This is a genomic window from Clostridium saccharoperbutylacetonicum N1-4(HMT) (assembly GCF_000340885.1).
Taxonomy (GTDB): domain Bacteria; phylum Bacillota; class Clostridia; order Clostridiales; family Clostridiaceae; genus Clostridium; species Clostridium saccharoperbutylacetonicum.
Map to the genome: position 1 here is coordinate 4,611,318 of NC_020291.1, position 57,671 is coordinate 4,668,988.

At 29.4% G+C, this 57,671-nt stretch carries 51 protein-coding genes and 2 riboswitches (2 of these 53 cut by a window edge); of the genes, 10 read left to right on the forward strand and 41 right to left on the reverse strand.

Annotated features, from left to right (window positions below; translation table 11 throughout):
- From CSPA_RS20665 to CSPA_RS20675, 3 genes are all read right to left on the reverse strand, one after another.
- On the reverse strand, positions 1 to 412 hold the 5' portion of the coding sequence (locus CSPA_RS20665) for a hypothetical protein (RefSeq protein WP_015394322.1). It extends 629 nt beyond the left edge of the window; the window shows 412 of its 1,041 coding nt (coding positions 1-412); the start codon lies at positions 410 to 412; the stop codon falls past the left edge of the window.
- A 14-nt stretch (positions 413 to 426) separates the two neighbouring features.
- Entirely contained in the window at positions 427 to 1,485 is a 1,059-nt protein-coding gene (locus tag CSPA_RS20670; RefSeq protein ID WP_015394323.1) for a phosphodiester glycosidase family protein, read from the reverse strand.
- Positions 1,486 to 2,130: 645 nt separating this feature from the next.
- Positions 2,131 to 3,498 carry an MATE family efflux transporter gene (locus CSPA_RS20675; protein ID WP_015394324.1) on the reverse strand — a complete coding sequence of 456 codons (1,368 nt, stop codon included), beginning with the start codon at positions 3,496 to 3,498 and terminating at the stop codon, positions 2,131 to 2,133.
- A 336-nt stretch (positions 3,499 to 3,834) separates the two neighbouring features.
- On the opposite strand from CSPA_RS20675, the gene CSPA_RS20680 reads away from it, so the two are divergent.
- Positions 3,835 to 4,482 carry a hypothetical protein gene (locus CSPA_RS20680; protein WP_026106347.1) on the forward strand — a complete coding sequence of 216 codons (648 nt, stop codon included), beginning with the start codon at positions 3,835 to 3,837 and terminating at the stop codon, positions 4,480 to 4,482.
- Positions 4,483 to 4,611: 129 nt separating this feature from the next.
- Positions 4,612 to 5,268, forward strand: coding sequence for a macro domain-containing protein (locus CSPA_RS20685; RefSeq protein ID WP_015394326.1), 657 nt, complete (start codon positions 4,612 to 4,614; stop codon positions 5,266 to 5,268).
- A gap of 146 nt (positions 5,269 to 5,414) precedes the next feature.
- On the opposite strand, the gene CSPA_RS20690 is transcribed toward CSPA_RS20685, so the two are convergent.
- On the reverse strand, positions 5,415 to 5,888 hold the full coding sequence (locus CSPA_RS20690) for an iron dependent repressor, metal binding and dimerization domain protein (RefSeq protein WP_015394327.1): 474 nt from the start codon (positions 5,886 to 5,888) through the stop codon (positions 5,415 to 5,417).
- 270 nt (positions 5,889 to 6,158) lie between these two features.
- On the opposite strand from CSPA_RS20690, the gene CSPA_RS20695 reads away from it, so the two are divergent.
- Complete coding sequence (locus tag CSPA_RS20695) at positions 6,159 to 6,383, forward strand: FeoA family protein (protein ID WP_015394328.1); 225 nt, start codon at positions 6,159 to 6,161, stop codon at positions 6,381 to 6,383.
- A 257-nt stretch (positions 6,384 to 6,640) separates the two neighbouring features.
- Positions 6,641 to 8,752, forward strand: coding sequence for a ferrous iron transport protein B (gene feoB, locus CSPA_RS20700; RefSeq protein WP_015394329.1), 2,112 nt, complete (start codon positions 6,641 to 6,643; stop codon positions 8,750 to 8,752).
- Between the two features lie 66 nt (positions 8,753 to 8,818).
- Here the strand turns inward: feoB and gpmA are convergent, their stop codons facing one another.
- From gpmA to CSPA_RS20750, 10 genes are all read right to left on the reverse strand, one after another.
- A complete protein-coding gene (gene gpmA, locus CSPA_RS20705; protein WP_015394330.1) occupies positions 8,819 to 9,550 on the reverse strand; it encodes a 2,3-diphosphoglycerate-dependent phosphoglycerate mutase in 732 nt (243 codons plus the stop codon).
- 306 nt (positions 9,551 to 9,856) lie between these two features.
- Complete coding sequence (locus tag CSPA_RS20710; protein WP_015394331.1) at positions 9,857 to 10,783, reverse strand: ketopantoate reductase family protein; 927 nt, start codon at positions 10,781 to 10,783, stop codon at positions 9,857 to 9,859.
- Positions 10,783 to 11,418, reverse strand: coding sequence for a TetR/AcrR family transcriptional regulator (locus CSPA_RS20715; RefSeq protein ID WP_015394332.1), 636 nt, complete (start codon positions 11,416 to 11,418; stop codon positions 10,783 to 10,785). The genes CSPA_RS20710 and CSPA_RS20715 overlap by 1 nt, the downstream gene beginning before the upstream one ends.
- Before the next feature lie 515 nt (positions 11,419 to 11,933).
- The gene (locus tag CSPA_RS20720) at positions 11,934 to 12,254 is read right to left on the reverse strand and encodes an energy-coupling factor ABC transporter substrate-binding protein (protein WP_015394333.1); all 321 of its coding nucleotides are present in this window, start codon (positions 12,252 to 12,254) and stop codon (positions 11,934 to 11,936) included.
- A complete protein-coding gene (locus tag CSPA_RS20725; RefSeq protein ID WP_015394334.1) occupies positions 12,254 to 13,006 on the reverse strand; it encodes an energy-coupling factor ABC transporter permease in 753 nt (250 codons plus the stop codon). The genes CSPA_RS20720 and CSPA_RS20725 overlap by 1 nt, the downstream gene beginning before the upstream one ends.
- 224 nt (positions 13,007 to 13,230) lie before the next feature.
- Positions 13,231 to 14,055 carry an energy-coupling factor ABC transporter ATP-binding protein gene (locus CSPA_RS20730; protein WP_015394335.1) on the reverse strand — a complete coding sequence of 275 codons (825 nt, stop codon included), beginning with the start codon at positions 14,053 to 14,055 and terminating at the stop codon, positions 13,231 to 13,233.
- Between the two features lie 12 nt (positions 14,056 to 14,067).
- Positions 14,068 to 14,874, reverse strand: coding sequence for a cobalt ECF transporter T component CbiQ (gene cbiQ / locus CSPA_RS20735; protein WP_242832577.1), 807 nt, complete (start codon positions 14,872 to 14,874; stop codon positions 14,068 to 14,070).
- A 144-nt stretch (positions 14,875 to 15,018) separates the two neighbouring features.
- Positions 15,019 to 15,220: riboswitch (cobalamin riboswitch) on the reverse strand.
- A gap of 215 nt (positions 15,221 to 15,435) precedes the next feature.
- Entirely contained in the window at positions 15,436 to 16,254 is an 819-nt protein-coding gene (locus CSPA_RS20740; protein ID WP_015394337.1) for a MerR family transcriptional regulator, read from the reverse strand.
- A gap of 289 nt (positions 16,255 to 16,543) precedes the next feature.
- The gene (locus CSPA_RS20745; protein ID WP_017810430.1) at positions 16,544 to 16,918 is read right to left on the reverse strand and encodes a nuclear transport factor 2 family protein; all 375 of its coding nucleotides are present in this window, start codon (positions 16,916 to 16,918) and stop codon (positions 16,544 to 16,546) included.
- A gap of 357 nt (positions 16,919 to 17,275) precedes the next feature.
- A complete protein-coding gene (locus CSPA_RS20750) occupies positions 17,276 to 18,037 on the reverse strand; it encodes an SDR family NAD(P)-dependent oxidoreductase (RefSeq protein WP_015394339.1) in 762 nt (253 codons plus the stop codon).
- A gap of 222 nt (positions 18,038 to 18,259) precedes the next feature.
- Here CSPA_RS20750 and CSPA_RS20755 point away from each other — a divergent pair, with 222 nt between their 5' ends.
- Entirely contained in the window at positions 18,260 to 18,706 is a 447-nt protein-coding gene (locus CSPA_RS20755; protein ID WP_015394340.1) for a MerR family transcriptional regulator, read from the forward strand.
- Positions 18,707 to 19,035: 329 nt separating this feature from the next.
- Here the strand turns inward: CSPA_RS20755 and CSPA_RS20760 are convergent, their stop codons facing one another.
- The gene (locus CSPA_RS20760; protein ID WP_015394341.1) at positions 19,036 to 19,578 is read right to left on the reverse strand and encodes an NADH peroxidase; all 543 of its coding nucleotides are present in this window, start codon (positions 19,576 to 19,578) and stop codon (positions 19,036 to 19,038) included.
- Positions 19,579 to 19,976: 398 nt separating this feature from the next.
- Between CSPA_RS20760 and CSPA_RS20765 the strand changes: the two genes are divergently transcribed.
- Together CSPA_RS20765 and CSPA_RS29825 are read left to right on the forward strand one after the other, a co-directional pair.
- Positions 19,977 to 20,942: a pectinesterase family protein gene (locus CSPA_RS20765; protein ID WP_015394342.1), complete on the forward strand. Its 966-nt coding sequence runs from the start codon at positions 19,977 to 19,979 to the stop codon at positions 20,940 to 20,942.
- 148 nt (positions 20,943 to 21,090) lie between these two features.
- Entirely contained in the window at positions 21,091 to 21,249 is a 159-nt protein-coding gene (locus CSPA_RS29825; RefSeq protein WP_156875942.1) for a hypothetical protein, read from the forward strand.
- A 78-nt stretch (positions 21,250 to 21,327) separates the two neighbouring features.
- Here CSPA_RS29825 and CSPA_RS20770 read toward each other — a convergent pair whose 3' ends face one another.
- From CSPA_RS20770 to CSPA_RS20825, 12 genes are all read right to left on the reverse strand, one after another.
- Entirely contained in the window at positions 21,328 to 21,948 is a 621-nt protein-coding gene (locus CSPA_RS20770) for a nitroreductase family protein (protein WP_015394343.1), read from the reverse strand.
- Positions 21,949 to 22,290: 342 nt separating this feature from the next.
- Positions 22,291 to 22,890, reverse strand: a complete 600-nt coding sequence (locus CSPA_RS20775) for a nitroreductase family protein (RefSeq protein WP_015394344.1) — start codon at positions 22,888 to 22,890, stop codon at positions 22,291 to 22,293.
- Positions 22,891 to 22,928: 38 nt separating this feature from the next.
- Positions 22,929 to 23,630 carry a pirin family protein gene (locus CSPA_RS20780; RefSeq protein WP_015394345.1) on the reverse strand — a complete coding sequence of 234 codons (702 nt, stop codon included), beginning with the start codon at positions 23,628 to 23,630 and terminating at the stop codon, positions 22,929 to 22,931.
- 383 nt (positions 23,631 to 24,013) lie between these two features.
- Positions 24,014 to 24,322: a winged helix-turn-helix transcriptional regulator gene (locus CSPA_RS20785; protein WP_015394346.1), complete on the reverse strand. Its 309-nt coding sequence runs from the start codon at positions 24,320 to 24,322 to the stop codon at positions 24,014 to 24,016.
- Between the two features lie 141 nt (positions 24,323 to 24,463).
- The gene (locus tag CSPA_RS20790; protein ID WP_015394347.1) at positions 24,464 to 25,003 is read right to left on the reverse strand and encodes a folate family ECF transporter S component; all 540 of its coding nucleotides are present in this window, start codon (positions 25,001 to 25,003) and stop codon (positions 24,464 to 24,466) included.
- Between the two features lie 138 nt (positions 25,004 to 25,141).
- Positions 25,142 to 25,243: riboswitch (THF riboswitch) on the reverse strand.
- A 208-nt stretch (positions 25,244 to 25,451) separates the two neighbouring features.
- A complete protein-coding gene (locus tag CSPA_RS20795; protein ID WP_015394348.1) occupies positions 25,452 to 26,840 on the reverse strand; it encodes an MFS transporter in 1,389 nt (462 codons plus the stop codon).
- A 668-nt stretch (positions 26,841 to 27,508) separates the two neighbouring features.
- A complete protein-coding gene (locus CSPA_RS20800; RefSeq protein ID WP_015394349.1) occupies positions 27,509 to 28,345 on the reverse strand; it encodes a methyl-accepting chemotaxis protein in 837 nt (278 codons plus the stop codon).
- Positions 28,346 to 28,549: 204 nt separating this feature from the next.
- Positions 28,550 to 29,506: a flavodoxin family protein gene (locus CSPA_RS20805; RefSeq protein WP_015394350.1), complete on the reverse strand. Its 957-nt coding sequence runs from the start codon at positions 29,504 to 29,506 to the stop codon at positions 28,550 to 28,552.
- A gap of 123 nt (positions 29,507 to 29,629) precedes the next feature.
- Positions 29,630 to 30,025: a C-glycoside deglycosidase beta subunit domain-containing protein gene (locus tag CSPA_RS20810; protein WP_015394351.1), complete on the reverse strand. Its 396-nt coding sequence runs from the start codon at positions 30,023 to 30,025 to the stop codon at positions 29,630 to 29,632.
- Between the two features lie 12 nt (positions 30,026 to 30,037).
- The gene (locus CSPA_RS20815) at positions 30,038 to 31,042 is read right to left on the reverse strand and encodes a sugar phosphate isomerase/epimerase family protein (RefSeq protein WP_015394352.1); all 1,005 of its coding nucleotides are present in this window, start codon (positions 31,040 to 31,042) and stop codon (positions 30,038 to 30,040) included.
- Between the two features lie 202 nt (positions 31,043 to 31,244).
- Complete coding sequence (locus CSPA_RS20820; RefSeq protein ID WP_015394353.1) at positions 31,245 to 32,306, reverse strand: Gfo/Idh/MocA family protein; 1,062 nt, start codon at positions 32,304 to 32,306, stop codon at positions 31,245 to 31,247.
- Between the two features lie 64 nt (positions 32,307 to 32,370).
- On the reverse strand, positions 32,371 to 33,285 hold the full coding sequence (locus CSPA_RS20825; RefSeq protein ID WP_015394354.1) for a sugar phosphate isomerase/epimerase family protein: 915 nt from the start codon (positions 33,283 to 33,285) through the stop codon (positions 32,371 to 32,373).
- 388 nt (positions 33,286 to 33,673) lie between these two features.
- On the opposite strand from CSPA_RS20825, the gene CSPA_RS20830 reads away from it, so the two are divergent.
- A complete protein-coding gene (locus CSPA_RS20830) occupies positions 33,674 to 34,720 on the forward strand; it encodes a galactose ABC transporter substrate-binding protein (RefSeq protein WP_015394355.1) in 1,047 nt (348 codons plus the stop codon).
- Positions 34,721 to 34,773: 53 nt separating this feature from the next.
- Here CSPA_RS20830 and CSPA_RS20835 read toward each other — a convergent pair whose 3' ends face one another.
- From CSPA_RS20835 to CSPA_RS20865, 7 genes are all read right to left on the reverse strand, one after another.
- Positions 34,774 to 38,493: a carbohydrate binding domain-containing protein gene (locus tag CSPA_RS20835; RefSeq protein ID WP_015394356.1), complete on the reverse strand. Its 3,720-nt coding sequence runs from the start codon at positions 38,491 to 38,493 to the stop codon at positions 34,774 to 34,776.
- A 132-nt stretch (positions 38,494 to 38,625) separates the two neighbouring features.
- Positions 38,626 to 39,366, reverse strand: coding sequence for a beta-glucanase (gene bglS / locus CSPA_RS20840; RefSeq protein ID WP_015394357.1), 741 nt, complete (start codon positions 39,364 to 39,366; stop codon positions 38,626 to 38,628).
- Between the two features lie 287 nt (positions 39,367 to 39,653).
- Complete coding sequence (locus CSPA_RS20845) at positions 39,654 to 41,255, reverse strand: response regulator (RefSeq protein ID WP_015394358.1); 1,602 nt, start codon at positions 41,253 to 41,255, stop codon at positions 39,654 to 39,656.
- Positions 41,256 to 41,277: 22 nt separating this feature from the next.
- Entirely contained in the window at positions 41,278 to 43,140 is a 1,863-nt protein-coding gene (locus tag CSPA_RS20850; protein ID WP_015394359.1) for a sensor histidine kinase, read from the reverse strand.
- Between the two features lie 21 nt (positions 43,141 to 43,161).
- Positions 43,162 to 44,796 (reverse strand): extracellular solute-binding protein, encoded by a 1,635-nt coding sequence (locus CSPA_RS20855; RefSeq protein WP_015394360.1) that lies wholly within the window; start codon positions 44,794 to 44,796, stop codon positions 43,162 to 43,164.
- 215 nt (positions 44,797 to 45,011) lie between these two features.
- Complete coding sequence (locus CSPA_RS20860; protein ID WP_015394361.1) at positions 45,012 to 47,003, reverse strand: methyl-accepting chemotaxis protein; 1,992 nt, start codon at positions 47,001 to 47,003, stop codon at positions 45,012 to 45,014.
- 255 nt (positions 47,004 to 47,258) lie between these two features.
- Complete coding sequence (locus CSPA_RS20865; RefSeq protein ID WP_015394362.1) at positions 47,259 to 47,825, reverse strand: DJ-1 family glyoxalase III; 567 nt, start codon at positions 47,823 to 47,825, stop codon at positions 47,259 to 47,261.
- Positions 47,826 to 47,873: 48 nt separating this feature from the next.
- On the opposite strand from CSPA_RS20865, the gene CSPA_RS20870 reads away from it, so the two are divergent.
- Positions 47,874 to 48,299 (forward strand): LysR family transcriptional regulator substrate-binding protein, encoded by a 426-nt coding sequence (locus CSPA_RS20870; RefSeq protein WP_015394363.1) that lies wholly within the window; start codon positions 47,874 to 47,876, stop codon positions 48,297 to 48,299.
- Positions 48,300 to 48,402: 103 nt separating this feature from the next.
- Here CSPA_RS20870 and CSPA_RS20875 read toward each other — a convergent pair whose 3' ends face one another.
- Both CSPA_RS20875 and CSPA_RS20880 read right to left on the reverse strand, forming a co-directional pair.
- Complete coding sequence (locus tag CSPA_RS20875; RefSeq protein ID WP_015394364.1) at positions 48,403 to 48,810, reverse strand: C-glycoside deglycosidase beta subunit domain-containing protein; 408 nt, start codon at positions 48,808 to 48,810, stop codon at positions 48,403 to 48,405.
- A 16-nt stretch (positions 48,811 to 48,826) separates the two neighbouring features.
- Positions 48,827 to 49,720 carry a sugar phosphate isomerase/epimerase family protein gene (locus tag CSPA_RS20880; RefSeq protein WP_015394365.1) on the reverse strand — a complete coding sequence of 298 codons (894 nt, stop codon included), beginning with the start codon at positions 49,718 to 49,720 and terminating at the stop codon, positions 48,827 to 48,829.
- A 497-nt stretch (positions 49,721 to 50,217) separates the two neighbouring features.
- Between CSPA_RS20880 and CSPA_RS20885 the strand changes: the two genes are divergently transcribed.
- A complete protein-coding gene (locus CSPA_RS20885) occupies positions 50,218 to 51,108 on the forward strand; it encodes an IS1/IS1595 family N-terminal zinc-binding domain-containing protein (RefSeq protein ID WP_015394366.1) in 891 nt (296 codons plus the stop codon).
- Positions 51,109 to 51,481: 373 nt separating this feature from the next.
- Here CSPA_RS20885 and CSPA_RS30635 read toward each other — a convergent pair whose 3' ends face one another.
- The 5 genes from CSPA_RS30635 to CSPA_RS20905 form a co-directional block, all read right to left on the reverse strand.
- Complete coding sequence (locus CSPA_RS30635) at positions 51,482 to 52,867, reverse strand: GH39 family glycosyl hydrolase (protein ID WP_015394367.1); 1,386 nt, start codon at positions 52,865 to 52,867, stop codon at positions 51,482 to 51,484.
- A gap of 34 nt (positions 52,868 to 52,901) precedes the next feature.
- Positions 52,902 to 54,011, reverse strand: coding sequence for a helix-turn-helix transcriptional regulator (locus CSPA_RS30640; protein WP_015394368.1), 1,110 nt, complete (start codon positions 54,009 to 54,011; stop codon positions 52,902 to 52,904).
- Positions 54,012 to 54,344: 333 nt separating this feature from the next.
- Positions 54,345 to 55,286: an ROK family glucokinase gene (locus CSPA_RS20895; protein WP_015394369.1), complete on the reverse strand. Its 942-nt coding sequence runs from the start codon at positions 55,284 to 55,286 to the stop codon at positions 54,345 to 54,347.
- A gap of 165 nt (positions 55,287 to 55,451) precedes the next feature.
- Entirely contained in the window at positions 55,452 to 56,558 is a 1,107-nt protein-coding gene (locus CSPA_RS20900; RefSeq protein ID WP_015394370.1) for a Gfo/Idh/MocA family protein, read from the reverse strand.
- 427 nt (positions 56,559 to 56,985) lie between these two features.
- A protein-coding gene (locus CSPA_RS20905) for a methyl-accepting chemotaxis protein (RefSeq protein ID WP_015394371.1) crosses the window boundary here: on the reverse strand, positions 56,986 to 57,671 show its 3' portion. 646 nt of this gene lie beyond the right edge of the window; 686 of the gene's 1,332 nt are visible here — the last part of the coding sequence; its start codon lies beyond the right edge, outside the window; its stop codon occupies positions 56,986 to 56,988.

The following is a 57,671-nucleotide window of genomic DNA, read 5'->3' on the forward strand; positions in this document are numbered from 1 at the left end:
CTCCTTTTTTAGCATCAAAAGATATAGGTTCCAAATAATATGCACCTTTTTCTTTTACCTTTTGTATTACAAGAACTTTATTCTCACCATTTAACCATTTATAAAATACAATTTCATTGCCACTATCAGTATCACATTGCTTTTCTTTATCATCACTACCATCTAATACTTTAAGTTTTCCACCCTCAACATAGGCCACATATCTCCCATCTGAAGATACTTTAATCTCATCTATTCCATTTTTTATATTAATTTCTGTTTTCTTATCTGCTGGATTTTCTTGTTCTTCAACTTTTTCAACTTTAAAATTTGAATCTGAAGCTAAATATATTTTGTCAATAAATAAAAACATAAATTGCTGCACTACAAAAGCAATAGCAAACCAAGCCAATTTTCTCTTAATATTTCTCATTAATTATGTCTCCTTTACTGCTCTACATAAAATGCTGTGGCAACAGTTCTTTCTCCATCCCAAGCATTAGGGGAATTAATAACATTTCCTTTATAATACATAGTTGAGGAATATCCACCATCAAGGGCTCCAGCATTTACAGCCCCTTGTTTCATCATAATTTCTTGAACATCGTATAAGCTTGCTCCAGGCGTTGTTATCTTTCTACCATCTATAACCAAGAAAATTATAGTTCCATCTGCCTTTTGGCCAACAGCTGTCCTAGGATTGTACCCTTCTGTTGCCTTGTCTTTCACTTGCCTTACGCCATTAATAATAATATTAGGTTTTCTAAAACACATTGCTTCTTTAACTTTATATTTTTTTAATTCTGATATTGAATGATCCCCAACAATTAATTCTCCACCTTCTGTAAAGGCAACAACATTTTCCACTGCCTTTTCATTTATATTCGCAGTTGGGTAGACAACTTTTCCGTCAGATATAACAAATCCACCTGGTTCGGCACCTGTTCCTGCATACGTAGTTCCATCAGAGGATTGATCAATAAAAGACCCACCATTAATTGCAGCAACCGCATTGTGGTCTTCTGCCATTTCACTTGTCTTTTGCCCTCTTTTCTTTAAATATCTTGTCATGGCAACCTTCACTTTTAATGGATTCTTTATTTCTAAAACATAAGCCTCATATCTCTTATCGGATATATGGTATTCAGTTATTTCATTTCCAATCTTGTATTTTACATTTATCTTTTTCATATCTTGAAAAACTTCTTGACTATTATTTGCTTCATCTCTTCCAAGAAGCTTATCTAACAATGTTTTTGGTATTAGATCTTCTACCAAATATGCATGTCTTGTTGCTAGAACAGTTTCTAGAACTGCTTTTCTCGTATCTTCATATGGTCCAAAAAAGAACACTAGAGGTGTAGTAATTATAAAAAAAAGAAGTGCATCTCTTATACCTCTCAAAAGAATTCTTGGATTTGACTGTCTCTTCTTTTTCTTTCTTCTATTAACTTGGGATTTATTTACCGATCTATTTACAGACCTATGGTTAACCTTCCTATCCATATAATCCTCCGATATTTTTATTAATATTATAATTATTTCCTATTATAAAAGAAATAATCCATATATTGGTTTTATATCAATTAAAATATAGTTTCAAAAATAAAATTAATATATATGTTTTAAAAAGAATTGTTCAAAACTTAAATATTTCCAAAGGAAATCAACGTCGAACATTGATAATTATAGATATCAAATTTAATAATCAAACTTATAAATGGAATATACATGCATCATTGAGAAATTATAATCCTAACACTACACTAGAAATTAGATACATTTTTCTGGAAGCAGGCATGTGAAATTGAGCTGATGACGGTTATTAATGGGGGCTTGTTTCATTTACAGCTTGTCTAAAAGTGAATGTCCAAATTTTATATTTGGAAACATGAACTTTCTCCTTGGGGATTTTACATCTGGAACACGCTGAAATGGCTACAAGCCGCCATTTAGAACCTTCCAGCGAAAATTTCACTAGTCCTGTGGAAGATAAATGTATCTGATTTCGGTAAGTTTTGCATAAGTCTAATTCTCGCTTTAGATATCTTTAGAATATATATAAATTATACTTATAAAAACAATAATATGGCATAAATATATTTTTAATATGCCATATTATTGTAACATATACATTTTAACTTTGTGAAATTAAACTAAATTTTTGAGCCATACTCTTTGATTATATCTTCTCAATCCTAATATAAATTTATATACTTCCTCAAAGGTAACCATTGCATATACAAAATATATTGGAAGACCAAAAAACATTCCTCCAAGATAAGCAAACGGAATTCCAACAAGCCATACACCTGTAATATCTAACAGTAAGGCTGCCTTAGTATCTCCCCCACTTCTAAGTATACCTACTATATTTACCCAGTTAAATACTTTAAATGGCAAATAACAAGAGAAAACCAATAGACATTTCCTTATATCCATCCCAACTCCTTCAGTCACATTAAATAAAGTAATTATTGGAGTTCTAATACCTAAACAAGTTGCAGCCATTATTAAAGCAGCTATAAATTGAAGTATAATAAAATATTTTGCATGTACTTTTGCTTCCTCAAGTTTATTGGCTCCTAATTCATTTCCTAAAATAACTGCTGTAGCAGCACTAATTCCTTGGAAAATAACCGTTATAATTTGTTCAACAGTTTGGGTTATAGTAATTGCAGCTACTGCCCCATCTCCCATTCTTCCATAGACTAAAGAATACATTGTAACACCTAAGCCCCACATAAATTCATTTAAAATAACTGGAGATACTGTAACAAAAAATAATTTTACAAATTTGTTATCAAAAGATATAAGTTCTTTAAGCTTTGCGGCAGCAGGTCCTTTTTGAATATATACTATTGATAAAATTAAAGTACACTCAATTGTTCTAGCTATCAAAGTTGCTATGGCTTCACCACGAACCCCAAAGGCTGGAACTCCAAAGTGCCCAAATATTAATGTATAGTTTAATATCACCTTTATTACAATAGAAAACAATGTAACAAATACTGGAGCCTTTACTTGATTAACACCTCTTAAAAGTGCCACATAAACATTTGTTACTGCTGTTAAAGGATAACTTATAGCAGCTATTGATAAGTAGGTTGCCCCTATTTTTATAGTTTCTGTACTTGGAGTAAAAATGCTCATTACAATTTCAGGACATAACAAACTTGGAATTACGAAAAAAATAGCACCAATCAGTCCCATTACCAAAGACATTCCTAACACTTTTCTTATGTTTTTAATATCTTTTTTACCAAAATATTGGGCAGTCAAAATAGATGAACCACTTACAATACCAAACAATAGTAAAGTAAAAACAAAAAATACTTTGTTTGCAAGTCCAACTGCAGCAATAGATGTTTGCCCTAAACTGCCGATCATTACATTATCAACAAGATTCAAACTTGTATTTAATAAAGCCTGCAATGTTATTGGTGTAGTTATAGCAATTACTTTACGCAAAAATTTTTTATCTTGTCCCATGTTATTTAAAGTTTTAATAATTGTCATAATTTTAGTACCTCATCATTCTTTGATCAATTGTTGATTTTCAATTATCAATGGTCAATTTGAATCCATAGTTAATAATGACCAATTTACTATTGTCCTCATCATTGATCATTGTTAATACACCTTATTCTATTTTACTTACTAAAATTTATTGTGTCTACAAATAATTATACTATATCATTTATAAATTCAATCTGATATAATTATCTAATGTTTGAATGAAAAATATAAATTGGCAATACCTTGAAAAATATATGATTTTGTGATATTTTTCAAATATGATTGATTATTTTATTTTTTTCCAAAAACATAAAATCAAGAAAGAGGTGCTTAACCATAAAAACAAATTATAAAACTCAAGAAAACAAATATAATACTAAAGGTAATCTAACTGAAATTACAGTTTTAAAGAAAGACGGCAGCGAATTAATTTGCAAAATAGATACATTTGACACTGAAAAAGTTCAAAAGGCTGGAACTTGGTTTGCTGAATGGCATAAGGATTTTAATAACTATCTTGTTCAAACATTAACTACTTCTAAAGTTAATGGTAAAACAGTATCTACTAAGGTAACTATACAATCCGTAATCTTAGATGTTAACCCTAAAGTTCCAATTAAACACTTAAATGGAAATACTTTAGACAACAGAAAAGAAAATCTAGAATTATACAATAGAAATTCTAAAAATGATTGTACAAAAATAGATCATTACACTATGGGAATAATATTAAGAGACAAATTTGGAAATCATAAAGACACTGCTTTAATTTCAATGGATGATGTAGATCAAGTAATAAAAGACGGTTACAATTGGGTTACATATAAAAAGGGCTCTGAAATAATGGTTGTAGCAAATACTCCAGAAGGCAGAATTCGTTTAGATGAACTAATCATGTCACCTGATGAAACAATGAAAGTACATCACATTAATTTAAATCCATTAGATAATAGAAGATCTAATTTAGAAAACCAACCACTTTAATTTTATAATTAATAATTATAAATAAAAATACTTATTTTACATAAAATGTTAAATAAGTATTTTTATTTATATTAATTAGGTGTAAACTATTAAAGTAAGAGATTTTATGACTAATATGAGGTGATTAACTTGACTAAATTAGAAATATTGTTTGGCGATATAACAAAAATTAAATTTGATGCCATTGTAAATGCAGCAAATGCTTCCTTGCTTGGTGGTGGAGGTGTTGATGGTGCAATTCACAAAGCCTGTGGTGATAAATTATTAGAGGAATGTCGTCATTTAAATGGATGCATGACAGGTAAGGCAAAACTAACTAAATCCTATAACTTATTTGATTCAGGTGTATATTGGATAATTCATACTGTTGGTCCAATTTATAGGAATAATGGCACAGAAGAAAAATATCTAAGAAACGCTTATCACTCTTCCCTTCTGCTAGCAGCTAACTATGTAGAAGTCTACTCTAAGCAATGCAATGAATTTCTAAATCAAAACCTTTATAAATTAGGTGGTAAACAAAAAGACTTTTTTCTTAAGGAGCTCAATGATTATATTGAAGAACATCCAATTAAAACTATTGCTTTTCCATCAATAAGTACTGGGGCATACTCTTACCCTTTAGAAGATGCATGTAATATAGCCTTAGATGAAATTTTAACCTTTATTCAAAACTCACCAGATACTTTCGAAAAAATTGCAATGGTTTGTTTTGAAGAAAAGACTTATAATACTTATAAAACTTTATATGAAAACAGATTAGAAAAATCAGAACACAACATCTAATATATATGTTCTAATTAACATTACTAAATTATAAATTAGTTACGAAAGCAACACATTAAAAGGTTTATGTATCCAAATATTAAAGCATAGGTTTAAGTTAAAACCTATGCTTATTAATTCTTTGTAATAACGAAACTTTCTTTACGTTAGCTATTATTTTTCTCACTTCTATATTCATTAAATTCCTCAATAAAATTAGGATTATCATAAAAAAAATTCACTAAATCCCCTATTCCATATAATACATTACTGCAAATTGTATGTTCTATCTTTTCTGTCTCCTCCAATAATCCATCTTCTACATTTAATAATTTTAAGAACTTTTCAATTAAATTATGACGTTGTAATAAATATTCCCCTAGTTTTAATCCATCATTTTTAAGAATAATTACTCCATACTTTTCATATTTAATCAAATTTACTTCTGCTAATTTCTTAATCATTCTCGTAACTGATGGTGGTTGTACATTTAATGCTGTTGCCAGATCATTAACACGAATAAATCCTGTTTTACTTGAAAGTCTATATATCATTTCCATGTAATCCTCTGCTGAAGGAGATAGGATATTCTGATTTTTTCTCATATATTCTCTAAATGTAAAAAATTCATTTTCTATCATTTTTCTGATACCCTTCATTTATTATTTATTACTTTAATTATATTGCTAATACTTACAAAATATATTTACTATTCTAATAAATATACATCAATTAATATTCTCATAAAAGAACTTATAAAAATTTGATAAGTTCTTATAGTTTATAATGTCACATTATTGAATCTATTATCATAACTTGTATTAAAGTTAGTTTATAGAAACATTCTTAGGCGATTAAAAATAATTTACTTTTATGAAACTTTAATAAGATCTTTTAATGGAGGCGATAAAATGATAAATCTTAATAATATATCAGTAGGGAAATTTGTTAAAGTTAATGAACTGTCAGCATCAGGAATGCTAAGAGAAAGAATGTTGGCACTTGGTCTCACAAGAGGTGCAAAGATTGAGGTTATAAGAAAAGGTCCTTCTGGAGATCCAACAGTTTATAATATACGCGGTGCTATGATAGCACTTAGAAACGAAGAAGCATCTTTAATATCTGTTGATGAATAATTAATATTAATCATTCATTTTTAATATATAAGTTCTAATTAATTAACTTTAGTAATATTCTAACTTATGTGAGAAGTAATAGGTAATAGTTCCGGTTAAAATAGCTTTAGATCTTTTTAATAAATCTAATTTAGGATAAAACAATAGTTTTTCTCCAAAATTATTGCCTCTTCACTCTTATTTCTAACTTAAATACAACTTCTAGATTATTGAGCAATATTTCTTAGATTTTATGTAATATATTTTAGGAGGTAATAATGGGGCTAACATATGAATCAACCAAAAATAATGCCATGACAGATATATTTAAGATTGAAAAAAAAGATGGACAATTCATTATTGCTCTTGCTGGCAACCCAAATACAGGTAAAAGCACAGTATTCAACTCATTAACAGGGCTGCATCAACATACTGGAAATTGGCCAGGTAAAACAGTAGTCAATGCACGCGGTGAATTTACTTATAAAAACAGAGAAAATATATTAGTTGATCTTCCTGGTACTTATTCATTATTTGCCTCCTCTGTAGAAGAGGAGGTAGCAAGAGATTTCATTTGTTTTGGTAATTCAGATGCTGTAATAGTTGTTACAGATGCAACTTGTCTCGAAAGAAATTTAAATCTTGTTTATCAAGTTATGGAATTAACTGATAATGTTATATTATGCATAAATCTTATTGATGAAGCAAAAAAGAAAAACATAGTTATAGACGGTAAAGGTATAGAAAAAGAGCTTGGTATTCCTACAGTTTTATGTGCAGCTAGAAGTGGCCAAGGAATAAATGAACTGAAAGAAAAGGTATATGAAATAACTACTGAAGAAATCAAGTCAAAACCTAAAACTGTAATATACAATGATTATATAGAAGAGAAAATAAAATCCCTTCAACCTATTATTGAAAAAAGCATAGTCGGAATAAATTCTAGATGGTTGGCCTTAAGAATCATAGATGGTGATAAAAAGTTAATGGATTCTATTTTTAACAATGTAGATAAAAAATTATTAGAAGAAATCCTTGAAAAAACTGAGTCCCATGAAAACTATGATAAGAAGAGAAACCTACGAGATGATATTTCAGAACAGATTTATATAAAAGCTGAAGAAGTTAGAGATAAATATGTTAAAGAAGATAAAGCAAAAATTAATAGAGATAGAGTTATAGATAATTATATTACTTCCAAAATATTTGGAATTCCATTAATGCTTCTGGTTTTAGCATTAGTCTTTTGGATTACAATTACTGGGGCTAACATACCTTCTGACATAATTGCTAATGTTCTTTTCAAATTTGAGGATACGCTTACTTTATGGTTTACCAGCATCAATGCACCAAGCTGGCTTCATGGAATTCTTATTCTTGGACTATATAGAACCTTAGCATGGGTAATCTCTGTAATGCTCCCTCCTATGGCTATATTTTTCCCTATCTTCACAATCCTAGAAGACTTAGGCTATTTACCTAGAGTAGCTTTTAACCTTGATCACTTATTTAAAAAAGCTTGCGCACATGGTAAGCAGTGCTTGACTATGTGCATGGGGTTTGGTTGTAATGCTGCTGGAATAATTTCCTGCAGAATAATCGAATCTCCTAGAGAAAGGCTTATAGCCATATTAACCAATAACTTCGTCCCTTGTAATGGAAGATTCCCAACCCTAATAGCCATTGCTACAGTTTTCCTCGTTTCTCAGAGTGAAAGTAAAGTAAGTTTCCTCCCTACTTTGACTATAACAGGACTGGTTGTTATAGGGATAGGTATAACTTTATTAGTATCTTATGGTTTATCAAAAACAATTTTAAAAGGAGTCCCATCAACTTTTACTTTAGAACTCCCTCCTTATAGGGTTCCTAAGATTGGACGTGTCTTATATACTTCTATAATTGACCGAACTGTTTTTGTTCTCTGGAGGGCCGCAGTTGTAGCTGCACCAGCAGGTGCATTAACTTGGATACTTGCTAATGTATATATAGGTGATTTAAGTATTACTAATCATATAGCTGCTTTCCTCAATCCTTTTGCACAGCTTATAGGTTTAGATGGCTTTATCTTAATGGCTTTTATATTAGGACTTCCAGCAAATGAGATTGTGCTTCCAATACTGATTATGAGTTATCTTTCAACTGGCTCTATGATTGAATTCGATAGTATAGATTCTCTAAGACAGATATTATTATCTCATCATTGGACTTATCTTACAGCTTTAAACACTATGTTATTTAGTTTATTACACTGGCCATGTGCCACAACGCTTTTAACTATAAAAAAAGAAACTGGAAGTTTAAAATGGACAGGACTCGCAGTACTTATTCCTACTTGTATTGCCATTTGCGTATGTTTTATTACCAGCACTTTATTCCATCTTTTCAACTAACTCTATATAACAGCTAAAAAGGTTAGAAACAACGATATTTCTAACCTTTTTTCATTTCATTTATACTTAAATATGCTTGTCTATTATATTTTCAGGTATTTTTCCTTCTAAGGATAAATAATAGCTATCTATAGGTGCTAGATTTTCATCTAATTCATATACTAAAGGTGTACCTGTAGGTATATTTAAATTAGCTATTCCATCACTAGAAATATTATCTAGATATTTTACTAGAGCTCTTAGAGTGTTTCCATGAGCTGCTATTATAATTTTTTTACCTTCTTTTAATTTTGGAGCTATATTTTCATTCCATTCCTCTAAAACTCTTTTTTCTGTATCTGCTAAATTTTCTGTTAATGGAATTTCACCTTCTTTTAAATCTTTATATCTCAAATCATGTCCACCATATCTTGGATCATCTTTTGTTAATTCTGGTGGTCTTACATTTACAAATCTTCTCCACTTATGAACTTGTTCTTCTCCATATTTTTCTGCAGTTTCTGCCTTATTTAAGCCTTGGAGTGCTCCATAATGTCTTTCGTTAAGCTTCCAAGATTTATTTACTGGTATCCACATTAAATCCATCTCATGCAATATTATATCTAATGTCCTTATTGCTCTTTTTAAAACAGAAGTATAGGCTATATCAAAAGCAAATCCATTTTTTTTAAGTATTTCCCCAGCCAATCTTGCTTCCTTAAGTCCATTTTCAGATAAATCCACATCAGTCCAGCCAGTAAATTTATTTTCTAAATTCCAAATACTTTCCCCATGTCTTATCAATACTAATTTAATCATATATATATCAATCCTCTCTTAATATCAATCATTTAAATTTTTATTTCTTAATAATTATTATCTTTTAATATATTATACTACTTTATATTGGACATGTATACTTATTTGAAAATTATTATCAATAACTTATTAATAAAAGCTACAATTATAAATCCTACGACAAAAAAACACCTATATTCACTCTATAGATGTTCTTAGACTTTACTTAACCAATTGAAACTTCTAAATTTATATTCTCTGCAAACTTATATTATTTTTTACTTTAAAATGTTATTCACCACATAAATCCAATCATCTAGACGAAAATTAAATTAACTTATTTAATTCTTCCATATTAGGTATATTAATTTTCATTTCTTTTCCAAGCTTAAGCATTTGTATAAAATTATCTTTCATCTCATCAATTGCAAGTAATGCATGAGCGGTATAACGCTGCATTATCGGGTTTTCTTCAAAATTTCTTTTAAACATTGGATATAAAGTAGAAAATGGCATTTTAATCATTTGGACTTCTGGAAATTCATTTAGATTAACTCCTCGCTTTTCACACAAACTATACCCTTCATTCATTGCTTTAAAACATGTTTCTACTAGCTTTTCATCCTTTAAAAACTCACCTAGATCATTATATTTTGAAAGACCTATTCCTACAGGACTTGCTCCTACATTGTGTATCCATAACCAATGTAGCACATTACATGGAACCTCAGGCACAATCCCACACTCTTTAAAGATGTCAATTGTCTTGCTAAGTAATGACTTTTGATCTTCATATACTGTCCCTAAGGTAATATCTTGTCCTATATTTCCCCAAAGTAGATTATCTCTAAAGGTACCTCCTCCTCCAGCATAACCCATAATGTATTGTTCTTTTTTTAGAATCTTATCAATCTCTTCTGTTCCATTCCAATTCAATGTAAATAGTACATAATCAGAATTAGGCACCTGTTTAATAAGTGTTTCAAGTACCCCCTTTAATTGATATGAATTTACAGGAACAATAATCAAATCATATTCACACTCTACATTAATTACACATTTGTAAGTATATTCTCCTGTTGTATACATACGCTCTTCCGTTTCACGTTCATCTATAATATCATATGTTATAGTTTTATTATTCATAATGCTAAACTTATTTTCACGTACAAAATGAGTAACTTCATTACATTTTGAAAGTGAATGTCCATACAAAGTTCCAATTACTCCTGTACCAACTATTAATATCTTCATTATTTCTCCTCCAATTCAAATAAATTAGCAATAAAGCTAAATGTATTTTTTTCAGACCCCAAACTTTGTGTGAGAATTTCTTCAAACGCACAAACTTTTGATGCTATTGTCTCTCTATCCCACTTAAATAAATTCATATCTAGGTAAAAATTAGATAAAGTTAAAATCATCTCTGCTGTTTCGAGTGGGTATTTTGCATGAAAAATTCCTTCTTTAATTCCTTGCAATATTATATCAGCATAAAAAGGTGCAAATCTCTTAGTAATACTAACCATCAATTTCTGATGAAATACTGCATTTGCTGGAGTATCCATTTTTTCATTCTGACTCCTATTACTATTTACAGCCTTTATTCCATTTAAAATTATTTCTTTAAATCTTGCATCAGCTTTTAATTCTTTTGAATCATGCTTTTCTATTTCGTCAATCCAAAGTTCCACCTGCATTTCTATTGCAGCATCTGCGCATTCTTCTTTTGAAGAAAAATAATGATAAAAAGCCCCCTTTGATATATTTAAAATTTTAATAATAAATGCAATTGTAGTATTCTCATAACCATTTGCAATAAATATATCCCATATTGATTTTAGTAATTCATTTCTCTTGTTATCAAACTCTTTATTTGTTCTTGCCATTTTACTCTCCTTATAATTAAACCGACCGTTGGTTTAATTATAAGTAACACTAATCAACTTTGTCAATATATTCTAATATTTCTTATAAAAAGAGAACTGTGATGATCATATCTGTTTCAAAATAATAGCTAAATTCATATATTGAGTCCCTATCTTAAAAATCACATTAAAAATAGTGACTCTAAAATAGAAGCCACTAATTAAATTAATACTTTATTATCAATATAAGTTCCGAAATGCAGAAAAGTTACGCATTGTATCATAGATACTCTTTTCTAAAGTGTGGATATTTTCCATCAGGCAAGGAGACTTGTATTTTTTTATGTGTCTTAGTAAGATAAGTATAATACATTTCTTTATGTATAAAATTATTCTTAAATTATATAGCTAAACATAGTTTTTAAGTTAAACTTTTATTTAATAGAGCCTTGTCCAATATAATGCTGAACAAGGCTCTGCATGATCCTATTCTCACAGGATATCATTTTTTTATATTTTATATTCTAAAGCTATTATTAAATTTTGTTTTTCTCATTTTCTATTTTCTTTCTCTCTACGAATCTTCCCATAAAAAAGGCAATTATACCAACTCCAATGCCTGTCTGTACGCAAAAAAGTAAACTTTCAACTTCGCCTGGTAATTCTCCACCAATCCAAGTTTCCATAACTGGCTTAAACCAAGGCTCATATTCAGTTCCCGTAATTTCAGAAACCACCTTACTTCCCGCATCATCAGAACCTCCGAATTCAGCACCTTTCAACGTAAATAATGGTATAAGAGCAATTAATGCTGCAATAATTAATAAACTTACAACTGTTTTTTTAGTTTTTGTCATTAATTTTCGCCTCCCATCACTACTCCAAGTTCTTTTAATTCAGGTTTTGCATATGTTTCAAGACCAATTATAATAACAACTGTCAAAATACCTTCAATAATTGCTAATGGAACTTGCGTTGGTGCAAATACTGCAAGAAATTTAATTGCTGACACAATTATACCTCCACTTTCAGATGGATACGCAAGTGCAAGTTGAATACTTGTGACACAATAAGTAAATAAGTCTCCAATTGCTGCTGCCAAGAAAATACCTACATATTTGTTTATTTTCAAAACCTTACACAATTTATATATTCCATATGAAACAAATGGTCCTGCAATAGCCATCGAAAATGTATTAGCACCAAGAGTAGTAATCCCACCATGCGCTAGCAGAATTGCTTGAAAAATAAGTACAATTATTCCTAAGATACTAACTGCACTTGGTCCAAATAATATTGTCCCAAGCCCAGTACCAGTCATATGTGAACAGCTTCCTGTTACTGATGGAATCTTTAAAGATGAAAGTACAAAAACAAATGCTCCTGCCATAGCTAAAATAGTAATTGCTCTACGATGCTCTGACAAAGTCTTCTTAATAGATAAATAACCTGCTACTATGAATGGGATACATACAACACCCCATATAATACAAAACTGTGGTGGAAGATACCCCTCCATAATATGCATTGCATTTGCTGCTGGTGACACTCCAAAAAACATAGCAAATGCTGCTGCTAAACCAATAATTCTCTTTTCTTTTTTATTCATTTTTATCCTCCCCTAACATTTAAATACTCATGTAAAAATCAAATAACATATGAGCCAATTATAGATGTTCAATTATCATTTTTAAGTTAATGCCAAAGCTTAGAAAGAAATCTCGGTCACATAAATATAGCTAACTCACTTTTTTTATATGTCAAAAGATCTTGGTTGTGCTATCGCACTTTTTTTATATGTCAAAAGATCTTGGTTGTGCTATCGCACTTTTTTTATATGTGTATATTTTTAAATTCTTGTATACTTTTAGGATATTGCTTTATATCTTTTAAAATATTTTTTTCAACTAAAAATTCATATACTTCAAGCAAAGTTGGTTGCCTTAAATTCGCCTGCTTCAAAATTTTCTTATTTTGAAAAATTTCCAGTGGGGATCCATCTGCAATAATTTTTCCTTCTGAAAATACAAGAACTCTTTCAGCCCATCTATAGGTAAAATCTACATCATGGGTAGATATTAGCATTGTCTTTCCCTCAGCTCCAAGTTTACTTAAAACTTCTTCTAACATAATGGCATTTACTGGATCTAGTGCTGCCGTTGGTTCATCAAAAATAATAATTTCTGATTTCATAGCTATTATATCGGCAATACTTACACGTTTCTTCTCACCACCGCTTAAATAGTGTGGTGGACGATCTTTTAAATGTGAAATATTCATATATTCTAAGGCTTCATCAACTCGTTCTAATACTTCTTCTTTTGAAAGCTTTAAATTCATCGGTCCAAAACCAACTTCCGCTTTAACTGTAGATGCAATAATTTGATTGTCTGCATCTTGAAATACAATTCCTATATTTTTTCTAAGCTCCTTTAAATTCTTTTTATTAATAAGTGTATCTCTATAAAAAATTTTTCCTTGTTCTGGTGTAAGTACACCATCTACGTTTAGGAAGAATGTAGATTTTCCTGAACCATTAGAACCAATAACAGCAATTTTCTCACCTTCATAAAGATCCACACTTACTCCAGCTAATGCAGCTTTTCCATTTCCATAGGTATAGGCTAAATCCTCAATTTTTAAAATCAATTTTTTCATAATTGTTCCTTTCTATCTTGTAAAACTCCCAAGCAATATTAAAAAACTTATAAATGCTGCTGCCACAGCAAGCTGCATTTTATCAATATCTTTGTCTTCCTCTAAAAAGACAAGCTCTCCATCATAACACCGAGCTTCCATAGCGTCATAATATGCATTTGCTTTCTTAAGAGAAATAATAAGCATATTACTTGCAATATTGCCAAAAGTATAGCAAGAAGTTTTAAAATCGCAGTAACCCTGACGTGATTTTGCTGAATTTTTCATCTTAGTAGCTACATCCATTAAAATAAATATATAACGATAAATAAGACTCATTAATTCTATAATAATCTTAGGTACACAAGCTTTACGTAACACATAAATAATCTCAGAAGACGGAGTTGATAATGTTAGCATTTGTAAAGCGCTAATAGCTGCAAAAATTTTCAAAATCAAAAATATCATTTTCTTAAGTTGCATTATTGAAGTAAAAACATAACCAAATCCAAGATATAAATTATACTGTCCTATAGGATCTTTAGAAAAATCAATTGCAATAGTAAAAGTACTTAGTAAAATAAACGCAATTGGAATTGCTAATATTGATAAGTATGCTCTTAAGGGAATTTCTCCTTTAATTACTGTCAGATAAGCCATAGCTGTTATAACAACAATAGATACATAGGGATTGTCCAATGTAATGCAACTAATCAAGGTTAATAGAGCTAGCCCTACTTTAAAAGTTGCATTCCATTGTCTGATTTTTGATGCATAAGCATAAAAATCAATAGAATATCCTTCTCCTTGCTTATGACCTATTTTATGTTTATTAATTATTTCAAATCACCTCTCCTTAATTTTATGAAAAATAAAAAGCCCTTCTAACAAAAGTGTTAAAAAGACATAATAATCAAACATACTTACTCATACAAAATCAGCAAATAAATTTTCATTAAACGCCCCCTCTATCACTCGTAGAGTTACTGGTGCAAAATATAGGCAGGTCTTCTGACTTAAGAATCTTCGTTTAAATACGTCTTCCCTGCTCGCAAGTGACTTAATTGCATTTAAACTCCTCTAATACAGCTACGGGATAGTTTAGGACTTTCACCTAATTCCCTTTTAATTAATTAAAAGCAATATAAAATATAATTTTAATTAAACCCATATTTTATTATTAATTTGTAGTTTATAATTTCTTCCATGTATAACATAACATTTTTATTACGAAAAAGTCAATTATATTAGTCGACTTTCAAATTATTGTTGTAATTTCATATACAAAAAGGGTTAAGATACAGCTCTCAACCCTCACCATATATATTATCTTTTCATAACATAAACATGTAATTAGCTAAAAATAAATATAAAATGTTTCCTCTACTAAGATTCAATACACTATTTACTAATTGGAAAACATACCTCAGTTATAAATTCTTCTGGACTTCCAACACTTTGAGGACTATTTAAATAAATATCAAAAGGTGCAGCCACGCTTTTATATCCATTCTCATCAATCCATTTTACAATGGTACCATAAGCTTCTCCAAGTCTTGAATATGGCCCTATAAATGTTATGGCTGCAACCAAACCACCCGAAAGCTCTTTTATGTTTTCGCTCTTCTCCATATTTACTTTACTATTTATTGGAATACAGATCTCACAGTCTGCATTTTCAACATCAAATTCTTGTTTGTCATGATAAATTGTCATTACAGGTCCTTCTTGTTTTAGACCAAGCTTGAAGATCTCTTCAAATACCTTTCCTATTACACTGCTTATATTACTCATACTTGTAATTGTTCTCCTGCTAATAACAACTAATGGTTCTCTTTCCTTCAATTCAACTTTTAAATCTTTCTTTGCTTCCATAATATTGCCTCCTAACTCAATTTTCTTAATTTTTTCTTCAATAGAATCTTTGAGTTTCAAATTATTTTGCACTTCTTCATTAATTTCACTAATTTTATTCCTTAGAAACTTTTTTAACAAGTCTGAATCCTGCTTATCCATAACAACTTTAATTTCTTCTAATTTTAATCCATAAGTCTTTAATTCAGATATAAAAATAAGCTTTAAGACTTGTTCATATGAATAATATCTGTATTGAGTATCTTTGTCTACACGCATAGGTTTTAGAAGCTCAATTTCATCATAATACCGAAGTGTCTTAGTTGAAACTCTACCAATTTTAGAAAACTGCCCGATTGTATACACATCAATTCTCCTTTCTGTCGACAAACATAGTATAAACCTTCCAGTTAAGGGTAAGGTCAAGAGGTTTATGAAAAAAATTTATATTTTTTTATTTAAAAATTATATATAGTAAATATTGTTTTTATAGTTTTAAATAAAACATTTTTAAAGGAAAATTCATACATTTACAAATAAACCTTTCTATAATTAAAAAGTTGCTTATTTGTAAATGTATTTCAATTTAGAATAAAAAAAAAGATAACAATTTATAGGAAGAATGCTGGTTTGGGATAGTTAATTGAAATTTGATTTAATTTTCATATGGATAGTAATGTGGAACTTTAGATTGAAATTCTTTTAAGGTTACTATATAGTTATCATCATTAAATTCAATAAGTGAGACCCCATCAAATTCTCCGACTTCCCCATTATATTTGTATTTAAAATACCATTCAACTACAGATATATTACCTTGATGAACAAACTGCTTTATATCCCAAATCAAGACTTCGCCTCTTTTATTCCAATCCTCAAACCAAGTTTCAATTGTATTTATCCCATGGTATTCAGGTCCATAACATTCGCTATAAATTATATTTCTATCAAAAATATCTTTTAATACTAAACTATTGTTATTTATCCAAGCACCAAAATATTTCTTTATTATTTCTTCTCGATCACTCATCATCATATCTCCATTACTTCTTTTTATGTAAATAATACCATTTCCATTCTATATAAACAATGCTCTTTATTATATTAGATTTTTTTATTTGAAGAATCTATCTAATAATCCTTTGAATGCTTTACTATGTCTTGCTTCTTCTCGGATATGAGAAGCAACATCCCTACCAAGTAGGGCCTGCACGGAAACTCGTGGGAAAATCCCTTGAGCTTTCCCACGAGTTTTCATATTTGCAAATAAAGTAGTATCAGATAGAGTTAAGCGCGCTCATCAGATTTTCACGCATACCCTGTGTGATATGAATATAATACTTCAAGGTTATTTCCTCTTTACTTGCCCAGTAGAGCAACTTTGCTCTTAAAGCACTGAGCCACATACTCCAATACATTGTCCGGTGACCCATCCCATTTCATCTGAGCAAAGACTTGCAACAACAGGTCCAATATCAGAAGCTTCGCCCATTCTTCCGAGTGTAGTTTGAGAAGCAATCCTATCTTTTAAACCTGGATTTTTGATATAAGTATCTCCACTAAATTCAGTATTAATGGTACCTGGAGCTATAGTATTCGCCCTTATTCCTCTTGCTCCTAATTCCTTAGCTAAATATCTAGTAAAAACTTCTACCGCACCTTTCGCAGAAGCATAAAGCCCAGATCCTGGATATGTAGAACGAGTTAACATTGTAGAAGTGTTTATAATTCTACCTTCGTCTGCAATTAGAGGAATTAATTTTTGTGTTAAAAAGAAAACTCCTTTAAAGTGAACATTAAATGTTTTGTCAAATTCTTCTTCTGTAACTTTTAAAATAGGTGTATGATTTGAAATTCCTGCATTATTAATTAAAAAATTGAAACTCTCTTGATTCCATTTAGCTTTTAAAACATCTGATAACTTAGATACAAAGGAATCAAAGGAAGATATATCACTTACATCAAGCTGAATAGCAGCAGCCTTACCACCACTTACTTCAATTTCCTTTACAACTTCATCTGCCTTTTCTTTTTGATTATTGTAAGTGATAATTACATCTATTCCTTTTTTAGATGATGATAATGCAGAATCTCGACCAATTCCACGACTTCCACCTGTAACTAATGCAATTTTACTATTTTTGTTCATAAAAAATATCTCCTCTAAATTTTTATTAATCATTTAGAAATTAATATTTCATTATTTATACTGCTACTTATATTATTATCTTAATCATTAATTTCTATATACATAAGCATGTATAAATCACTTGAAAATAAATTTCTTATAATTTATACTCATGTTAATACCTAGAGTTATATCGAGGTCAAGTTTTTTTTAAATTAAATAAATTTAAAGGGGATTTTAGAATTGACATATTCAATAAAAGATATATCACAGATTTTGGGGCTTTCTATATATACAATTCGTTTTTATGACAAAGAAGGGCTTTTACCATTTGTCTCAAGAAATAAATCAGGAAATAGAGAATTTACTGAATCAGATTTAAATTTATTTAAGGTGATTTGTTGTTTAAAGAATTCAGGAATGCAAATTAAAGATATTAAAAGATATATTGATTTCTGTATGGAAGGTGCCAATACTATAGATGCACGAAAAAAATTACTTTTTGAACATCGTAAGGAAATTCTGCAACAGATAGAGGAACTTAATAAAAGTCTAGAAATAGTCGATTTTAAGATTGAAATGTATGAGGCTCCTAATGCCATAGAAATTATTAACGAACAAAGAAGACACGCTTATGAAGAAAAACGTGAGAATAAATTATTACAAACTGATGAAGCTGGTAATATTTGAAATATCTGCCCAATAGTCCATTTAAAGCAGCACCATGACGCGCTTCAACACCGTTGCACACAGCTACTTCCTTACGGCATAGGGTCTACGGAATCTCGTGGGATTATCTCTTGAGGTGCTTTTTTACCCCTCATTTTTTACAATTTGCCCACGAGTTTTCCCTTGAGTTTGTTAAAAAGCCACAAAAACATTAATCCCTATGGCATATATCTTCCTTCCTCAACCCGTGTACTGCGTACATAGGGTTGGTACATAAAAAAGCTCCCACAAGCCTTTATTTACAAAGGTTTGTGGGAGCTTTGTGAGCCACCAAAGTATATGTGGTCGGTTTATCCAAAATATCTATCTAATAATCCTTTGAATGCTTTACCATGTCTAGCTTCATCTCTAGCCATTTCATGTACTGTATCATGAATAGCATCTAAATTAGCTGCTTTAGCTCTCTTAGCTAAATCGAACTTACCTGCTGTTGCTCCATTTTCAGCTGCAACTCTTAATTCTAAGTTTTTCTTAGTAGAATCTGTAATAACTTCTCCTAATAATTCAGCAAACTTAGCTGCATGTTCTGCTTCTTCATGAGCAGCTTTTTCATAGTATAATCCAATTTCTGGGTATCCTTCTCTATGTGCAACTCTTGACATAGCTAAGTACATTCCAACTTCTGAACATTCTCCTTCAAAGTTAGCTCTTAAATCTGCTAATATATCTTCTGAAACTCCTTGTGCTACTCCAACTACATGTTCTGCAGCCCAAGTCATTTCTCCTGATTGTTCTTTAAATTTTTCTGCTCCAACACCACATACTGGACATTTGTCTGGTGCTGCATCTCCTTCATGAACATATCCACATACTGTACAAACAAATTTTTTCATAATCTCTTCCTCCCAAAATTTAATTATTATTTTTTATATTTTTTATTTTATCCTCATCACAGTTTTTATTATATAATAATTATTATTAGTTGTAAATAGTTATTTATAATTTTTTTATAAATTTTTTATTCATTTCCATAATCCTACTAAAATAACCATATAACCTATGTCAATTATATTTTTGATATAAAAGTTCAACGAAGCACAATCTTCTTAATTTTCTAACATATTCCTACTTATATTATATAACTTATTTTCTAGTTTTAAAATAAAAAATATGAACTTATCATATAATGCTAAAGTTAATTTATGGTATAATACTTACTAAGTTTTAATAATTACCTAGGCACCTACTCTACTTATTTCTAGTTGCCCGTTATAGAAAGAAGGATTTTTATATGATAATAGTTTCAAAAGATGGAAATGGACAATTTAAAACTATTCAAGCAGCAATTGATTCGATTCCTGAAAACAATTCTGAAGAAGTTGAAATATACATTAAAAATGGAGTCTACAAAGAAAAAATATCTATATTGAAGCCATATATTACACTTATTGGTGAAGATAATGAAAAAACTATTTTAACATTTGATGATTATGCTAAAAAATTATTTCCAAATGGTGAAGCATACCGAACTTTTAACACTTATACTATTTTTATAAGAGCTAATGACTTTACTGCAAAAAACCTAACAATCGAAAATTCAGCAGGTCAAGGAGAAATTGTTGGACAAGCTGTTGCTGTGTATGTTGAAGGAGATAAATCAATATTTAAAGACTGTAGATTTCTAGCTAATCAAGATACCTTATTTACTGGTCCTCTTCCACCAAAACCTATAGAAGGCAATAATTTCGGTGGACCAATGGAAGGAAAAGAACGAACCGTAGGTAGACAATATTATGAAAATTGTTATATCGAAGGTGATATCGATTTTATTTTTGGTTCTGCTACAGCTGTATTTAATAAATGTGAAATATTTTCAAAGGATATAAATTCTGAAGTAAACGGCTATGCAACTGCTGCTTCAACCGTTCAAGGCAGAGAATTTGGTTATGTCTTCTTTGATTGTAAATTAACTAGTAACGCACCTGCTCATACTGTTTACCTAGGAAGGCCTTGGAGAGATTATGCAAAAACAGTTTTTATAAACTGCTTTATTGGAGAACATATAAAAAAAGAAGGCTGGCATAGCTGGGATAAGCCACTTGCTGAAAAAGAAACTTATTATGCTGAATATAAAAGCTACGGCCCTGGCGCTTCTGATACAACAAGAGTTTCATGGTCTCACATTTTAACTGATGAGGAAGTAAATAAATATACGATTTCCAATATATTAGGTGGAAATGATAATTGGTTAAGCTAGTAAAAAGCTCGACATAACAAAAATTATAAATATTTAAATTATTAAATCCTAAAATATTATAGGTATCATATGTTACATACTTCACTAATAAAAAATACTAAAATATTATAATAAAGGCTTATTATAATATTAAAAGTAGGTGATTTTATTGAACATTAAAACAATAAAAAATAATACATCTAAATGGATAAAAAGAATTACATATAATACTTCTGATGTTATTAAAGAGCAAACTAGTCCTCACTGTCCAAATTATGCTACTCGATGTTGCTTAACTTGTAATAAATGTTGGAAGCAAAAAGAATAAGGAAACTGCGATTATATATTTGCAGTTTCCTCTTTGTACTTAACTAGCGCTTTATAATATTTTATAATAAATTATGTATTAAAAAAATTTCACAAATTCGTCAATTGGTTTTCTATATCCTCTGATCTTAGTACTACTCTTGTCCATTTTTCCCATAGTAATCATCAAGGCAGGCACTTCATTATCTGGAATATTCAATAGTTCACTGATTTTATCCTTTTCAAAATATATCATTGGGCAGGTATCCCAGTCTTTATCCTTGGCCAATAACAAAAACATCATTGCTGATAAACATGCATTTCTTATAGCTTCATCATGCTTAAAGTTTTCTCCCCAACCTTCATAAAGATTTTTAATTGTATCAATCATAATGTTATACTGAGTTCTATCAAGCATACCAAGCATCATTGATCCTTCATAGATTTTATCCGCTGAAAGATAAGCATTTTTATCTCCAGTAACTATTATTACTGCTGAAGCAGTCTTTATCTTATATTGTTGAAAAGCAGAATCGTAAACTTTTTCTTGTAAATCCTTATCTTCTACAACATAATATCTCGCATGCTGTAAATTAAATGCTGAAGGAGCCAAAGAAAGTTCTCTAAATATATCATTAAAATCCTCTCTAGGTATTTTAATATTTTCAATAAACTTATCTGCTGATCTTCTTTCTCTAACAATTTTCAAAAACTCATTCATCTATAAACAACCTCTCTTTCAATTTTTTCATCCTATATACAAAATCCTATATTATAATTATCGTTTTTTTAACCATTACTTGTCAAATTTTTTTCTATTTCTATTTAAGTTAGTTACTATCATCTATTAATATAATAAAAAACAAGACCATCTGCACTAAAGAGATCCATTTAATAGTTTACTAATGAAAGTATCTGTAAAAAGTTTAATACACTTTAATCATTTAATTTTAGTATACTTAAATTAAACTAAAGCGAATTTTCACTTCTTAGTGACTCTAGCAAACTTATTATCTCTCTTAAAAATGCAGATAGTCCAATATTACTTACTTGCAATTACTTCTTATTTAAATACTCTAATACGATTTTCTAATGGTTGATATTCTTTTGCACTTGGATCTGCAACAGGTTTTCCAAATGGCATTTGACCAATAAGTTTCCATTTATCAGGAATATTCCATTCTTTCTTAACATCATCTACAATAAGTTCATTATAATGTTGCAAAGATGCTCCAAAGCCTTCAATTTCTAATCCAGTCCAAACAACAAATTGATGCATTCCACTTGCTTGTTCTGACCATACTGGGAAATTATCTTTATAAAGTGAGAATTGTTCTTGAAGTGCTTCCACTACACTATAATCTTCAAAGAATAATACTGTACCATATCCATTCTTAAAAGAATTAATTTTTTCTTCAGTAGAACTAAATTGATCTGCTGGCACAATCTTTCTTAAAGCTTCTTTTGTAATATCCCACAATTTATCATGGTGATCTCCTAGCAATAACACTACTCTTGCACTTTGAGAATTGAATGATGATGGAGTATGCTTAACAGCATGTTCTATGATTTCCTTAATTCTATCATCTGAAACCACAGCCTCCTTACTAATTCCATAAAATGAACGTCTATCTGCTACTGCAGCAAAAAAATCTTTTGACATAATTTTTCCCTCCTAAATTTATCTATAATATTTTCTAATTAATTTTCTTTTTTCATTTCTAAAATTAAAAAATGTGAAGTTTCTTTTCCATCAATTAATATATCCTCTTCAACAATTTCTAATGCATCCTGAGCATTTAATTCAATTTCATTTATTATTGAAGTTCCTTCAATTTGAACTAAATACGCTTGCCTTCCTTCATTAACTTCAAAATTAATCTTATTTCCTTTTTCAAGTTCTAAAGAATAAATATTAACATCTTGATTTATTTTTATTGGCGCTTCTCCAGCTTTATCAGAAACCATATGCAGCCATTTATTTTTTCTGTCACTCCAATTAAATCTATAATCACCATAGTTTGGTCTATAACCAGTTTTATCTGGATAAATCCATATCTGCAAAGATCTTTCAATTTCCTTACCAATATTATGCTCACTATGATGAACTCCTGTTCCTGCACTCATATATTGAACTTGTCCTCGTGATATTGAGTTTTCATTTCCCATACTGTCTCCATGTGTTAGTTCACCATCAATTATATAGGTAATTATCTCCATATCCTTGTGAGGATGGGTATCGAAACCTGTATTTGGTGCAATTAAATCATCATTTATAACTCGTAAAGCACCAAATCTTATATTATGAGGATTATAATATTCTGCAAAAGAAAAATGAAATTTACTCTTTAACCAGCCAAGATCACTGCTCCCCATATTATTACTCGCTCTCTTGGTCAACATCTTTAAACCACCTCCATTCCAAATAAACTTATATATCATCATATTCTTACAAAATGTCATCTAAGTTCTTTTTATTACCTAGTTACTTTTAGTAACTTTGTTTAAATTAATTATTACACAATTATCTTTCTAAGTCAACCTTATTTTTATAATAAATGATAATTATTTTCAACTCACAAGGACAATTGTCAGTTATCAATGTTCAATTGTTTGACATCAGTTTAGAATTATTAATCATTTCGTTAGCAAATTATATTTATCATTTCTTAATAATAAAAAATGACAAGCTCCAAATGATTAATAACAAATTCAAGAGAAAATTCTTAAATAAATTTTCTTCATCAATTCATCATTTATCATTTTTCACTTGTCACTAATTACTATTATAGCCACTTTTCTGCCCATTTTTGAACTTCATCCATGACTAACTGCAATTCCTTACCTTTTTCAGTCAATTCATATTCTATACGCACTGGAGTTTCTGGATAAACTCTTCTAACGATAATTCCTTCCTTCTCCAATTCCTTAAATCTTTCTGTGAGCATACGTGCACTCATATTAGGTATTGCATCTGTTATATCTGAAAATCTATTTTGTCCATTTAACAAGGTTCTTATAATTAAACCAGTCCATCTTTTTCCTAATAATTCAAAAGCATTTTCAAATCTTGGGCACATATGATATTTTTCCATATATATCACCACCTGTTATTATTCTACTATACCTACTAAATAAAAGTAAGTAGATTATATTATTATACTACCACAAAGGCAACATTAAAAGATAGTAGCTAGGAAAATATTAATAGCTCCTACTACTATCTATATATTAATTTATATATATTTCTTTATTCTAATGATTAAATTTAATACAAAATACATTATTGCTGTCTTAATTGGTATAAATATAATATTTGTCACAACCCTTAATGGAAGCACTGCACCAAATCCTTTTCCATATAATAATACTAACCAATATGTATTAAGAAATATATCTATTAGCACTGTTATAATTATTGTAATTATTGCACATCTCTTAATTGTTATTTTTTTATTGTATAATGCAATACCATATAATATTCCAACTAATATCCCTGATATGGTGAATCCAGGGAAAAATGGTCCTGTAGGTTTAATTATGTAATTAATAATATCACTTAAGCCTCCACACAAGCCCCCAACAGCTGGTCCAAACAGCATACCAATTAGTGAAGACACAACAAACCCCAAACTCAATCGCAAAACTGGTGTAATTTGTATTGTAAAAAAATTAACTATAAAACTAGCTCCCATTAATAGTGCTACAATAACTAAATTTTTTACATTTCTTAATTCCCTTGTTGAACCTAAAAAAAGTTCATAATAATTTTTCATAAAAAAATCCCCCCTTCAAAAGTCCTTATTCTAAAATAAGACTTAATTATTTATTTCAGCTATACTTAAGTGAAAATTCACTTAAGCAAGTTGCTTTATAATTACTTGCTGAAATAAAAGAGAGGTTCTCTTTTAAATAACAGCGGAATGCAATATTTGTACCGCAAATCCCAAAAATTTTTCGTTCAAGAGACAACTTCCCGTCCTCCTGACACTTAACGCACAAATATCTACTCTGTAAAATAATTTTATTATAAACTCACCTTAATATATAAGTATATACTTGTCAATACTTATGACATATTTTTCAACAATATAAAAGCTCCGCACTAGAAATTTAATCTTGAGTGAGGAGCTTTTATAAATACAATATGTGAAATTTTCAATCTAATTGTAGAGTATTTCTATTAATTCATATATAATTTTATCATTTATTTATACTACTAAATTAGTTTTTATTTTTAGCAGCTAATTCTTCAATAATTCGAGGATGGAGTCCATCTAATTTGTAGAATAGTAAAGCTACTATTTGTATTATGCTACAGACTATTGGAACTAAATAATAAAGAACATTAATTCCACTTGCTGAACTTTCAGTAACATTAGCTGCATTATAACCAGTAAATGCCAATACATATCCAACTGCTGCTCCACCAACAGCCATACCAACTTTAGTTGCAAAGCTATATCCAGCATAAAGTGTTCCTTCAGTACGTCTTCCATATTTCCATTCATTATAATCTACTGAATCTGCTATCATTCCAAAAATAGAACCTGTACCAAGTCCTCCAAAAACATTTCCTATAAAATAAATTCCAATAAATACAGGTATGTTTCCTACAAATAAAGGCATTATGCAAAAGGCAGCAATATAAATAACTAAACCAATAATATTAGCTTTTCTATGACCAAATTTCTTAATGAAAATTGGTGTAAGAGGTGCTGTAATAAAAGCTGATACATATAATAAAGGTAGTAAAACTGGAATTAATCCTGGATTTTTCAAAACATACATGCAGAAATAAATTGTTATAGCTACAACTGCACCAATTCTTACAAACATAAAGAATGCAAAAACTATACTTACTACCCAAGGTGTATTTTTCAAAGCATTTTTATATGTTTCACTTGCTTTAGTTTTCTCTTTAGCTTGACCTTCTATATGTTTTTCTAAATAACGTTCTTTACAATTTAAACAAACAATCATAAAGCAAACTAATCCAGCTACTGCAAAAATCATAGAAGTTAATAAAAATCCTGTTCTTTGATTTCCTTTTCCTAAAATATTCACAAGTGCCATACTGCAGGCTGATACAAACACATTTCCAACTGCCATTCCAATCATACGAAAACTTGCTAATTGTGCTTTTTCCTCAGTGTTTCTTGTCATTAATGGCATTAAAGCACCATAAGGAACGTTTACAACAGAATACAAAATACCAACAACAATATAAGTAACATATGCATAAATAAGTTTCCCGGTATCAGATAAATCAAAAGCTGTAAAAGTTAATACAAACATTATACAAAATGGTATTATTCCAAAAAAGATAAACGGACGAGTCCTTCCATATTTTGAATTAGTTCTATCAACAAAATTTCCTATTATAGGATCAATAAATGCATCTAAAACTCTTGCAACAAGAAACAAGGTTGCAGTAGCTGCAGCTGGTATTAATGCTACATCTGTATAAAAATATAGAAGAAAACTTCCAACTAATCCCCACATTACATTTGATGCCAAATCTCCAAAACCATAACTTATTTTTTCTGAGATTTTCAATTTATTCTCACTTGCGCTTTGCACTATATTATTTTCTACAATTTCGTATTTCATATGGTTTCTCCCTTCAATTTTTATTTATTATTGTCTGAAAAATATAAATTGATGTCGTATATTTATCTTTGAAAATTATTAATAAAAAGATATAATTATATTGTAATCTTATTAACTGCATGCTGATAATCTTAATTCAATTTATGTTTGGTAGCTTTATTAAATTTAGAATATCAGTATGTTTAGCTATATTTCTATTTTCTCTCATCCCCCTTATTTTTAAATTAAAATAAATTCATCAAACTAGTTTAAGTAAACATTTTCAATTACTAGTTCACTTATTTATATTAAATAAATTAATATAGCACCTATTATTATTAATTTATTTAACTATACATATCTCCCTCCTTAAATTTTTTATATATATTGTTAATCATTTCGTTTACATTATCATTATAAGCTTCTATTCATGTAAGCGCCTTCTTTTACTTATTCATTTATATCAATATTATTATTTTTATACTCACCCTTTATAAGCACTGAAATAAAAAGTTAAAAATTTAATTAATTATTTTAATCTTTTTCTAACAGTACTTTTTTAAATTATTTGAACCTATAAAATAATTTTAAAAAAATTTAAAAGCACTGAAATAATCAGCGCTTTAAGTAATGACTTCCTTTTATAAATCCAGTTTCTTTAGTTCTAATAATTAATTTATCATAGGATATTATTTATTAGCTTTGATATGCTCTACTAAAACTTCTGAATTTGCTGAAATTTCTTCGACTGTAGCAGATAATTCTTCTAAGCCTGCAGCTTGATTTGTAGAAATCCCCCCTAATTCATTTATTGTTTTAATAATAACTTTCATGCTCTGACTCATTTGATTTAGTGCTTCTGAAATTTTTTTAGAAGATTCAGCACTATTTAGTGCTAATTTTCTCATTTCACCAGCTACCACCGAAAAGCCTTTTCCATATTCGCCAGCCCTTGAAGATTCAATTGCTGCATTAAGACCAAGAAGATTAGACTGCCTTGCAATATTTTCAATTAACTTTATGGCTTCGCTGCCTTCATCAATTAATTTTTCTGTATTTTCTGTATTTTCAATCAAGAAATTTACTTTCTCTGACAAATGAACTGCTGAGTTTGCTATATCTGTTGTTGTTATTTTTGTTTCATCTAGTGAGTGCTTTAGATGTTCTGTAGCAGTTACAATTTCATCGTATTCCTCCATATCCATGCTTACACCAAACCAGCCAACAACCTCTTTTTCTTCATTAAATATTGGAGTTGCAATAGCCTTAAATGAAAATCCATAATGAGCCTTATCATATATGCTTGTAATGCTTTTTTTCCTTTTGTATATGTTTTCATTGATGCCATTTTTATTCATAACTTCATTATCTATAACTTTCCCCACATACATAGGTGATTTTGCTTTAGTCCCATCAAAAGCATATATACATTGTTCTTTATCACAAATATTTATTGCTGCATTTCCTTCAAATAACTCACTAATCACTGATGCCGCATAAATCATTTTTTCGAATGCCTTTTCCATTTTAATTAACCTTCCCTTCGTAATCCATATAGATTGAAACTTTCCTTAAGTACACTTTATCCAATCAAAAAATTAAACCAAACAAACTGAGCATATTTGTTACAACAGCTCAGTTTTAAGTAATTTTATTCAAGTATTATTAATCTATAAGCCTCTAAAACATACCATTATTATGAAAAACTTCATCTGGTATAATTTGTCTACTTATTCTCCATAACCTTTATATTTTTCAAGTAATTCTTTCTTATTGGGAATTTGTCCTGGTCCAACTGCTTTTGTTGAAATTTCAACTTGGTGCTCTAATTTACCAGCATAGAATAATCTTGAACGTTTTTGCTGAGCCTCACTAAAGTTTACTTTAATTTCACCATCAACTAAAGCTAAATCTCCGCTGATTCCACAAACTGGACATTCTACTACATTTTTATTATGAATTACAGTAAGCATATCACAGTGACATACTGGACATACTCCTTCGTCAGCACCTCTCCATTTCTTTCTTTCTTCTTCTGTTTCACACTTTATAGCATCTGCTATATTTTGTCCCATTACTACCATACGGTCCATTACTTCAGTGTTTCCAACAACATGTTCATGAGCCATTGCACCAAAATATTCATATTTATCTACAACATTAGTTCCCATTGATATTGTAAATTCGTACATAGATGGCATAGCAAATGATAACCAGTTTTGTGTCATTGCTCCACCAACAGTAATTAATGCACCTACTCTTGGCTTAAATGATCTTTCATCAGGTAATTTTTCTGCTGGCCTTCCAGCTGCTATTCCAGCTTTTTTGGCTTCTGTTCTAAATGCAAGGTCATGAGAAGGCCCTAGTCTATCACATACAGTTTTGAATTTACCTGTTGGCGCTAATACATATGTAGGTGATCCTACTATTACAGCATCACATTCCATTAATGCTTCATCTATAATATGCATGTCATCTTTTAACACACAGTTTCCATTTCCACCTTGCAATAAACTTCCTACACAAGCAATACAACCTGTACAATCTGCAATATTTAAACTATCAGCATGAATGTATTTTATTTCAGCTCCAGCTTTTTCACATTCCATTAATGCAGTTTTAATCATAACTTCAGTATTTCCCATCTTTCTTCCAAATGAAATACCTAATACTTTCTTTTTAGACATATATTACATTCTCCCTTTTCACACAAAAATAATTTTTTAAGCATTTTTATAATTAACCATCAATGCTCAATGGTCAAAATTAGAATTTTAAAATCTGATCATTGAGCATTTGTTATCTTAGATCTATTCTATAACAACTTTTCTAGTTCTTGTTCCTTCAAATGGTACAGGTATATATGCAACTCTTAGCACTGTTGTTAATTTAACATCATGTTCACCCTTAGAAAGTCCGCCTTCTCTTTCAACAAAAACAGTAGCTTCTTCTCCGTATTCCCATCTATAAGTAGTAACTGTTTCCATTTCATCCAAAGTGAAGTAATCTTCTCCGTTTGGACTAAATTTAATGCTTTCTCTTGGTACTTCTACCCCATCTACTTCAACTCTTACATCATGTACCATAGATACAGGTACTCCTCTGTAGTAAGTAATTAATGTCTTCATTTGGAAGCCATCGATTTTTCCATCTTTATTTAATACATTTTTACAACTATTTTCACTAAATACGTAATTATCAAACATGCTGCTTTCCTCCTATCTTCCTAGCTCATCTATATATTTCTGTAACATTTCTTGATGCATTCTTACTTGTTCAAGTTCTTTAACTTCTGCACCTTCAAGAGTAAATCTATTACCTTCATATTCAGTTGAAATATATCCATCATATCCTTTTTCATCTAAATATTTAATAAATTCATCATATGGAATTGAATATTCTATGCCTTCTTCAGTCATTTCATATACTTTTCCATGAATGTGTTTTACATATGGCATATGTTCATCTAAAATGCTGAAATCACTTGATTCATATCCATCACAGAACAATGTATACATATGATCAAGTTCTGTTTTACATAAATCTAATAATTCTTTAGGCCTTCCACCATGTTTTGTAAAGAATTGCTTTGGATCAGTTCCTTGTGCAAAAATATCATCAACATATTTAATAACGTCTTCATTTACACCTAAGCTTCTGAAATAATTTGTTGCTACTCTTGGATGTCTTCTGCAGAAGATTCCAGCATCAACAACTATTCCTAAGTATGGTGATTTTGTTTTATGAATTACATCAATAAATGCTTTAGTCATAGGATTATCAAAACTCATACCACCATGAATTTCTAAAGCTAAAGTTACATCATACTTTTCTGCATAAGGTAATGCTGGTTCTATGATTTCTGGAGGAGTTTTTGATACAAGTCTAACTAACTTAAACCCTAAACGATGAGCTAATTTTATTTCTTCAATTAAAGCATCTGTTGATTCCTTAGTAGTTAAAGTTCTATTTTTATAAAGGCAAGTATTTATAAATATATCATTACAAACTGGTTTAACTTTATATTCAGCCATAAGCCTATCCCATTCTTTTAATGTTTCTTCTGATGGATGAGGAGTTCCTTTAAGCATTTGATCGCTTATGAATTCCATTTCAGCTCCCATTTCTTTTAAGAATTTGAATATATCTCCTAACTTCATTTTTCCTCTAGCATATTGATCTTGTAAGCTATAAAAACTTACTGAACGTTTAATATTTGACATAAACTATCTTCCTTTCTTTTATCTATTTCATTTTCTAATGTTTAAACACTGTAATATATAAAATCTAATGATTTTGTTATCAAACTGAAATTTTTCAATCAATTAAGAGTTCAAGGTTAAGAGTTAAGATTTCTTGACTCTTAACTTATCAGCTATAAATGCAATTAATTGGAAATCATACCCTTAATTATTAAATATACTATTACTCAAAGTCTATTGATCTGCCTGTTGCTGCTGATTCTCTAACTGCTTCCATTACAGCAAGTACTCTTCTTACTTCTGGTATCTTAACTAATAACTCTTCTTTTCCTTCAAGTGCCTTTAAGTAGTTTTCGAAGAACATAATATGAGCAACATCTACTTTTGGTAATTCTTCTGTAACTAATAATCCTTCTGGTGGTGGTCCAAAAGAACGAGTAGGACCTGAAGCTGTCATAGTTGTTTTCCCTGGAACATTTGTAAGAAGTCTTGTTGTTCTTGCAATTTTCCCTTCTGGCTCAAAACCATCACAGTACATACTGCCTGTATCTCCACCAATAAACCAATGTCTTTCAAACCACTTCGGCTTATCAGCTAAGAAATAAGTTCCAAGTTCAACTTCTCCAGTTATTCCATTTTCAAATCTAAATAAAATTTTAAAGTAATCATCTACCTCTTCATTTATAACATTTCTTAAATCAGCATATATTGTCTTTATTGGACTATCCACCATATAAAGCATTTGGTCTATTAAATGAACTCCCCAGTCATATAACATTCCGCCCCCATATTTTTTGAATACATGCCAATCATGCATGTTTCCATTAATTCCATATAACATTGATTGAATTGTAAATACTTTTCCTAATGCTTTTTGATCATATACTTCTTTTGCAGTTCTAAAATCTTCGTCAAATCTACGTTGTTGATGTACTGTAAATAATACTCCCGCATCTTTTACAGCTGCTATCATTTCATCATATTCTGCTACACTCATAGCTGCTGGTTTTTCACAAATTATGTTTTTACCTGCTTTTGCTGCTTTTATTACAGCTTCTTTATGCACATGATTACTTATTGAAATTACCACAGTGTTTATTTCTTTAATTTCCAATAATTCGTCAACGCTAGTAGTCTTTATGACTCCTTCAGTAATTGCATCTGACATTTTTTCTTCATCTATATCACAAATTGCTACTACCTTTATATCTTCCATAGAATCAAACATTTTTTCATGAATATGACCCATAAATCCAAAGCCTATTATTCCAAAATTAACTTTCATTTTTAATTCCATCCTTTCTTTAAATAAAAATACTTTTGCAGAATTCTCTTTAAATCTGCTTTGTTTAGATTACAAAATTTCTTAAATATCTTGCTGATAAAATTGCTGACTTCTTGCATTCTTCTATTGAACCTTCAAAGGCTTTATCTTCAACTTCTATACATGTGTAACCTTTGTAACCTATGTCTGTTAGAGCAGAAACATATTTACCCCAATCTATGTCTCCAAGCCCTGGTAATTTAGGTGACATATATTGAAGTGGTGTAGCCATTATTCCTACATCATCTAATTTATCCTTGAAGATTTTTATATCCTTATAATGAACATGGAAGATTTTATCCTTAAATTCATATATTGGCTTAATATAATTAATGTGTTGCCATACAAAGTGAGATGGATCATAATTTAATCCAAAGTTATCACTATTAAGTATTTCAAATACTTTTCTCCAAATAGCTGGTGTTGTCATTAAGTTTTGTCCCCCTGGCCACTCATCATTAGTAAATAACATTGGACAATTTTCAATTGCTATCTTCACACCTTTTTCTTCAGCATATTTTACAATTGGAGGCCATACTTCTTTTACTACTTCTAAATTTTCTTCAACAGTTTTCTTTGGATCTCTTCCTAAGAATGTTGTTATCATACTTACGCCAAGCTTATTGCTTCCATCTATTAATTTGTAAAGATGTTCAACATATACTTTTCTTTTTTCTAAATCTGGGTCCATTGTATTTGGATAATATCCAAGAGCTGATATTTCAATGCCTTTTTCTTTACAATAATTTTTAATATATGTGACTTTATCTTCGCTTAAATCTGCTACATCAATATGAGATACCCCAGCATATCTTCTTTCCGCTTTACCTTTTGGCCAACAGCAAACTTCTAGACATTCTAAATTATTTTCAGCTGCAAAATCAACTAATTCTTCAAAGGTTAAATCTCCTAAAATAGCACTGTTTAATCCTAATTTCATAATATACATCTCCTTTAACTTAATTTATATAAATCTACATATCTTTTAGAAATTTTTTAATACATATTCTTTTCACATGCTTATTGTACCTTTTTTAATATTGTAAACGCATTCTTTTAATTATCCATTTCTATCTTTAATGTTGTTTAAATCAATTATTTTTTTTTAAAAGAAAAGAAAAGTTAAGAAATCGAATCATATTTTTAACTTTTTCAATTATTATGCAATTCAACTTTCTTAGTTCTCTATTTTTTACTATTTCAGTGATTTTTTGAACTAATATACCCACCATTTGTTACTGAATAATATTTCTCTTTATGCGGAAACATATATGTTGCAATTATTACCTAGCATTGACCACTGATAATTCAACCACGGAGGCTATAAAATGAAATTATTAAAAAAAGCTATTACATTTTTAATTACACTCTCTGTAGCAATAAACAATATTCAATATACATCTTTAGCCAATACAAATTTTTATCGGCAGAATGAAATTAATGCTGGGATCTTGTTATACAGTTTTGAAGATTTATATATGAATAACCTAAAGCAAAATTTAGAGAGGTTTCAAAAGACTAAAAATAATGTTAATTTCACTTTTTTTAGTTCTAACGATAATCAAGCTACACAAAATGAAATTTTAGATTCATTATTTACACACGATTATAATCTTCTAATGTTATACTTAATTTATCCAACAAAAGATCAATTAACAGATATTATTAATAAAGCTAAACAAAAAAATATTTCTTTAATATTTTTTGATATTGATCCATCAGAGGTAATTCGTAATTCATATGATAAAATTGCTTTTTTCATAACTGATTCCAAGAAGCTAGGTAGTTTGCAAGGAGAAATTCTTGCAAATGAATGGAATGAAAATAAGGCAATTTTAGATAAAAATAATGATGATATACTACAATATATCCTATTGAAAGGCACAACTAATTCTGATGTATCCACAGAACGTTCAAATTCAGTAATTGAAAAACTTAAAGACTCTGGAATAAATCTACGAGAACTAGCTACTGTAGATGCTTTTTGGGATAAGGACTTTGCTGAAAGTGCAACTGACTCTCTATACTTAAAATATGATGGCACAATAGAAGCAATAATTTCAAATAATGACGCTATGGCAATTGGAGCTGTTGCCTCCCTTCAAAAACATGGATATAACAAGGGAGATCCTTCAAAATATATTTCCGTCGTCGGTATAGACGGTTTAAAAGAAGCAAAAGAATTGGTTGATAAAGGTATGATGACTGGCACTGTTAACCAGGATTTAGATATTTTAGCGGACTCATTGTATAGTGTAGGTACAAATCTAATTTATAATGCAGATTCACTTAAAAACGTCCCCTATAAATTAGTTAATGGCAAAATTGTAGTTACCCTGCCTTATTCTATATATACTAAAACAATAAAAGAATAAGCTGATGCAATACTAACTCTGTCAGTTTTGCATCAGCCTCAACTTATTTATACTTATTCTACTTTAAGTGAAACATTGTCAATACACACTTTTGTTAATGCAGGATTGCTTGTGTTCCCAAAACAAAATTTTAGTTGAGCAACGTCATCCTTAGGCATTGTAAATTTTATAATTACATGTTTCTTATCTGGTGTAAGTGCCACTGTTTCTTCCGCATATGAATGATACGTAGCATTTTCCTGAATCTCAGCCACTATATCTCTAGCTTCATCAGACCAAGCATCAAATTCTAAAACATACTTTTCACCATTGGATAAATTTATATTATCACTAAATAACATCACATCCCAAGCTGCTGACGTACCTAATGCTGTGACATCAATAGCTGCTGCTTTATCTGCATCTCCTGTTATACTAAAAGTTGCTGCAGCCGGAGTTGTAGCAAAATGTCCCCAATTGCCAAATTCTGAAGTAAAATCTCCGTTGGCAATAAGATTATCATGATTTATTGTTCCTGCTGCTGCTTTTATAGTTTGACTTACTTCTGTATCATCAAAACCATTGGCCTTTACAACAATATTATAATCACCTTTTTCAGTAAATACACTCTTATCCAAGGTTATTTTACCATCTGCTACTGTATATAAGCTTTTATCAACATCATTTCCATTTTCACTTATTTTGCTGATTGAGTCTTTCCAGCCATTGTCTCCACCTGCATAAGCAATATTAATATCATTTCCAATTGTATTGTTTGTATTGTCTGGTACTAATGTTGCTGGCATTTTAACCAGTGCATCTTTTACTTTAAGTGAGACATTATCAATATATACTTTTGTTAATTTAGGATTACTTGTATTACCAAATAAGAATTTCAATTGTGTCGTATCATCTTTAGGCATTGTAAAATTTAAAATTACATGCTGTTTATCCGGTTTAAGTGCTAAGGTTTTTGAAGCATAAGAAGTATAATTAGCATTTTCCTCAATCTTTGCTACAATATCTCTAGTTTCATCAGCCCAAGCATCAAATTCTAAAGTATAGTTTACTCCTTTTGATAATTTCATATCATCACTATATAACATTACATTCCAATTTTCTGTGCCCAAAACTTTAACATCAATAGCTGCTGCTTTATCTGCATCATCTGTTATGCTAAAATCTGCTTTTGAACCAGCTTGATTATCAAGAGTTTGCCAATAATTATATCCTAAACTAAAATCTCCATTTTTAATTGGATATAAATCCACACCATCGTAATTTACATTGTTATTTGTTGTTCTTATAAGTTTAATATCATCAATAAAAACTTTACCATCAGCATTTCCCATTAAAAATTCTGTAATCGAATTTGTATCAGTTTTTCCTTCTGGCATAGTAAATTCATATTCATATTCTTGATCTGTAGTTGTTAAATTAAATGTATTTTGTGAATATGTTTGTCCATCTTTTGATACAAATTTTACATCCATTGTTCTGTCTTTAGATGCATGCGCTTTAAATGTAAGTTTATATACATCGCTTTGTAGCAAGTTAGTTCCTGTTTGAGATAATATAACACCATTTTTATCTCCTGCAACTGGTATTGTTACTTCAGCTTGTTCTTTATCCTTTTCGCTTTTAAATGTAGCACCTTCACCTTTAAAATCCCAGAAACCTACTCTATTATCTCCTAAATTAAAGCTTCCATTATAAATATGATTGCCATTTTCTAATGGCTCTTTTGCTGTACTAGCATTGTCCTCTACATCTGCATCAGCTTCTGTTACTTCTACATCATTAAGATGAATATTAATATCATTAGTTAATCCAAGATTGAATTCTAGTCTACCATGTACATTAGGAGTATCTTTCATTACAAATGAGTATTCATATTCTTTTTCTTCATTTGTAAGATTAACTTTAAATGCATCTGAATATTTCTTCCAACCTCTATCTGAACCACCACCAAATTGTGCTTCTACGGTTGCTGCTTTATCTGCTTTTGCTTTAAATTTTAATGTATATTTTTTATTAAGCCTTAATGGAACATGATCAATTAACTGTACCGAGTAATTTTTATCTCCTCCATTATCTATATTCAAATCTAATCCATCACCTGAATTATTAAATGTAGCTTTTCCTACACCAGCAGTTAAGAAGTTCCAATTATCAAAAGAAAGTTCCCCATCTGTAGAATTTTTTATATTTTTGAACTTAGGATCAATAATGTAGCTTCCATTACTTAAAGGAGTTCTTGCACCTTTTATTGGTCCAGCATAAGTTGCTGGATTATCATGTACTGGATATTCACCATTCAAATCATATACTCTTACATAATCTACTTTCATTTGTGCAGATTTAAAGGAATCATCTGGTTGTAAACCACCATCATAATCTCCTCCTACTGCCATATTTAAAATAATATGAAAATTTCTATCAAATGGAGCTGGGTAAGCATATGGAGCTGGTTCATTAGCTCCTTGACTAAACCAATTATTAGCAGTGTAATATAATTCTCCATCAACATACCATCTAATTTCTCCTGGATCCCACTCTACAGAATAAATATGCTTACCAGTAATATCTTTTCCTGCTGGGAATGTATAATGACTACCACTAGATGTGTTATTAGGCCATTCCTTACCAAAATGAATTGTTCCCCAAACATTATTAAGAACTCTTCCTTTTGCCTCCATAATATCTATTTCTCCACCGGCAGCCCATCTACCATATATATTATTATCATCTGGTAACATCCAAAATGCTGGCCATAGTCCTTGACCTTCTGGCATAGTAATAGCAGCTTCTATTTTTCCATAAGTCTTACTATATTTACCCAAGGTTCTGATTCTGGCTGACGAATATTTATATTCTTTATCACCATATTTAATTGGCGTTTCTTCTTTTCTTGCTTCTATAATAAGGTTTCCATCTTCAACTTTCGTATTCTTATCAGTATAGAATTCTTTTTCATTATTTCCCCAATCTACTGCATTATATTCAGTACCATTTCCATATTGATAACTCCATTTATTAGTATCTAAGTTATCCCCATTAAATTCATCGCTCCACACCATTTTCCACTTATCCTGTTCTTGATTAGCATTTCCAACATTTGATCCTGAATTACCAGAGGATGCATTTCCCGATGACGATCTATTTGACGATGATTTTTTAGTTGCTGTACTACTTAGTAAAGTCTCAGTATTTGCTGGTTTATCAGCTTGTTTAGTAACAGTAGCTCCTTTGCCATCAAATGCTTTAGACACCTTTGGTATTTCTCCAATAGCATCTCCATTATTACTAAAGTTATATTCTTTATTATCTATCATAACTTTACCAGTTTGCATTGCTCCTGATGATGCAAGAGAATATACTTTTCCATCAACTTCAACTATACCAGTTTGCATTGCCCCTGATGTATTTGTAAAATACCAAGTCCCTTTATCATTTATCCAACCTGTTTTCATTGCTCCTGACCCATCGGCAAAATACCAAGCTCCTCTGTCATTTATCCAACCTGTTTTCATTGCTCCTGTTGTATCTGTAAAGTACCAGGTTCCACTATCATTTATCCAACCAGTTCTCATTACTCCTGATGAATCAAAATTATACCAAATTCCATCTATTAACTTCCAATTTGTTGCTAATTCATTATTATCTATATAACTCCAAGTACCATTTTCCGACAACTGCTTCCATTCAGCACTTGCACCACTTGATAAGATTGCTGGGATTATGCTTGTTGCAACTACTGCAGCTATAACTTTTCTCAATTTAACTTTCTTCATCTATGATAATTCTCCTTCGTACTTTTTTGTGTTTTCATTAATTGCTTATGATTACTCGCTTATAAATTTTAATTTAAAAATTCATAATTTGTCATACTTCAAAACCAGCTTTCTATAGCTAACCATATATTTCTACTGAGGATCATACGCTGCCCAATCATAATATGCATTAATTGGAGTTACTCCATTATAAGCACCTAACCATGAATCTACACCTGTTCCTGGCCATAAATTCATCATGATTTTACCAGGATGTGATGGAATATTTTTAGTTGCTCTATAAACTTCTTTTCCGTCTACTAACCATGCAATATACGTTGGTTGCCAGTTAAATGCATAAGTATGAAAACTAGAAGATGCATCAAATCCTAAATTGTAAAGATACTCATGATTTCCTACACCATTTGTATAATAGTTGAATTGTACCTTTGTAGTATCTTTACCTAAAAATTCAATATCAATTTCATCCCAAGGAGTACCATCTGTTGGTCCGGTATAGGTAAAGAACGAGGAAACTATTCCTGTATTTTTGGCTGGCTTCATTCTTACTTGGTAAAGCCCATATCTATAGGTATCCTTTGAACGATATTCTCCACCTGCATATGGCTTAGCTCCCCCTTGAGTATCTTTATTAAGAGTAAGATTCATAACTCCGTTGCTGAAATTAACATTGCTAGATCTCCACGTACAATTAAACATTGCATCATTGGACCAGCCATCTGATTTTGTCCAAGCTGTTGTATTGTAAGAATTAAAAGCCTCACCAAAGTGTGTTGTAGTCAATGCATAAGCTGTTGTTTGACTTAAAGTTCCTACTAAGAAAGTACCTACTAGAATTCCTAATGCTGCAATTTTTAATTTTTTCATTTTCATACATTTATCCTCCTAAAAATTAAATTACTAACAAAATTTGTATTTAAACATTATTTATCCTTTAACAGATCCTGCGGTCATACCACTAATAAACTTTTTTGAGATAATATTTTTTCTTCACTTTTTTCCCCCCTCTTATTTCTTTTGACACCTTTATGATATATTAAAATAACGTTTACTAGAATGGTACAAAATTACGATAACCTATTAAAAAATTACTAATTTTAAACATTTACATAAAAAAAATCAAAAAAGAAGAGATCCTTATTCAGAATCTCTCCTTTATTTTAAATATTACATTTTTTATATTCAGCTGGAGTATAACCTGTATACTTTTTGAAAAGCTTACCAAAATATGCTGTTTCCTTATATCCAAGCATATCACTAACCTCGTAAACTTTATAATTATACTTCTTTAATAATATTTTGGCTCGTTCCATCTTTGCTTTTGTTGTATATTCTAAAAAATTTTCTCCTGTTTGCTGTTTAAATATTGAACATAAATAGTTCTTACTTATATTAAAATTATTTGCTATAGCTGTTAATGTAATATCCTCATCTATATGAGTAAGTACATATTCACAAGCTCTTTGAACTATATTATCACCCTGATTTAGGTTGTATTCCTTTATAATCAATATTAGTTTATTTATATTACCAATTAATTGTTTCTCAATATTCTCCAGTGTTTCAACTCCTAAAAATCCAATGTTTGTTATTTGGCTTAAATCATATATATCTTCTAAAAAACTATATTTTTTAAGCACATTATTATAAATATTGTACACTACTTGAGTAAACGCAATATTTATGCTAAAAATATCAAAATTCAACATACTTGCTATTTCACCAACTAGTTCTCGAAGCATATTTAAAGAATCATCTCTCCCTATAAGTATTGAATTTATTAATGCCTTTTCCTTTTCAATTGGATAAACAAAATTTTTCTTTCTTATTTCTGCTAATTCGGTTAATTGAATTAGTTTATTAGTTCCAAGCACATATTTGTATTTTAATGCCTCTTTAGCATTTAAATAACTTTTGTAAATACTATATAATTGATTATAAGCATTTCCAACCCCAATATTTAATTTTATCTGGTAGTTTTCACTGCTAATTTTAAGTATGTTCTTTAAAACTGCAACAAACTTTTGATTAAAATCGGATAGCTCAATATCTTTTTCCATTTGTACAAGAATAATTTTTTTACCAAAATCTCCATCTAACACAGAAAAATATTCTATATCACTCTTTTTCAATTCTTTCTCTATTAAATCATTAACCTTATTATTTAAATAACTCCATTCGTCGTTTTCAGTTAAATCTTCACTGCTTATAATAATTTCATTAATCTCAACAATTGCAACTTGAACTTTACCTTTAACTAAAGGAAGATTATACTGCGAAATATATTCATCAATAAGCATTAAATTTTTTCCCCTTAATAAGTCATATAAAATTTTTTCTCCCGAAATAATTTTATTTACATTATATTCATGATCCTTTTTTTCTTTCATTGCCAATTTATCATAAGCATTAATTAATATGTTTTTCAGTTTTTGAGCATCTAATGGTTTTAATATATAATCAAAGGCCCCAAGTCTTATCCCCTCTTGTGCATATGAAAATTCATCATAGCCACTTAATAATAGTACTAAAGTATCTAATCCATTTTCTCTAATTTTTCTTAATAACTCAATTCCTGTTATTTTATGCATCTTTATATCTGATATAATAAAATCTATGTTATATTCTTTAATTAGTTCAAGTGCATCTTCTCCATCTCGTGCTTCACAAGCTATCTTAAAACCATATTCCTCCCAGTTAATTATTTTTTTTAATCCTTTTCTGATAATTGGTTCATCATCTACTATCATTACTGAATACAAACTTTTCCCCCCTTTAAAATTCTTATTTACTTAATACTTCTAATGGATTATCTATAGAATTTGGAAGCTTAAGTGTTATTTGTGTATAACCCCCTTCGTGAGTTTCAATCATAATACCATATTGTTTACCGTAAAAAAGCTTTATTCTATCACTAACATTTTTAAGTCCAAGACCATATTTTTTATCTATATTTTCGTTTATATGATTCTGTAACTCCTGAACTTTGTTTATATCCATTCCCTTTCCATCATCTTTCACATTTAAATATAAATATTCTTCATCAATAGCAACAGATATGGAAATAATACCATTTTCACTCATTAATTTTTCTGAAATACCATGCTTCACTGCATTTTCCACTAAGGGTTGAATAGTCAATTTTAATATTTTTCTGCCTAGAAATTCCGGCTCAATATTAATATTTAAAATTATTTCAAAATCATATCTTAGAGTCATTAATGATATATAATTTTTAATATGACTTATTTCTTCACTCAGTGGGACAAACTCGCTATTCCATTTCATGTTATATCTCATCATATCACCTAAAGCCGCTAAACAATCAGATACCATGTAATTTTCTTCAACTAATGCCATCATCCTAATATTCTCAAGAGTATTATATAGAAAATGTGAATCTATTTGAGTTTTTAATGCTTTTAGTTCTGCTTCTTTGGTTATTATTTCTTTATTCACGCTCTCCTTAATCAATATATCTATAGTTTTCATCATTTGCCTAAAATTATGGGCAAGCACTCCAACTTCATCATTACCATAAACCTCTATACTTGGCATTAAATCTCCAGTTCTTACCTGTTTAACTGCAGAAATTATTTTGTATAATCTTTTTAGAATAGTTTTAGTTGCAAAAAATACTACTACTGATAGAAATATCAGCAAAAAAATTGAACTCCAAATAACAAGATATTTAGAATTTTTTATTTCTTGAGAAATGTTATTTAATGGGATAACACTTATTAAGTAATTGTTTGGAATAGGTGACTCTTTGTACAGTATAATATAATCTTCACTACCTTGATTATAATTCACTTCTCCTTTTTCATGTTCCAATTTATCTTTAATAAATTCCTGAAACTTTTTATTATCGAAATTAAATTTTTTAAGCAGTGTACTATTTTCACTTGTTTTTATATCCATATTTTCTTTATTTACTAATAATATTTGTCCACTTTTCAACTCATCTTTTTCGTACATTTTTTGAAAAAAATCCTTGGAATCCATAGTTACCCTGCAAATACCATAATACTTATCACTTGAATAAGTAATCCTTTTATTAATAGAAACTACTACATCTTTTGATTCATCATTTAAAGTTGATTTAACCAAAATATCATTATCATAATGATTAATATTCCAATATTCTGAACCATTTTTTTTAATAACTTTTTTATACCATTGATTATCCATAATTCTGTCTATTTTATAAAAAGTAGGCCAAATTTCACTTATATTAGAATTACTAGTAAATATATTTATTTGTTTAATTGTTGGATTACTATTTTGCAGATTAATTAATTGCTTATAGGTTGTTTCTTTAAACTCAATTAGTTCTTTTGCTTCTTGATTATCAACTCCCTGTAAATATCCTATTACTTGATTATCAGATTCTATAGTCTTAATTATATTTCTCATTATATAAACATTCTTTTCAACACTATCATATTCAGTGCTGAGATCATAATTAGCTCTATTTACTGCATCATGTTTTGCATTCTCTGAAAGGGAACTAAATATATATAAAGAAAATATTACTATCGGAATACCAATAATGAATATATACATGGTAATTAATTTTTTTATTAAACTTTGATCACTTAATGTTTGCTTAATTTTTTCCCACGAAATAACAGCTTTATTCTTCATTTAAGCAACTCCTATTTTAATTCATCTAACTACATTTAGCTTCTTCTTATTTTCCTCATATTTTTGTTGAGCATATTTTTGTATCTTATCCCAACCTTGTTCTTTTCTATATGAGATAAATTCATTTAGTAGTTTATCAAATTCATTCTCGTTCTTAGCAATAAGCAGATTCTTTAATGTATTTCCCCATTTTTTGTTTATTCTCACAAAAGCTATTCCTTCCTCATTATCTCCATACGGATAAATGTTATCAAATAAGGAATAATTATACGTCTTCCCCTTAGCCCAGTCACTTATTATACTTAGTGGCTTCTCTTTTTCTGGCATCCATTTCTGTATTAAGTCACCATCTGACAGCATCCAATAGGTATTTGCCGCACCATATTTATTATCAAAAGCTATTCTATCTTTGTTTAGCAAATCTACTACTTCTGGTTTAAACTGTTCCTTTCCATTAATTACATCCCAAGTTAATCCTTTTATTCCCAAATACAAATCTTTATTTCCTTCTTCACTAATTAAATAACTTAAAAAATTTATAGCTCTCTTTGGATCTTTACAGGTCTTTGAAATCAAGGTAACTGTCCATCCAGAAATACTATCTCCTGCTAGTTTAGGCTGATCTAACCTAGAGTTTGAAGGCCCATCTATAGCCATATATACTTTATTCTTATCTCTAGAGTATAATTCCAGTTGCTGAGCTGACATGTCAGAGCTTTGATAGAGCATTGCAAAATATCTTCCTTCTGTTATCTTTTCTTCTATCTGAGCTCTTTTATCAACAAAAATTTCCTTCGATAGCAATCCTCTTTCATTAGCTTCTCTTAAAGTTTTTAACCATCCTATATATTCTTTATCTATATTTTTATCATATACTTTTCCATTCTCTTCTCTAGGAACATCTAAAAAATTAGGCAAAATACTATCTAAAGAAAGATTTCCATAATCATTGAACTCATGAAAGCCTATAGGTATCAATTCATGGCCATCAACTTTCGAAAATTCTTTTTTTGCCCTTTCAAGGGCACTTAAAAAACCTTGTGGTGTTCTCATATCAGGTTTTCCTAAAGCTTCATATATATCTTTCCTAACTAAAAATGTTTGATTTGATGGCTTTTCTTCTTTGTAATCACTAAAATCAGTTACTGGACTTGAAAAGTTTGGATAGCAATATACATTTCCATCGCTTTCTCTATACCATTCCAATTTTTGTTTATCTGCAGCTCTCATAAAATATGCATCATATTGCTCTGATATCTTATCAAGCGGTAATGCTAAACCGCTCTGAATTATCCTTTTATATCCATAATCTTGTGAACTTAATGTAATAAAATCTGGCAATTTACCAGTTTCAATCATAGAATTTAATTTTTCTGTCTCATCACCGCTTGGAGTTATTAAGTTTAAACTAACACCAGTTTTCTCAGAAACATATTTTGAAACAGGATTTGTCCCCCATTTAGTTTGAAACCAAGAAAAATCAATATACCAATCAAAAGTTATGGGTGTTATATCCATATTTTGTCCTTCTTCACCATAGGTATTATTAACTGTACTCTCTATTTTTTTATCAAATAGAAAACATGCTGTAAGAAACATAGACATTGCAGCTAAGGCTATAATTCCTCTATAAACCTTTACATTTTGCTTTCTCATATATAATCCCCCCCTTTTGTGGTATAAAAATATTGCTAAACGGTAATTTAAAACTTCATTTTAAAATTATACTTTTTTAAAAATTATAAGTCAATTTCTTAATATCCTATTAACTCCTCTATATTATTTCCATAAAAAATAATAAAACCACTATTAGCAATTTATGATTACTTATAGTGATTTTATTATTTTAAACTAAATATCTTTTATAACTATTAAATTACTTTAAATCCATCTATCTTATCTACTAATCTTTCTACTGATTTGTCCAATTGAACTGCTACGCCTGAGACTTCTTCAATAGATGCAACCATTTCTTCTGCTGATGCTGATATTTCTTCTGTTGAAGCAGAAACCTCTTCTGCAACAGAGGCCACACCTTCTACTTTGCCTACAACTATATCTTTGGCTTTGATTGCATTTTTAACTGAATTATATGTTTCATCAACAACAGGTGTAATATCTTGAACAGACTTCAATATAGTGTCAAAAGATTCAATTGTTTTTTCAATAACTTGAGCCTGCTCACTAATTAGATCATTCATTCCATTCGAAGTAACAATAACTTCTTTTGTTTCTCCACTAACTAAATTTATTAGGTTCATTATTTCTGAAGCTGATTTACTGGATTCTTCAGCTAATTTTCTTACTTCATCTGCAACTACTGCAAAGCCTTTTCCTTGTTCTCCTGCTCTTGCTGCTTCAATAGCTGCGTTCAAAGCTAAAAGATTAGTTTGCTCTGATATTTCATTAATAGAATCCGTTATTTTGCCTATTTCACTTACAGTGCTGCCTAAGCCATTAATCTTATTAGTAACAAGTGTAAATGACTGTTTAACATCATTAACTGATTTAGTTAATGACCCAATAAAATTTTTACCTAAAACAGCTTTATCTTCAGCTTTTTTGCTACTTATATTAACGTTCGAAATTTTATCATGAATATCATTTAATTCATCATTAAACATATCTAATTGTTTAGTTATATCTAATAGCTGGCGAGTTTGATCCATTGCTCCATTGGCTATTTCTCCAATAGCTGTAGAAACTTCATTTGCAGCTACTGACATTTCTTTAGAATTATTTGTTAATGTATTTGATAAATCACTGACCTCTCCACTGCTTTCTTTAACTCCAGATATTGAAAATCTCAATTTTTCCATAGTATTATTTATTTTAGTTCCCATGATGCCAACTTCATCATTGCTTTTAACTTCAATCTTAGTTGTAAAATCGCCTTCATCAATAAATCCCATGGCCTTAACAACACTATTAATACTATTTGTAAATCTTTTCGACATTATTACTGCAAAAATAACTGAAATAATCAAAGCTATTAAAACTATAATTCCCATTAAACTAATAACTTCTTTTGATGTTCCCATAAGTTCAGCTGTTGGTATAACAGATAAATAAATTAATCCTATATCATTATTGTTGTCGTATGCGACTATTTTTTTTATTCCATTATATTCATATTCACCAATTCCAGATTTTTTGCTTAATACTTCCTTAGAAATACCTATATCTAAAAAATTCTTTTGAAATATTTCATCCTTATTAGGATGTAAAGCAGTTGTTCCATCTTCTTGTATTGCAAAAATATATCCTGATGATCCAATCTTAATATTAGTAACATATTTATCTGATATCTTTTCTAAATCCACAGAATATATTACATATCCAATTATTTGCTTATCATTATTTAGAATTGGAACACAAATTGCAACTATTGCTCTTCCTGTACTATTACTCGCTCTAACACTAGAAACTACTAAGTTTTTTGTTTCTTTAACTTTTGCCAAATAATCAGGCATTGGTGATTTGTCTTTGTCAACTCCTTTTTTCAGAGCATCTGTTAAACGTCTTTCGTCTCCACTAATAACTATTATGTTTGCAAAAACTCCATATCTCTTTAACTGGTCTCCAAAACTATTTGATACCTGTTCCTTCAATTCTTCAGATGTAGTGTTATTAAAATACTGTATTAGGGTAGGATCTTTTTGGGAATCCAAAGCTAAATTTTTTAACATTTCTATGGTACCATTCATAGATTGTTCTGAAACTAACAATTCTTCATTTAGTCTAGAGTAAGCTTCCTTTTTATTTGAGTTTTGAACAATTGAACTAACTATAATTCCTGAGATAATCAATGGTACTATTGCAAAAATTGTAAATAAAATAATAAATTTGTTTTTTAATTTCATATTTCCCCCTCCTGCTTCTTTTTTCCTTTTATACCTTTGTTACAATTGTACTATATGTATGTATACGCTATCAATAATATTAAATATTTACCAGCTTTATTAAACAAAAATATAATAAAATTAAATTTTATTCAAAAATAAAGTAAATAAAAAATAACACCTATATGAATTTATTTAAAAAATATTATTAATCCATATAAGTATTATCTTAACTATTACTTAAATTTTAAAAGATAGACTAATATAATGATGCAATTAGAAATCACTATTCCTTACCATATTATAGAGCATTCCTTCTTTTAAAGCATTGCTATTACCACCTAATGCATCTACCAATGCATAAGCAAAAGGTAAGGTTGTAGCTGGTCCCCTGCTAGTGATTAAATGATCATCTATCGCAACTATATCTTCAACATAGTTAGCTTCCTTAAACAAAGCAGTATATTTTTCACCAGGGTATGAAGTTATTGTACGACCTTTTACAATTCCTGCTTTCTCCAAAACCATTGGTGCTGCACAAATAGCTGCAACAAACTTTTCAGGTACTTTATCAAAATATTTAACTAATTCAATTACTCTTTCATCATCTCTTAAATTAGTTGCTCCAGGTAATCCCCCAGGTAAAACAATCATGTCATATTCTTTAATTTCATCACTTATAATTTTATCAGTTTTAACAATAATATCATGAGAACCTCTAACCATTTCTTTTTCTATGCTTACAGAATCACAATGGAATCCAGCCCTTTTTAAAATATCAATAACAAATAGTGATTCCCCCTCTTCAAATCCATCTGCTAAAAAAACTGCTATTTTTTTCATTTTCATCTTCCTCTCTTTTAATAAATTACTTTCTAATTTTATTACAATATGTTGCCTAACTTAATCTATATAGTTGAATCTATTCATTTACCTTCTGAACCTATGATAGCAGTATATTGTGGAGATACTTATAATTATAATAATAATTCTATTAAAATTTCGGAACTTGAAGATAAACCCTTATTGATAAGCTCTAAATTTAAAAATATGTTATTTGAAGCATGTGAAAAATATAATTTCGAACCTAGAATTCTTTGCGAAATTAATGATGCACGCTCACTCCTATTATGGGCTAGTAGTGGAATGGGTATAGCTATAGTTCCTAAAGATTGGATTGACATTTCCAAAAATATCAATTTAAAATATAACGAGATAAATGAGCCATCTTTAGTAACACGTTCTGAGATTATATGGACTAAAGACAAATACCTATCTTCTGTTGCTAAACACTTTCTAGATGAATTTTGTAGATAATCTTTGTCAGAATAGCACAATTATAATTTTTACTACAGTATTTACCACTGGATACAGTTAAAATTAGAGGCCATATTAAAATGGCCTCTAAATACTTTTAATTTTATTGTACTAAAATTAATTTTCTATTATGTGGTGCACTGCTAAGTAGCGTGTCCATAGCCGGTGGAAAATATGAAGAACTATATTGATAAGTTAATTCAATATCATGAGTTCCTGGCTTTAAACCGCCTTCTTTTCTAACTGTAAGGGTTGCTGGTTCTAAAAGACCCCAATGAACATCTCCTAATTTAAGTATCTCCTCTTGTTCATAAGTCACACCACTTATAGTCCATGTAACTTGATCTCCTGAAAAAGTTTCTCCATCTACTGTAATAGTAGCGGGACGTAACTGCGAAAGCCAAAGTCCTCTGTAATATAGTGATCTAATATTAAATTGAAAGCCAGTAATTTTTCCCTGATTCTCAACATTTCTAAAACCTCTTGATTGTATACATTCTCTATCTAGCATGCTTTTTCTCCTTTCTCTATTCTCCTAGTAATTTCTTCATCATTATATGCTGTCTTCTTACCTGTATAGAAGGATATCCAGCCTTTTTGGCATATGGTCCTTCGTACTCACTTAACATATACCCATCCCATTTTTGTTCTATTAAAGTATTTATGATTTTTTCATAAGGTATTACAACTTCCTCACACTCTTCTGACATCTTTACAAATTTTGCATGACAGCAATATACATATGGAAGTAATGGAATAATCTCTTCTACTTCACTATGATTACCTGGTGGTTGTACCCAATCCCCTGGTCCATATTCACTTGCATCTAAATACTTAGTTTGGAATACACCAAAATCAATGTTCAAACCAAAATATTTAGTACCTGTTTCCTCAATAAATTCAACAAATTCTTTAACCATTTTAGAATTTAAAAGAGTAGGAGCATGAATTTCAGGACACATACGAACATTATATTTTTCAGCTAAAGGCAACGCCATTTTTATAAACTCTCTCCAATTTGTTACTGGTGTTAAATCATCATCAATAACCCCTAACTTAGTACGAAGAACAGTGAATCCTAATCTATTAGCAATTTTAAAATCTCGTTCTAACATAACAAGAGATTCCTCAGATGTAAGTTCTCTACCCATATACAAACGAGAATCTACCCAATGCCCGTATTCAACAGGTACAATATCATATTCTATAATAAGTCTATCCCATTTTTGAAACCAATCCTCACTATGGTTTGGGTAACCTTCTATATGAGAATTTGCTAAAATTTCTAATCCCCTTGCACCCATATCCTTCATCTCAGCAAACATATCTTCTAAATCCATAGAAACACCATAATCTCCATTATAGCTATACAATGATACGCCTCTTTTTGGTCTTCCTTGTTTTTCAAGCTTATTATCCATATTATAAAATTCCTCCTTTTTGTAATCTCTTATTTTAAACTTCTATTAATCAATTATTAAAGTTAAATATAATTGATTTTTGTTATAATTTTTAATTTTTAGCACACCATTATTGTACTCTTTTCAATATTGTAAACGCATTCTATTATTTATTCACTTCTATTAGCAAACCCGATTATTTTTCATCTTCTATCATACAAATTTAAATAATATTAAGATTTCAATGTGAAATCCTAATCACTTTTATTAATAGTTAACCAAAGTTCTTATAAATTATCCAGCCACATTTAAAGAATTTAAAATTTGAAAATTAGCTATTCAGTAAATATTTTAACAAATAGTAATTTGCTTAATGCCTAATTCATATGTAATAAAATATCACATATATATCTGTTTAAAATAAATGTTGGTAATGTTTAGAAACTTAATATTTAGGCAATTATTAAGAGGATTTGAATATTTAATTTATATTTTGACAATGAATTGAGGTAATTTTCTTGATAAAAACTGATACCAATTTTAATTTATTAAACTCTCATATTACTGCATTGATAAAAAAGGATATCTGTTCAAATAGAAATATTGAAAAATGTCCTATTTGTGAGTCAAAACACTACATCAAATATGGATCATTTAAAGGATTTCAGAGATATAAGTGTAAAGAATGTGGCAAAACCTTTTCTAATGTAACAAAGTCCTTATGGAGTTATTCAAAAAAGGACTCTAGTAAATGGATTAAATTTACTGAATATGTGCTTGAAAGAAAATCTTTAAGATTTTGTGCAGAAAAATTAGAAATAAGCTTAGTTACAGCTTTTTATTGGAGACATAAAGTATTGCAGGGACTTAACTATGAGAGTGTTCCAGCAAATTTAAACGGAGATGTACATATTGCTAAAAAATTAATTCCTGAGAATTTTAAAGGAAGCAGAAATCTCACTATAACAGTACGCCACAATATTTGGGTTATAGCTGCAAAAAGCGATGAAAATTCTATTATAGTTAAACCAATTTCACGATGTCATTGGCATTTACCTAGCTTTAATAAAAGAATTTATTATTTAATTGATGAGAAAGCTTATATAGTGCCATATGGTGATCGATATATTTCTTTAGTTGCAAAAGCACATAATAAAAAGCGTAAAAAAGAAGTTCAGAATGATAAAATAATCTGGCCATTCCAAATTATTTTAGAGAAATGGCTTAAAAAATATCATGGTGTTGCTTCAAAATATTTAGAAAAATACCTTTCACTTTTTATATTATATATTACAAAAAAAGAGATGAATTATATGGAAATATTCAAGAAATTATCTCTTGAAAACAAATTTATTAAGACATCTGATATAGGAATATCAAATATAAACCCAATTGGAGTAGTGCTATAATTCATATGTCTTCTATTAACAACAATTATTTTAAACATTTTCACATATAAAATAAAAGTTAATATCTTATTGCTTGTTATTTTTTATTTTATATTATTTGACCTTATGGAGTTATTTTTATACATGTTAGAATACTTCATAATTGAAATGTTAAAATCTGTTGATGACATTTAAAAATTTTGTAAAGAAGCAATATTGGAGTTTGCTAATCAAAACACTTATTTTTCATTATTTAAATTTTAAATCATTGAACCAAAGATATCTTATTATATTCAACATGATTTACAGTAATTCTATGCAATTGTACTTAATGCTATGTCATTTGACATGGCAATTGTTTTCGCTTTGTGTATTTCTGCAGAACTATTATCCATTATGATTTGCTATACTCAAAAGTAATATCATACAGATTAACTTCATGTGGTGAAAGACAGCTTTCCACTTTTAATTCTTCTATACTTTCCATATAGAAAACTTTCTGTTTAGGCACACAAATTTGTTTTAAGTAATCAATTTCATCTTTTTTAATATTGTAAATAGAATTCATATTTAGCCATTCATCAAAAATACTCCCGTGCTCTCTATTTAAAATATATTTTTTTATACGATATCTTCCTTTTTTTACTCCGCTTAAAGTTATATTTATATTTAATTTTTGTTCGTTCTCAAAAATATTATAATATTGATCTAAGTTTACTGATGCTTCCTCACTTAAGCAATAAAAATAATTGAAATGTTTATAATTATACGTAATAATTTGATAACTATAAGAAGATTCTTTTGTTATAACATATCCCTCACCCTTTTTTATCAAACTATTTCCTAGTTTCGCCAACATTTCATAAGCATAAAATCCTGGTTTACTTATTCCATTAGCACTTATTATTCCCATATCTCCATATAATAGATTTTTTGAATCATTTAATTCTCCAGATATATCAGAGCAAAACCAATATCCAAAACTATCTGTTTCATCTAAAGTATCTATTATATTTTTAGTAATATAAGCTGCTTTAAAGATTGTGTCATTAGCTGGATGGCGATGAGATATACTAGAATTGTACTCTGTAACATGAATTTCTTGAATTTCAATTCCTGTATCTTTAATTATTTTTTTAATTTTGGTAAGCTGTACTTTTGAATAATTTCTATCTTTTGAAGGAAGTAATCGAGTTTTATATTCATGTTCTTCACTTATTCTATTATTTTTCTTCTCAATTTCTTCAATTTTGTTATCTTCAATAAGTTCATATGGATATAGTGATACTGATAAAAAGTCCAGCCTAGTATTTGTTCTTTTTAACTGATTTAAAAACTCGCCAAACCATTTTTTATTTACCTCTGTATTAAAGCCAGGTCCTCCTACTTTAGCCTCTGGTACTATTTTTTTTACTGTATCATGATAGCACTTAAATTCTTCTACATACTTATGAAAATTTCCATTCCAGAAAACATAATCAATTTCTCCTTCTTTCCAAAATTCAAAATACCATTTTGATACCTCCGTTATTCCATATCTATTAATACAATGTACAATAAATTTTTCTAATAACTCTAAAGATTTCTTGAAATGTTTTTCTTGTTTTGAAGGATTTCTAAAATACATAGCTTTATTCGATGTAATACTTAGAACTTTAGCCTTATTTCCCAACTCAATAAACGGTTTTAAATTTATGCTATACAAGAAATCAATCAATTTATCTATTTTGGTAAAGTTATAATTTACTTCCTCCAAGGTCTCTTCTCCATAACTAAGCATTTCATCACTGAAAATACCTTGAAATCTAGCATACTTAAATTTTATTTTGTATATGCGTTAACTGCTGCTGAAAATCTGATCTAAGACCATCTTGAGCATAACCAAGATTAATTAAGTTTCTCCATGAATGTGTAACTTGTTTTATCTTGTCTACATCAGCATTTACTGTAACACTTTTCACTAAATCATTTTGTGGAAATTTATTATAGTTTTCCTCTTCATGAGCTACATATTGAGTCAACTTTTCTAACGCTTGATTATAATCAACTTTAGTTATTTCTAATTCTATTTTTTCATCTTTGTTACTTATTTCTTGTTTTTTTCTAATTTGAGTACGATATTCCGCTGGTGTAGTATCATATACTTCCTTAAATATTTTATTAAATGCAGCCAAATTAGGGAATCCATTATTCATTGAAACTATAGTCACAGAATTATCTTTTCGAATAAGTTCCTTTACTGCTTGAGACAATCGATACTCATTTAAATATTTTAATAAAGTCATATTCATATGACTTTTAAAGAACTTAGATAAATATTCAGGAGTTAAATATTGAGCAGCAGCTACATCTTGCAAAGAAATTTGTTTATAATAATTTTGTTTAATATAAGCTAATATATTATTTATTCGTTCAATATGCTTACTATTTTTAATTTCTAAAGTTTGCATTTTATACTCTTCTACAATCGTAAAATTCATATCTAATAAATAAATTAAATCATATAATAAAGACATCACTTTAAAGTCATACCTGTTCTTCTTAATAGAATATTCGTACATTATCTTGGATAATATTTTTCTAATATTATTGTAATTTTCATTTGCATCAATAGAAGAATTGCATAAAAATAGACTTTGCTCACCTCTCATAACATTATTGGCGAAATCATTGTCAATTTGCATTGATAAAACAATATTTTCCTCTTCACCATAAAGCTCATATATATCCCCATTATTAATTAACAACACATCAGATTCTGATAATTTATAGTTTTTATTATTTATAATAGCCTTCAGCTCGCCTTTAAGAACAAATAAAAATTCCATATTCTTTTGAACATTTGAAAAAATTCTTTTAACTTTATTTAATGTAATTACTATTGGTATATTATTTTCATTAACATTTTTACTTGCATTCCCCACATTAAACGCTCCTTTTTAACTCTGTTACTACACATTCTCCATGCTTTCTAATCAAAATATTAATTTCCATCTTTCTTACTTGCATCTTTTTTGATTAACTACATCACCAAGCAGCATTCTAATTTCATCGTTTAGATAGTTATGTATAAAATATGTATCCAAACTCATATTAAATTTATTAATATTATAGCTATTTCCATCAGTTCTATCCTAAAATGGTGCAATTGTAAGCATAATAAACATTGCTATAATTTTCTCATAAAAATAATATAATAAACTATAATAAAACCACTATTAGCAATTTATTAATTACTTATAGTGGTTTTCTAATTTTTATATATCTAATACTAATTTTACTCCACCATAAATCCCAGCATCATTTCCAAGCTTTGCAAGTTCAAATTTTGTACCTTCACATGCATGGAAAGCTTTTTCAATAAAGTGCTTTCTTATAACATTTATAAGAATCATTCCTGCCTTTGATACTCCTCCTCCAATTACAAAAACTTCTGGATCACATACACATGAAACATTAGCTAGTGTTCCACCTAATTTTTCACCCAAATCTTCAACTAATATGTTAGCTAATTCATCTCCTTCTTTTGCTGCATCAAATATTAATTTTGCTGTGATTTCACTATAATTTCTTAGTAACGAAGGTCTTTCTTTACTATTTAAAAGTTTTTTTGCTTCTTTTACAATTCCTGTAGCTGAAGCATATTGTTCAAGACATCCTTTTTTTCCGCATCCACAGGTTTCAGTTTCGTTTTTAACCACTTTAATATGTCCTATTTCTCCACCAGCACCATTTGTTCCTGAGATAATATTTCCATCAATAATAATTCCACCACCAACACCTGTTCCAAGTGTCACCATTACTACATTTTTATAACCTTTTCCCCCGCCTTGCCACATTTCACCTAATGCAGCCACATTAGCATCATTACCAGCTTTTACTGGAAGATCGATAAGTTCACTTAAAGTTTCTTCAACATTAAATATTCCCCATCCTAAATTAACACATTTTAAAACAGTTCCATCATTGCTTACTGGACCAGGAACTCCAAGTCCAACCCCAACCACATCATTTTTTTGTATTCCTTTTTCCTCTAACTTATCATTTATTTCTTTAGCAATATCAATTAAAATATACTTGCCATTTTCCTCTCTTCTTGTATCCACTTCCCACTTTTCTATCAAGGATCCATCCACTTTAAATAGTCCCATTTTTATTGTTGTTCCACCTATATCTATTCCAAATCCATAATTTCTCACTTTATTTTCTCCTCACATGTATCAATTTATAATAATTATTAATTTAAAAGCTCAAATTTGATCTTATTTATTGACAAAGGGAACTGATTTATTAAGATATCTTATCAGTTCCCTTTCCTTATGCTATAAATTTAATTTAAATTTTTGTGGGCTAATAGTTAAATTTTATAGTTCTACTGGTTTACCAGTTTCAGCTGATTTATAAATTGCTTCTAATATTTGTGTTACTACAAATGCTTGTTCAGGTTTAACTAATGGTTCTGTATCATTTAAGATAGCATCTATCCATTGAATAGCTTCTGCATCACGTTGTTCTAATTGCCCTGCTCCTTCAAATCCAAATACTCCGCCTGCATCTGAAGGTTGAGTTTGTACTAATTTACCATGTGCAGCTTTATTAAATATAGTATATCCTTGATCAGCAAAGGCTAAACCAAACATTTCAGCTCCGGCATCTGTTCCACATAATGTTACTTGTGCTTCTTTTGGGTTAATCATGTTTAATGCCCAAGCAGCTTCTAAGTATATAGTTGCACCATTTTCCATTTTAATAAATCCAAAAGCTGAATCTTCTACTTCATAAGTTTTTGGATCCCATGGTCCAAACATGTTTCCTTCTGGTCCATGTTCTAATGTTCCTAATTTTTGATAAACTGATCCAAATACAGTTTTTGGTTTGTAATTATCCATGAACCATAATGTTAAGTCTAAAGCATGAGTTCCGATATCTATTAATGGACCTCCACCTTGCTTAGATTTGTCTGGGAATACTCCCCATGTAGGAACTCCTCTACGTCTTATAGCATGAGCTTTCGCCATGTATATGTCACCTAATTCACCATTTGCACAAGCTTCTTTTGTTTCAAGTGAATCAGAACGGAAACGATTTTGATATCCAATAGTTAATTTCTTTCCTGTTCTCTTAGCAGCATCTAACATCAATTGTGCTTCAGCACTGTTAATTGCCATTGGCTTTTCACACATAACATGTTTTCCAGCTTCTAAAGAAGCAACTGTAATTTCTGAGTGTGATACATTTGGAGTTAATACATGAATGACATCAATACTTTCATCTTTTATTAATTCTTTATAATCAGTATAAACTTTAGCATCAGCTGTACCATATTTCTTTGCAGCTTCTACTGCTCTTTCCTCAATAATATCACAAAAAGCAACTAATTCTACCTTATCTGTTAACTTTGATAATGCTGGAAAATGCTTTCCATTTGCAATTCCACCACAGCCAATAAAACCAATTTTTAATTTTTTCATTTCTATCTACCTCACTTTTTAAATTTATAATAATTTTAGTTTTTAGTTAAATTAATTTATTTTTGATTTAATTATTATCAAGGAATAATTAATCTTTTAATATTTATAATTTATTCCTTATTACATATTTATTGTACCCTTTCAGACTCTGTAAACGCATTCTTTTAATTGTTCACTTTTGTTAATAATATTGTTAAAATAATATATTTTTTAAATCAACAAAAAAAATATTAACAAATCGATTTAAAATATTAATATTTATTATTTCTAGTTAAATATTTTATATTTATATAATCTATTATCTACCCTTAATATCGTTCAAAATTAATAAAGAAGCTATAGCACTTATTAAAATAAGATAATCTATAGCTTCTTCATTTTTATATATTATTAACTTTATTTAATATTCATTTGATAAAATACAAAATTACAAAGTGAATTTTTCAACAGAGGTTTCTAACCTATTAGCTAAGCTAACTTGATTTTCCATGGAATCCTTAGCTTCATTCATTATATTACTTATTTCTGATAAACTAGAATTAATTTCACCTGTAGAATCAGAAGTTTTCCCAGATATCTCAACAACCTTATCTACTACTTTACTAATTTCTTCAATTGATGTATTCATAAGTTTAGCAGAAGATGTTACTTCTGTTGATATGCTGTTTATAAGCTTCGCATCATTTTGATATTGATCTCCTGTTTCTAGCAACAACTCATAGTCAGCCTTAACATTATTATCTATATAAGCAAGAATATCTTGTGAACTCACTGAAAGGTTATCAAAAACTGCTCTTACTTGAGAAACCAAATTTTCTACATTTGAAATAGCTTCTGAAGATTGTTCTGCTAAAGTTCTTACTTCTTCTGCTACAACTGCGAAACCTTTACCTTGTTCACCTGCCCTTGACGCTTCAATAGATGCATTTAAAGCAAGAAGATTTGTTTGTTCCGCTATGCCTTTTATAGTATCTGACATAAGTCTAATTTCTTCTACTATTTTACCAGCTTCAATTGCTTTAAGAATTTTTTCTTGTTTTTCACTATAAGTCAAATTTGCTTTTTCAAGAGAGTTAGAAACTTTTTGCTTCATTTGTGAAGCCCTTAATTCCA

Bases quoted from the DNA above. Each gene is read 5' to 3' on its own strand.
- CSPA_RS20760 (WP_015394341.1), bottom strand. From the start codon at position 19,578: ATGAAAAAATTTGTTTGTACAGTATGTGGATATGTTCATGAAGGAGAT.
- CSPA_RS20790 (WP_015394347.1), bottom strand. From the start codon at position 25,003: ATGAAAAATTATTATGAACTTTTTTTAGGTTCAACAAGGGAATTAAGA.
- CSPA_RS20725 (WP_015394334.1), bottom strand. From the start codon at position 13,006: ATGAATAAAAAAGAAAAGAGAATTATTGGTTTAGCAGCAGCATTTGCT.
- CSPA_RS20775 (WP_015394344.1), bottom strand. From the start codon at position 22,890: ATGTCAAAAGATTTTTTTGCTGCAGTAGCAGATAGACGTTCATTTTAT.
- CSPA_RS20830 (WP_015394355.1), top strand. From the start codon at position 33,674: ATGAAATTATTAAAAAAAGCTATTACATTTTTAATTACACTCTCTGTA.
- bglS (WP_015394357.1), bottom strand. From the start codon at position 39,366: ATGAAAATGAAAAAATTAAAAATTGCAGCATTAGGAATTCTAGTAGGT.
- CSPA_RS20730 (WP_015394335.1), bottom strand. From the start codon at position 14,055: ATGAAAAAATTGATTTTAAAAATTGAGGATTTAGCCTATACCTATGGA.
- CSPA_RS20900 (WP_015394370.1), bottom strand. From the start codon at position 56,558: ATGAAAAAATTAAAAATTGGTTTTATTGGCTGTGGTGGAATTGCAAAT.
- CSPA_RS20750 (WP_015394339.1), bottom strand. From the start codon at position 18,037: ATGAACAAAAATAGTAAAATTGCATTAGTTACAGGTGGAAGTCGTGGA.
- CSPA_RS20810 (WP_015394351.1), bottom strand. From the start codon at position 30,025: ATGTTTGATAATTACGTATTTAGTGAAAATAGTTGTAAAAATGTATTA.
- CSPA_RS20855 (WP_015394360.1), bottom strand. From the start codon at position 44,796: ATGAGAAAGCAAAATGTAAAGGTTTATAGAGGAATTATAGCCTTAGCT.
- CSPA_RS20860 (WP_015394361.1), bottom strand. From the start codon at position 47,003: ATGAAATTAAAAAACAAATTTATTATTTTATTTACAATTTTTGCAATA.
- CSPA_RS20785 (WP_015394346.1), bottom strand. From the start codon at position 24,322: ATGGAAAAATATCATATGTGCCCAAGATTTGAAAATGCTTTTGAATTA.
- CSPA_RS20765 (WP_015394342.1), top strand. From the start codon at position 19,977: ATGATAATAGTTTCAAAAGATGGAAATGGACAATTTAAAACTATTCAA.
- CSPA_RS20870 (WP_015394363.1), top strand. From the start codon at position 47,874: ATGTTGCCTAACTTAATCTATATAGTTGAATCTATTCATTTACCTTCT.
- CSPA_RS20720 (WP_015394333.1), bottom strand. From the start codon at position 12,254: ATGACAAAAACTAAAAAAACAGTTGTAAGTTTATTAATTATTGCAGCA.
- CSPA_RS20875 (WP_015394364.1), bottom strand. From the start codon at position 48,810: ATGCTAGATAGAGAATGTATACAATCAAGAGGTTTTAGAAATGTTGAG.
- CSPA_RS20780 (WP_015394345.1), bottom strand. From the start codon at position 23,630: ATGTTGACCAAGAGAGCGAGTAATAATATGGGGAGCAGTGATCTTGGC.
- CSPA_RS20800 (WP_015394349.1), bottom strand. From the start codon at position 28,345: ATGGAAAAGGCATTCGAAAAAATGATTTATGCGGCATCAGTGATTAGT.
- CSPA_RS20690 (WP_015394327.1), bottom strand. From the start codon at position 5,888: ATGATAGAAAATGAATTTTTTACATTTAGAGAATATATGAGAAAAAAT.
- CSPA_RS20815 (WP_015394352.1), bottom strand. From the start codon at position 31,042: ATGTCAAATATTAAACGTTCAGTAAGTTTTTATAGCTTACAAGATCAA.
- CSPA_RS20850 (WP_015394359.1), bottom strand. From the start codon at position 43,140: ATGAAGAATAAAGCTGTTATTTCGTGGGAAAAAATTAAGCAAACATTA.
- CSPA_RS20770 (WP_015394343.1), bottom strand. From the start codon at position 21,948: ATGAATGAGTTTTTGAAAATTGTTAGAGAAAGAAGATCAGCAGATAAG.
- CSPA_RS20880 (WP_015394365.1), bottom strand. From the start codon at position 49,720: ATGGATAATAAGCTTGAAAAACAAGGAAGACCAAAAAGAGGCGTATCA.
- CSPA_RS20670 (WP_015394323.1), bottom strand. From the start codon at position 1,485: ATGGATAGGAAGGTTAACCATAGGTCTGTAAATAGATCGGTAAATAAA.
- CSPA_RS20820 (WP_015394353.1), bottom strand. From the start codon at position 32,306: ATGAAAGTTAATTTTGGAATAATAGGCTTTGGATTTATGGGTCATATT.
- CSPA_RS20795 (WP_015394348.1), bottom strand. From the start codon at position 26,840: ATGAAATACGAAATTGTAGAAAATAATATAGTGCAAAGCGCAAGTGAG.
- feoB (WP_015394329.1), top strand. From the start codon at position 6,641: ATGGGGCTAACATATGAATCAACCAAAAATAATGCCATGACAGATATA.
- CSPA_RS20745 (WP_017810430.1), bottom strand. From the start codon at position 16,918: ATGAGTGATCGAGAAGAAATAATAAAGAAATATTTTGGTGCTTGGATA.
- CSPA_RS20675 (WP_015394324.1), bottom strand. From the start codon at position 3,498: ATGACAATTATTAAAACTTTAAATAACATGGGACAAGATAAAAAATTT.
- CSPA_RS20835 (WP_015394356.1), bottom strand. From the start codon at position 38,493: ATGAAGAAAGTTAAATTGAGAAAAGTTATAGCTGCAGTAGTTGCAACA.
- CSPA_RS20695 (WP_015394328.1), top strand. From the start codon at position 6,159: ATGATAAATCTTAATAATATATCAGTAGGGAAATTTGTTAAAGTTAAT.
- gpmA (WP_015394330.1), bottom strand. From the start codon at position 9,550: ATGATTAAATTAGTATTGATAAGACATGGGGAAAGTATTTGGAATTTA.
- CSPA_RS30635 (WP_015394367.1), bottom strand. From the start codon at position 52,867: ATGCTTAGTTATGGAGAAGAGACCTTGGAGGAAGTAAATTATAACTTT.
- CSPA_RS20715 (WP_015394332.1), bottom strand. From the start codon at position 11,418: ATGGCAAGAACAAATAAAGAGTTTGATAACAAGAGAAATGAATTACTA.
- CSPA_RS20825 (WP_015394354.1), bottom strand. From the start codon at position 33,285: ATGAAATTAGGATTAAACAGTGCTATTTTAGGAGATTTAACCTTTGAA.
- CSPA_RS20805 (WP_015394350.1), bottom strand. From the start codon at position 29,506: ATGTCTAAAAAGAAAGTATTAGGTATTTCATTTGGAAGAAAGATGGGA.
- CSPA_RS20865 (WP_015394362.1), bottom strand. From the start codon at position 47,825: ATGAAAAAAATAGCAGTTTTTTTAGCAGATGGATTTGAAGAGGGGGAA.
- CSPA_RS20710 (WP_015394331.1), bottom strand. From the start codon at position 10,783: ATGAAGATATTAATAGTTGGTACAGGAGTAATTGGAACTTTGTATGGA.